The organism is Collinsella sp. AF31-11, from assembly GCF_003475605.1.
GTDB lineage: Bacteria > Actinomycetota > Coriobacteriia > Coriobacteriales > Coriobacteriaceae > Collinsella.
Window position 1 is genome coordinate 311 of the sequence record NZ_QRQS01000006.1, and the last position, 57,671, is coordinate 57,981.

Below are 57,671 nucleotides of genomic sequence, written 5' to 3' on the forward strand. Positions count from 1 at the left end.
TGGGAGGCCAGGGCGCCGCTGACCGGTGGACGGCACCGAGCCGTCTGATGACTTGAAGAAGGGGGAGGTCTCGCGGCCTCCCCCTTTTTTGCGTTTTATAGAGAGCTGTAATACAAGAACTCGCCTTCTTTTAGCTTGTCTTACTGTTTGGCTGTATTTTGAGTCCTTCTTTTGTATTTGCGCGATAATAACTCCCATTGGCGTTAGGGAGGACTTGATGTTTACCGTTTTTGTCTTGGGCAATATTGCTTCGGGTAAGTCGACTGCCTGCCGCTATCTCGAATCTCATGGCGCCATGCTTATCGATCTGGACGAGCTTGCCAAATCGCTGTATGTGCCAGGCTCCGATATCGTCAATGCCCTCGCGGAAGAATTTGGCTGGGATATTTTGGACGAGGAGGGCGGCGTTCGCCGTAACATCCTCGCTTCTCGAGCTTTTGTTTCTCCTGATGCGGTCGCGAGGCTCAATAGCATTGTGCACCCCGTTCTCATTGAACAGCTTTCGCTTAGGATTCTCGATCCGGTTTGTTGTACGGTTTCGTCTCCCCGTTATCCCTTTGCGGTAGTCGAGGTTTCTGCTCCGACTGGTTTTGAGGATGCATTTGGCTTGGCTGATGAAATTCTGGTCATCAGCGCTCCTTTGTCAGTTCGCCGCGAGCGTGCTATACAACGTGGCATGGAGCCATCTGATTTCGATGCCCGTTCTGCTTGCCAGCCCGATGAGTCTGCGCTGTGCAATCTTGCTACAACGGTTATTGATAATGCGGCAGGCGATAACTCGCTCTTTGAACAACTGGATGCATGGCTTGCGCGCCATGGGTTCGTGGATGTTGTGGATAAGGAGGAGGCCGATGCCTAAGACACGTTTCCTTACTTGGTATCGCCTTATACCGCTGGCTGCCGTTTTTGTCTTTGGCCTTATCTCATTCGTTTACTCGTATGCTCCTGCTGCTTTCTTTAAACCGCTGTATCCGATTGACTACGAGGCGTATGTAAAGCAATCCAGCATTTCGCATAATTTGGATCCGTATTTGGTGTGCGCTGTCATTAAGTCTGAATCGAATTGGGATCCCGAGGCCGAGTCGAATCAAGGTGCTCAGGGATTGATGCAGCTGATGCCCGAGACTGCTCAGGATATGATCGCCAAGGGCCTTGTCGACGGTGGCGAGTATTCGGCCGACAACCTTAACGATCCGGCTACAAATATCGAGTTTGGCTGTGCGTATCTTTCGTATCTTCTAGCGTATTTTAACGGGTCGACCGACAGTGCCATTGCCGCCTATAACGCTGGCATGGGCAATGTCGACGGATGGGCGCAGCAAAGTACGTCGCTTCATAATGCAATCACCTTTCCCGAGACGCAGGCGTATCTGATTCGTGTCAATAATGCCTGGGTTCGCTATAAGACCCTCTATCCCGATCGGTTCGTATAGGACTAAGCCTACCGCCTGCGTATACTGCAGATATATGAGTTAGGAGTATCCATGGCGGAATTTGAAGTAGAACGCGTTGGTGGTGAACTTAAGCGCTTTGGCGTTGAAGGCTCTGACGTGCCGTTTAAGGTCGTGTCTCCCTATGACCCTGCAGGCTCTCAGCCTAAAGCCATTGAGTCGCTTGTGCAGGGTGTGAGGGACGGAGACCGCTATCAGGTTTTGCTGGGCGTGACTGGTTCGGGCAAGACCTTCACGATGGCAAAGACTATTGAGGCCCTGGGAAAGCCGACGCTGGTCATGGCTCCGAATAAAACGCTCGCCGCTCAGCTTGCGAGCGAGCTCAAAGAGTTCTTTCCCAACAACGCTGTGGTCTACTTCGTCTCGTACTATGACTACTATCAGCCCGAGGCGTATGTGCCGCAAAGCGATACATATATCGAGAAAGACTCCTCGATTAACGAAGAGGTCGAGATGCTGCGACATCAGGCGACCGCATCGCTGCTCTCTCGACGAGATGTGATCGTCGTCGCATCGGTCTCGTGTATCTATGGCATTGGCTCTCCTGAGGACTATGCGGGCCTAGCCCCGAACGTCGACAAGAAGGTGCCGCTCGAGCGCGATGACTTTATCCATGCACTTATCGACATTCAATATGATCGCAATGACTATGACCTGGCGCGCGGCACGTTCCGCGTGCGCGGCGATGTTGTCGACGTGTATCCGCCTTATGCCGAGCATCCGTTGCGGTTTGAGTTCTTTGGTGACGAGGTCGAACTGATTGCCGAGATCGATGAGGTCACCGGCGAAATGCTGCGTGAGTACGAAGCAATTCCTGTGTGGCCGGCCTCGCACTATGTGACCGAGAAGCCGAAGGTTAAGGCGGCTCTGAAATCGATCAGCGAAGAGTGCGAGAAGCGCGTGGCGGAGCTCAAGGCGACCGACAAGTTGCTCGAGGCGCAGCGTCTGCAGCAGCGCACCGATTATGATCTTGAGATGCTCGAGACGATGGGCTTTTGCAACGGCATCGAGAACTACTCACGTCATCTGGACGGTCGCAAGCCGGGTGAGCCGCCGTTTACCCTGATCGATTACTTTCCTAAGGACATGCTCTGCATCATCGATGAGAGCCATGTGACGGTGCCGCAGATTCGCGGCATGCACGAAGGTGACCGCTCGCGTAAGGTGACGCTGGTGGAGCATGGTTTTCGCCTGCCCTCGGCGCTCGATAACCGCCCGCTTCGTTTCGATGAGTTTGAGGCAAGGATCCCCCAGTTTATCTATGTTTCGGCCACGCCGGGTGACTATGAGCTGCGAGTGAGCCAAAATGACGTTGAGCAGATCATTCGTCCGACCGGTCTGCTCGACCCCAAGATCGATGTGCGTCCGGTTCGTGGGCAGATTGACGATCTTGAGGACGAGATTCGCGAGCGCGTTGCCCGCAAGGAGCGTGTGCTGGTGACCACGTTGACCAAGCGCATGGCCGAGGACCTGACCGACCACCTGCTTGATGCGGGCATTAAGGTCAATTACATGCACTCCGATACGGCGACGATGGACCGTGTCGAGATCCTGCGAACGCTGCGCGAGGGAAAGATTGATGTTCTCGTTGGCATCAACCTGCTCCGCGAGGGTCTAGACCTTCCCGAGGTCTCGCTGGTGGCAATTCTCGACGCTGACAAGGAAGGCTTCTTGCGCAACCGCCGTTCGTTGATTCAGACGATTGGCCGCGCGGCCCGTAACGCCGACGGCGAGGTCATCATGTATGCCGACGTTGTGACCGATTCGATGAAAGAAGCCATCGAGGAGACGCAGCGCCGTCGCGAGATTCAGATGGCATATAACGAAGAGCATGGCATTGTGCCCAAGACGGTCCGCAAGGCCATTAACGACATTTCGAGCTTTATTGCCGAGGCCGAAAAGACTGTGGGTTCCAAGGGACGCTCGAGAGGCGATTCACTGAGTCACGGTGCGTTCTATACACCCGACGAAAACGGCGAGGGCGCCGCGCCGAAGACGTCGGCACCCGAGCAGACGCTTGCCGAGCAGCTGGAAGGGCTACCGCACGACGAGCTCGTGCGGATCGTCGAGACCATGGAGGAAGACATGCGTAACGCCTCCGCCGCCATGGACTTTGAGGAGGCGGCGCGTCTGCGTGATGCCGTCGTTCAGATTCGGGCGATGCTCGAGGGTGCGTCTGAGGACGAGACGATCGAGCGCTTACGTTCGCAGGCCCGCAAGGGTTCCACGTTCGCATCGGGCAGAAAACGCCAGGGTGCACGGTTTAAGAAATAGCGAACAGGCCCCGAGTTCCCTGTGGAGCTCGGGGCCTGTATCCTTTGCGCGCTGGAATTCGTGCGCTAGAGGTCTGCGATCAGGGCTTCGGCACAACGGATGCCGTCGGTGGCCGCGCTCATGATGCCGCCGGCATATCCAGCTCCCTCACCACAAGGGTAGAGGCCCGGGGTCGACACGGCATGGCACGCTCGGTCTCGGGTGACAGTGATCGGTGAGCTCGAACGAGTCTCCACACCGGTAAGAACGGCATCGGGGCGGTCGTAGCCTCGTAGCTTTTTTCCGAGTAGGGGAAGTCCCAGGCGGAGCGACTCGACGATATGCTGCGGCAGGGCTTCGTCAATTGCCGTCCAGGTCACACCAAGTGGATAGGTTGGTTTTACCTTTCCGGGTGCCGTGCTGGCGCGTCCTGCGAGGAAATCTCCGACAAGCTGTGCCGGTGCGTTCCAGTTGGAACCGCCCAGGCGATAGGCAGCCGCCTCGCAGGCACGCTGGAGCTCGATGCCGGCGAGCGGGTCATCGTTGGGAAGGTCCTCAGGCGTGACGTTAACGAGCAGAGCGGCATTTGCGTTGCGTCCGTCGCGGGCATTGAGACTGGCCCCGTTGACGCACAGATGGCACGGTTCTGAAGAGGCGGCAACAACCTGTCCGCCGGGGCACATGCAAAACGAGAACACGCTACGGCCGTTGGGAAGATGGGCAACAAGTTTGTAAGGGGCCGCCCCGAGCGCTGGATGTCCCGCCGAGGCTCCATATTGGGCTCGGTCGATGTCGCGCTGCGGATGCTCGATGCGAACGCCCATGGCAAAGGTCTTTTGTGCGAGGGCCACGTTGTGGTCCTTAAGGAGCTCAAAAATATCGCGAGCAGAATGCCCACAGGCGAGGATGAGGTGCTTTGTCTCGATTGGCTCGCAAGCGGCGTCTTGGGACGATTGGACATCAATACCGGTGATGGCGCCAGACGCGTCGATGCGAATGTCGACGAGCCTCGTTCGATAACGGACGACACCTCCGAGCTGCTCGATGCGCAGGGATATAGCGGTGACAACCTTGGGAAGGATGTCGGAGCCAATGTGCGGCTTGGCATCCCACAGAATATCGCGGGGTGCACCTGCCTCGACGAAGGTTTCGAGGATAAGGCGATGGGCGGGATTTTTGGTTCCCGTATTGAGCTTACCGTCCGAGAAGGTTCCCGCGCCGCCCAGGCCAAACTGGATATTGCTCTCGGGGTCGAGGATGCGCTCCTTTAGAAAGAGATCGATCGCCTGCGAGCGGCGAAATGCCGGGTCGCCGCGCTCGATGAGCAAGGGCTTAAGACCTGCTTCGGCGAGCGTAAGCGCAGCGAAAAGGCCGGCACATCCGGCGCCGACAACGACGGGGCGCTCTTTGGGTGCGCCGGAAACGGGGGAGGGGAATGAAGGCCCATCGTCTTCTATCGCGCGTACGCGCGAGCGGTCACGCTCGGCAACGTTGCCGACCGCTTCTCGCTCGAGGTGGGGACTAGTCAGCTCAACACGAAAGCTCAGGATAAAATGGACGTCTCGTTTTTTGCGAGCGTCGATTGACTTGCGGTGGAGCTCGATGGACTTGATCTCGGAGTCCTTGCAACGTAGGACGCGCTTGGCGACTCGCTTGCCAACAATGAGGCAGGCATTTTCATCGCCGGCTTCATCGAGCGACGCGTTGACTTGGGTGATTTCGATCATCGAGGTCTCCTTGGAGGCAAGAAAGAGGCCGTCCGGTATCCCAGACGGCCCGAATGCGTTTTTGATTATAGACTGCGCGGCTACAGGCTGCTTGCAGCGCGAATGCCCGAGAGCCAGGCCCACGCAAGGTTAAAGCCTCCACAATCGGCGTCGATGTCGAGCGCTTCGCCGCAGACGTAAAGCGGGGCGTCGACAACGCTGCGCGCGCGTAGACTGGGTGTTGAGATGCTCTCGACAGATACGCCACCACGCGTGACCTGCGCAGAGCGCTCCTCGGCTGTTCCCTCGACGAGCAACTTAAAGTGCTTGAGGATCGAGACCAGGTGGATGACATCATTGGAGCTTGGATGGCACTGCTCGAACGCTGTGCAGACGACGCGGGAGAGTTGCGGGGCGAGCATGCCGTCGAGCCAACGGGGATTGCGGGGCGAAAAGCTATCGAGCAGCTCAACGCGCCGGTTGAGCGTATCGAGCAATTCGTCTTTGGAGAGGTCGGGGAAAACGTCGAGCAGGATCGTATCGCCGCGCTGGATACGACGGGAGAGGTTGAAGACAGCGACGCCCGAGATGCCGAAGGTTCGAAACAGCACTTCACCGTCTTCGTGCCAGAGCTCACTATGGTTACGGGCGAGCGTCAAGCGGGCGCGGACGCGCAGGCCATCCAACGTCTTGAGTGCCGCCCGATCGCCAACGACCGTTGCCGAAACGGGGCAGAGGATGGGGCGCAGCGAAGTGAGGGGGAGGCGAAACGTATCGGCGATACCGGTGGGGCTGCCGCCCGTGGCGATAATTACGGCATGTGCCTGCAGGGTCTCGTTCTTGCGAGGGACATCGGCGAGCGCTTTCCGAAGCGAGCGGAGCTCCGATTTTCGGTCGTCGTGCCTTTTTGCCTTGAGCGCCCGCGCTGGACGGTCTATTTGGAGTACCCAGCCTTCGGAAGCTTCGTGCGCCGAGGCAACGTTGGCTCCGCAGATTAAGGTGATACCTAGGCGGTCGCAAACGTTGAGAAGCGCGTCGCGCACCGATTCGGCGCGAAGGGAGCGCGGGTACAGTCGGCCTTCCTCGGAGGTTGTCATGATGCCCAGCGAGGAGAAGAAACCCATAAGCTCTTGTTCGGGCTGGGGGCCCATGACGGATTCAACGAATGCGGGGTGGTTATACCGCTGAGGATCAATCGATTCGTTGGAGAGGTTGCAGCGGCCGTTACCGGTCGCAAGGAGCTTAAGGCCGCAGGCGACATCGCGCTCAACGATGCAGACGCTTTTGCCAGCGCGTGCAGCCGTAATGGCAGCGGCGAGGCCTGAAGCCCCGCCGCCGATTACCAGGACGTCATAGAAGGCGCTCGCGTTCACTTAGGCCTCGTCGGTCTCGTGCGGGGTAATGGCCTCGACGGCAGAGACTGCCTTGGGCAACATGCCATCGGGCAGCGCGGTCTCGACCTCGCCCTTATCGCAGGCCTCGGCGAGTGCCGGATTAATGGGAAGCTGGCCCAAGATGTCGAGTTTATAGCGATCTGCGACCTCGGGGAGCTTGCTCTTGCCAAAGACCTCAATCTTCTTGCCGCAGTCGGGGCACTCAATATAGCTCATGTTCTCGACAATGCCCAGAATGGGGACGTTCATCTTCTCGGCCATGTTGACCGCTTTGGCGACGATCATCGAGACCAGATCCTGCGGGCTCGTGACGATGACGATGCCGTCGACGGGCAGCGACTGGAAGACGGTGAGCGCGACGTCGCCTGTTCCCGGAGGCATGTCGACCAGCAGGTAGTCGATGGGGCCCCACGAGGTCTCGCTCCAGAACTGCCTAATGGCGCCTGCGATGACCGGACCGCGCCAAAGGACGGGGTCGGTCTCGTTTTGGAGCAGCAGGTTGGAGCTCATGACCTTGACGCCGTGCTCGGAGATTTCGGGCAGCATAAGGTTGCCAAGGGCATGGACGTGGCGTCCGCTCATACCGAACATCTTGGGGATGGAGGGACCGGTAATGTCGGCATCGAGAACGCCGACCTTGTGACCGTGGCGGGCGAGCTCGGTGGCGATGGCACCGGTGACAAACGACTTGCCGACACCGCCCTTGCCGGAAAGCACGGCGATGACGCGCTTGACCTCGGACAGCGTGTTCTCCTCAAATTGCGACGGCGACGTTTGTCCGCCGGCGGCCTGTGCGTGTTCGCAACCCATGTATGACTCCTTTGTATATGTTGGGGACGGGGCCCCGCGATGTGACACGAGCGTCATTGTACCCTCGTTTGCGAGCGGGAGTCATTTGTGATGCGCGGCGGGCGATCGATGGCATTCGAAAGCATGGGTCGGGTATGCGACGTGCGCGTGTCAGATAAAGCAAAAGGTCTGAGAATCTTGTATTACGAACATCTGTGCGCGTTGAGTGCGCTAAACTCATCGACGGTGTGATTTGAAGTTATAGGAGGCAAGGAGCTTCCATGTCTGATTCCTCTATCGTTATTCGCGGTGCGCGTGAGCACAACTTGCGCGATATCGATGTATCCATTCCGCGCGACCAGCTCGTGGTCATTACCGGCCTTTCCGGCTCGGGCAAGAGCTCGCTGGCGTTTGACACAATCTATGCCGAGGGCCAGCGCCGTTATGTTGAGAGCCTATCGAGCTATGCTCGCCAGTTCTTGGGCCAGATGGACAAACCCGACTTGGATTCAATCGACGGCCTTTCGCCGGCGGTGTCGATCGACCAAAAGACGACGTCTAAAAACCCTCGCTCGACGGTTGGCACCGTAACCGAGATTTACGACTATCTGCGCCTGCTGTTCGCCCGTGTGGGCACCCCTCACTGTCCCGAATGCGGCCGCGTCATTGAGCGCCAGACGACCGACCAGGTTGCCGACAAGGTCTTGGCCGCGGGGGAGGGTCGCCGCGCGTTTGTGCTGGCACCGGTGGTGCGCGGGCGAAAAGGCGAGTACACTAAACTGTTTGAGGACCTTCGCGCCGAGGGCTTTAGCCGCGTGCGTGTCGACGGTGAAGTGCGCTCGCTCGACGATCCGATCGATCTGGACAAGAAGTTTAAGCACGATATCGAGGTCGTGGTCGACCGTATCGTGATTCGCGAGAACTCTCTGGGCCGTATCGCCGAGTCTGTTGAGCAGGCGACCGCGCTGGCTCACGGCAATGTAAACGTGTACATGCTGCCCGATCGTGATGCTCCCGAGGGGACCGAGGGCGAGCTGCTGGAGTATTCGTTGGCCTTGGCGTGCCCGGAGCATGGACACTCCATTGACGATCTTCAGCCGCGTGATTTTTCGTTCAACGCGCCCTATGGCGCGTGCCCCGAGTGCGATGGCCTGGGCTTTAAGAAGACGGTCGATGCCGAAGCGCTAATCGAAGACCCCTCGAAGTCGATCGCCGACGGGGTCTTTGGCAGCCTGTTTGGCAACTCTAACTACTATCCGCAGATTTTCGCTGCGGTCTGCAAACACTTTAAGGTGAGCGTCGGTACGCCGTGGGAGGATCTGCCTCCGCGGGTGCGTCGCGCGTTTTTAGACGGCATGGGCGACCAGAAGATTTCGGTCGACTATCAAAAGCTCGATGGGCGTCGCAGCCAGTGGGACACCAAGTTCTCGGGCGTGCGCAATATCCTGTACGAGCGCTATAACGAGACGACGAATGAGAACACCAGGGCGCGCTTGGAGAAGTACATTCGCGAGGAGCCGTGCTCGAGTTGCCATGGTGCTCGTCTGCGCCCCGAGATGCTCGCCGTTACCGTAGGCGGTAAGTCCATTTACGAGGTCTGCTGCCTGTCGTGCCGCGAGTCGCTCGAGTTTTTTGAGGGCCTGGAGCTTACCGAGCGCCAACAATTTATCGGCGGGCGCATTGTTAAGGAAATCCTGGAGCGCCTGCGCTTTCTGGTCGATGTCGGACTCGACTATCTGACCCTCGACCGTGCCTCGGCGACGCTTTCCGGAGGCGAGGCCCAGCGCATTCGCCTGGCAACGCAGATCGGCGCCGGTCTCATGGGTGTCCTGTACATTTTGGACGAGCCATCGATCGGCCTTCATCAGCGCGATAACGAGCGCCTGATCAAGACACTTGAGCGCCTGCGCGATATCGGCAACACCGTCATCGTCGTCGAGCATGATGAGGATACGATTCGTGCTGCCGACTATGTGATCGACATGGGCCCCGGCGCGGGCGTGAACGGCGGACACGTGGTCGCCGCGGGAACGCCTGCCGATATCATGGCGTGCCCCGATTCGATGACGGGTGCCTACCTGACTGGCAAGCGAATGATTCGGGTTCCCGACAAGCGCCGCAAGCCCGGTCGCGGCTGCCTTAAGATCACGGGCGCCCGTGCCAACAACCTCAAAAACGTTACCGCCAAGATTGAGTTCGGTACGCTAACGGTCGTTACCGGCGTGTCGGGATCGGGCAAGAGCTCCCTGGTTACCGACACCATCGCGCCTGCCCTTGCGAATGCCATTCATCGCTCGACGCGTCCCGTGGGCCCGTACAAAAAGCTCGAGGGTATCGAGTGCATCGATAAGGTGATCGACATTGACCAGTCGCCGATCGGCCGCACACCGCGTTCCAATCCCGCTACGTACATTGGCCTGTGGGATGATCTGCGCGCGCTGTTTGCGAGCACACCGGAGTCGAAGGCGCGCGGCTACTCGCCCGGACGTTTCTCCTTTAACGTGAGCGGCGGCCGCTGCGAAGCATGCAAGGGCGACGGACAAATCAAGATCGAGATGCACTTCCTTCCCGATATCTATGTCCCCTGCGAGGTCTGCGGCGGCAAGCGCTATAATCGCGAGACGCTTGAGGTTACCTACCGTGGTAAGACCATCTCTGACGTGCTCGACATGAGCGTCACCGAGGCGCTGGCTTTCTTTGGCAATATTCCTCAGATTAAGCGTAAGCTCCAGACTCTGTATGATGTGGGCTTGGGTTATGTGAGCTTGGGCCAGCCGGCAACGACGCTTTCGGGTGGCGAGGCACAGCGCGTAAAGCTCGCCAAGGAACTCCACCGCCGTCAGACGGGTAAGACGTTCTACATTCTGGATGAGCCGACGACCGGTCTCCATTTTGAGGATGTCCGCCAGCTGCTCGACGTGCTGCAGCGCCTGGTCGATGCGGGCAACACGGTTCTGGTGATCGAGCACAATCTCGATGTCATCAAGGTTGCCGACCGTCTGATCGATATGGGCCCCGAGGGCGGCAATGGCGGCGGAACTGTCGTGGTCTCGGGTACGCCAGAGCAGGTCGCGGCATGTTCACAGAGTTACACGGGCAAGTTCTTGGCCCCGCTGCTCGAGCGCGACCGCGAGCGTCAAGCACAACTCGACGCCCAGTAAAGAGACGCCGTCATGCGAGAAGCGCCACCGATTCCTTTCGATTCGGTGGCGCTTCTGTGTGTCGAGATGACGTATGCGGCTACATTGGACATATACTTAGGCGTTACGTTCGAATGCGAGGGAAGGGACATGCCATGGCAAAGGCTGCAAAGACGCCGAAAACCAATGCGATGCGCGAGCTGGAAAACGCCGGCATCTCCTATATTCTCCATACGTATGAAGACGATGGCGATGAGTCGGCGGGTTTAGGCGTTGCAATTTCGGAACAACTTGGCGAGGAGCCTGGCCAGGGTTTTAAGACCTTGGTTTGCGTGGCGCCGTCCAATGAACACGTTGTGTGCTGTATTCCCGTTGCCGACGAGCTTGACCTAAAGGCCGCCGCGCGCGCCGCTGGCGAAAAGTCGCTGACCATGGTGCATGTTAAGGACTTGCTTGCCGCGACGGGGTATGTCCGGGGCGGCTGCAGTCCAGTCGGCATGAAAAAACGCTTTCGGACGCTGATCGATGAGACATGCGTCCTTTGGGATACCATTTTTATCTCAGGCGGTAAGCGTGGCTATCAGCTTGAGCTTGCCCCCGACGACTTAGTTGCATTTTGCGGGGCGACGGTTGCCCCGATCACGAGAGAGGACTGAACGATGCCGCAGGAAGAATCGAAGCGCGGGGCTCACTTTGCAAAGCGTTCGGCTTCTCAGACGCCCGCGCCTGAGGCTTCTTCGTCGCAAGATGACACTGACGACATGGGCTCGTCGGACTACTCCACGGTTGGTCGTTCCGCCGGGCTTATGACCATCCTGACCATCGTGTCTCGCGTCACCGGTTTTATCCGCACGTGGGCAATGGCGGCCGCTATCGGCATGTCGCTACTCTCGTCCTCCTATCAGGTCGCCAACAACCTGCCCAATATGCTCTACGAACTCGTGATGGGCGGCATGCTCGTGACGGCTTTTTTGCCCGTGTACATGGGCGTGAGGCGTGAGCAGGGTCGCGAGGCCTCGAACGAGTACGTGGGCAACCTGCTTGGCATTCTGCTTTTGGTGCTGGGTGGCATTTCGTTGCTGGGGACTGTGTTCGCCCCGGGCTTTATCTGGACGCAATCGTTCCTTTCGGGTGACGGCGGCAGCATGGATACCGCTGCGTTCATGTTCCGTTTCTTTGCCATCCAGATTCTGTTTTATGGTTTGGGCTCGGTGTTCTCGGGCGTTCTCAACGCACACCGCGACTACTTCTGGTCGACGTTTGCCCCGGTCCTCAACAATGTGATCGTCATTGCGAGCTTTATGGGTTTTGCGCCCGTGTCCGCACAGTTTGGCGAACGTGCCGGCATCATCTTGATTGCGGCCGGTACGACTCTCGGTGTCTTTGTTCAGATGGCATGTCAGATCCCCGCGCTTGGTAAGCACGGCGTGCATCCCCATATCCATATCGACTTTAAGGACCCCGCACTGCGCCAGACGATTGCGCTCGGTATCCCGACGCTGCTCGCCACGGTGTGCATGTTTGTCTCGACTTCTATCACCAACGCTGCCGCGCTGGTGGTCCAGCCCGAGACTGGTCCTTCCGTCATCGCCTATGCGCGTCTGTGGTACACGCTGCCCTACGCGCTGATTGCCGCTTCGCTTTCGACGGCGCTCTATACCGAGCTTTCTCACGACGCACAGGAGAAGGATTACGACAGCGTTCGCACGGGCATTTCGCGTGGCGTCGCCCAGATGCTGTTCTTCCTGATTCCGTTCACGCTGTACCTGATTGTCTTCGCGCGTCCGCTCAACATGATTTACTGTGCCGGCAAGTTTGATGAGTCCGGCGTGGCGCTGGTGTCCGAGTTCCTTGTCTACCTGGCGTTCTCGCTGCCGCTCTACGGCGTGGTCGTATTGATGCAGAAGAGCTTCTCTGCCTTGCTCGACATGAAGCCCTATAGCCGCTATTGCCTGTATTCCGCCATCGGCCAGGCCGGCTCGGTTCTGCTGTTTGGCGTTGTGCTGGGCTTCGGTATGCCGGCAATCGCGCTTTCGTATGTCGTTGACTACGTGATCTTGGTCGGTTGTTCGCTGTGGTGGCTGCGTCGTCGTCTGCGTGGCCTTCAGGTCAAATCTATCCTGCATGGCGGTTTCTTTGGCCTTTTGCTCGGTGGCCTGGGTGCTGCCGCAGGCGCCGGCGTCATGTGGGCGCTTGAGCACTTTGTCGGGGCACTTGGCGGCTCGATTCTGATTACTCTTGGCTACGTTTGCGTTGCGGGTGTCGTCTCGCTTGCTGTTACCTTTGGCCTTGCCGTCGTTCTTAAGATGCCCGAGGTCTCGGCGCTGCTTCGTCGCAAGTAGGTGCGCGTGGCCGGTCACGACAACATTCCAACGCTTGCCGAGCAGGTTTCGCGCGTTCCCACGCAGCCCGGCTGCTACCTTTGGAAAGACGCCAAGGGCGATGTCATCTACGTGGGCAAGGCGAAAAACCTACGCGCCCGCATGCGTCAATACGTGACACTGCAGGATGAGCGTCAAAAGATCCCGCTGATGATGCAGCTGGTGGCGAGCTTTGACTATATCGTGGTGGAGACCGAGCATGAGGCGTTGGTGCTCGAGCGCAATTTGATTGGTCAGTACCATCCGTACTTTAACGTCGACCTCAAGGACGACAAGAGCTACCCCTTTATCGCCATTACAAAGGGCGACCTGTATCCCGCTATCAAATACACGCGTGAGCGTCATAAGCCGGGAACGCGCTATTTTGGACCCTATACCGATAGCCGTGCGGCACGTGAGACGATAGATACGCTGCGCAAGGTTATTCCCATTTGCTCCGCATCCTGTGCGGAGTGGCGTCGTTGCCGCCGTATCGTCGAGTCCCACAAGGGCGAGGAAGACATCGTCAATATGATTTGCGCGCAAAACGGGCGCCCCTGCTTTGACTACCATGTCGGGCGCGGACCGGGTGCGTGTGTCGGTGCGATTTCCCCGGCAGACTATGCCAAGAACGTCAAGCGTGTCGAGCGCTTTTTGTCGGGCCATCGCAAGGATGTCGTCGATGAGCTGACCTCCGAGATGACGGATGCCGCCGAGGCGCTCGACTTTGAGCGCGCGGCACGCGTCAAACGTCGTTTGGAGGTCATCAGGGGTCTGGACGATCGTCAGCAAGTCGTTTTTCCCTCCAGTGTCGATATCGATGTCATCGGTTTCTATCGCGAAGAGACCATCTCCGCCGCTTGCGTCTTCGTCGTTCGCGAGGGCCGAACAGTTCGCACCTGCGAGTTCATTCTCGACAAGGGTCTTGATGTTGACGAGGAAGAGCTCCAGTCGGGCTTTCTTAAACGCTATTACGATGAGACGGCTGATATTCCAGCTGAGGTCAACCTCTCCGTCGAGCTTGAGGATGCGGAGGCGCTGGGGGAGTGGCTTGCAGGCAAGCGCGAGCGTTCCTGCCATCTCCATAGGCCGCAGCGTGGCGAAAAGCACCGTTTGCTCGCTATGGCATCCAAAAATGCGCGCCATGCCCTCATGCGCTACATGATGCGAACGGGGTACGCTGACGACCGCACCAATCAAGCGCTCCTGGAGCTCGAAAGCGCGCTGGCGCTGCCGGCGCCGCCGATGCGCATCGAGTGCTTCGATATCTCGACGCTGCACGGAACCTTTACCGTCGCCTCGATGGTAGTGTTTACCAACGGGCGCGCTGACAAGAGCCAGTACCGTCGTTTTAAAATTCAGGCCGAATTGGACGAGGCAAACGACTTCGTGTCGATGTCCGAGGTTTTGGGACGACGCTACGCTCCCGAGCGCATGGCCGATGAGCGCTTTGGCTCGCGGCCCGATCTGCTTGTTGTCGACGGCGGCAAACCGCAATTGACGGCTGCGATCAAACAACTTGAGGCCCTGGGGCTCGATATACCAGTTTGCGGCTTGGCAAAGGCCGATGAGGAGGTTTTCGTGCCTTGGGACGAGACGCCCGTCGTGCTGCCGACCGGGTCTGCTTCGCTCTATCTAATCAAACAGGTTCGCGATGAATCGCACCGTTTTGCAATTACATTCCATCGCGAGCTGCGCGATAAGGCCATGACGGTTTCGATACTCGATGACGTTCCAGGGGTGGGACCCACCAGAAAACGTGCCATTATGCGTCATTTTGGCTCGATGAAGCGTTTGCGCGTGGCGAGCGAGCAAGAGATCGCGGAAGTTCGAGGCATTCCTGCCGATGTCGCCAAAGCGGTTCACGAGACGCTCGTTGCGTGGGATGCCGAGCGTTCCGGGGCGGCGGCAAAGCAATCCGAAAACTAAACACGAGCCTAAACAGCTGATATACATGATTGCGCGATTTTCAACCATTTATTTCGCCATGATTGCCTGCTGGTTTCGGGTTTAATTAACGCTAAAACGTTTGACTAACCCAAGTGAAAACCCTGCTATCCTGCGGGTTGACGAAGACTGATATCTCACCTCGTCGATACATACTGTCTGGCGAATCATTTGTCAATGAATTCGGTGAACGGTAGTAAATACCGTTCAAGCGGATGTATGTATCGGTCGCCGAGCGCGGCACCTCAGTTGGGTTCGTCGGTAGGTAAGGTATATATCGTCCGCAAGTTGCGCGGGGGCAAGTCTAGGTGCTCCCGAGTAAGATTCTCTACTGATAGGAGAAGACATGGCCATCATCAACAAGGGTATGTCCAGGCGTTCGTTCCTCGGCCTCACCGGCAGCGTCGCTGCTGTCGCCGGCCTTGGTCTCACTGGCTGCGGTGGCAGCTCTAGCGACGAGGGTTCCGCTTCCGGCTCCACCGATTCCGCCAACCGTGGCGGCGGCGTGATCACCGCTGGTTCCGCTTACGCTCCGTCCAGCTTCGATCCCGCCACCACCGGTTCCGCTGTTGGCCTGGGTGCCAACTGGCATGTCATCGAGGGCCTCTACGGCATCGATTACCACGACTACAGCACTTTCAACGAGCTCGCTACTGACGATCCCAAGTCTGTGGATGACACCACCTTCGAGGTCACCATCCGTAAGGGCGCCAAGTTCTCCGATGGCACTGAGGTCACCGCTGACGACGTTGTGGCTTCCTACAACGCTTGCGCCGCTTCCGCTACCTATGCTCCGTTCTTCCAGCCTTTCGAGTCCATCGAGGCCAAGGACGCCAGTACCGTGACGGTCAAGACCAAGGTCCCCAACTTCTCCCTGCTCAAGGATCGTCTGGCCATCATCCGCGTTACCCCGGCCACCCAGGCCGAGGAGGATCGCGCCAAGCAGCCGATCGGCTCCGGCCCCTGGATGTACGATGCCATCTCCGACACCGAGATCACCCTGGTTCCCAACCCCGAGTACAACGGTGAGTATGCTGCCGAGGACGAGAAGATCCAGTACAGCATCCTGACCGACCCCACCGCTCGCGTCACTGCTCAGCAGGAAGGCTCCACGCTCGTCATGGAGCTCGTTACCGCTGACGCCGTCGATCAGCTCGAGAGCGCTGGCTGCAAGATTGACAACGTTCAGGGCTTCGGCACTCGCTTCATCATGTTCAACGTCGCCAAGGCGCCTTGGAACGACGTCAAGGTCCGTCAGGCCGTTATGTATGCGCTCGACACCGAGAAGATGATCAGCAACACCTTCGCCGGCCTTGCTACCGCCGCCAGCTGCTACCTGCCCAAGAGCTTTACCAACTATCATGAGGCCTCCACGGTGTACAAGACCGACGCCAAGAAGGCCAAGAAGCTCATCGAGGAGTCCGGCATCACCCCGGGCGCCATCACCCTGCGCACCACCGATAACGAGCAGATCAAGGGCATGGCTGCCCAGGTCAAGAACGACCTTGACGCTCTCGGCTTCGATGTGACCATCCAGACCGATACTTCGCCGGCCACCTACGCTGCCATCGACGGCGGCGAGGCTTACGATATCCTCCTTGCCCCTGGCGATCCTTCCTGCTTCGGCGCTGACCCCGACCTGCTGCTCAACTGGTGGTTTGGCGACAACGTCTGGATGCAGACCCGTTGCCCGTGGAAGGAGTCCGCTGAGTGGGAGAAGCTCCACGGACTCATGGACGAGGCTCTTGCCGCCGAGGGCGACGAGCAGCAGAAGAAGTGGAACGAGTGCTTCGACATCATCGCCGACAACGCCGTTCTGTACCCCGTTGTCCACGTCAAGACCGTCTCCGCTTCTTGGGACGATCCGTCCACCGCGCCCAACGGCGAGGCCCTCGATGGTTTCAAGGGCATCGGCACGACGAGCATGTCCTTTAAGGGCGTCGCGACCGTCAAGGCGTAAGACTCGCTTGAGTCTATATGCAGGATACCGGTCGTTGAGACCGTATCCTCATAGTTGAAACAAAGACCCGGGCGGCAACGATGTCGCTCGGGTCTTGTAATGAGTATCCGTACTCATATACCAGTTGGTCCTACCGACAAAAGAAAGGGGAGAGAACGTGAACAACTTTCTACGTTTGATTGGAAGGCGTCTTGTCGCGCTGCCGATCATGGCATTGGGCGTCACCGTCCTGGTGTTCTTCCTTATGTCGTTCTCCAAGACCGACCCCGCCTACACGGCGTTGGGTGACGGTGCCTCGCCCGAGGCGGTTGCCGAGTACCATGAGAAGTATGGTCTGGACGACCCCTGGCCCGTGCGTTATGTGCGCTATATGGGCGACTTGATCCACGGCGACATGGGCACCTACGGCGCTGCTCGCAACTCTGTTGCCAAGCGCATCTCCACGGCCCTGCCCGTCACGATGCAGCTGACCTTTATCGGTCTTGCCATCGGCGCGGTCGTTTCGTTTTTGCTCGGCGTCATCGCGGCACTGTATCGCGATAAATGGCCGGACCAAGTGATCCGTGTCTTTTCCATTGCCGGCTTGGCAACCCCGTCGTTCTGGCTTGCCGTTCTGTTGATTTTGCTGTTCTCTTCCTACCTTAAGGTGCTCCCGGCATCGGGCGCCCTGCCTCACTTCACCACGAATCCGGCTGGTTATCTGGGACGCATGATCATGCCCGCCATCGCCTTGGCATTTCCGCTGACGGGCCAGATGACTCGTATCGTGCGTACCGCCATGGTCGAGGAGCTCGATAAGGACTATGTCCGTATGGCTCGCGGTGCCGGCGTTCCCGAAAAGGTCGTCGTCGGTATCAACGTTCTTCGCAATGCGCTGATTACCCCGGTCACCACCCTCGGCCTTAAGATCGGCTACCTCATGGGCGGTGCCGTCGTCATTGAGGTTATCTTCAACCTCCCGGGCATGGGTACCGCGATTCTGCAGGGCGTTCAGGGCAACGAGGCGAACTTGGTTCAGGGCGTCGTCATCGTCGTCGCTCTTGCCTTCATCATCATCAACATCGTGGTTGACATGCTCTACCTGCTCATCAACCCGCGCATCAGGACGGTGTAGATTATGGTAAAGATTCGAGAGAAGCAAACCGAGCAGCTCGAGAAGGCTGCTTCCAAGGGGCTCAAGCTCGGTGGCTGGAAGAAGATGGCGCTATCTTCTAAGATTGCCGCCGTCGTGCTGGTGCTGGTCGCCCTGACTGCGATCCTGGCACCCCTGCTTGCCCCCTATAGCCCGGTCGATATTTTCACCGCGCGCCAGGCGCCTGGTGGCGGCTTTATCTTCGGTACCGACGACAAGGGCCGCGACATCCTTTCGCGTATGCTCTACGGCGGCCGTTACTCGCTGATCATCGGCTTTGGTGCTACCGCCATGGCTTTGGTCTGCGGCTCTGTTGTCGGCGCTCTTGCGGCGGTTTCGCGCAAGTCTGTCTCTGAGGCGATCATGCGTATCCTGGACATCATCATGTCCATCCCGGGTATCGCCCTCGCAGCCGTCTTCGTTTCCATCCTGGGCAATTCCGTGCCGTCGATCATCTTTGCGATTGGCTTTATGTACACCCCGCAGATCGCCCGTATCGTGCGCGCCAACATCGTGTCCGAGTACGGCGAGGACTATGTCCGCGCGGTCATCGTGTCCGGCGCCAAGGCTCCGTGGATTCTGATCAAGCATGTTCTGCGCAACTGCATCGCCCCGATCATGGTCTTTACCGTCACCCTGGTCGCAGACGCCATCATCTTCGAGGCTTCGCTGACCTTCATCGGCGCTGGCATCCAGGAGCCCACCGCTACGTGGGGCAACATTCTTGCCGACGCCCGCGGTGGCGTGCTCGCCGGCCGTTGGTGGCAGGCGCTGTTCCCGGGCCTGGCCATTATGATCACCTGCCTGGCACTCAACATCCTGTCCGAGGGCATTACCGACGCTATGGCCGCCGCTCCCTCCGCTGCCCTGGATCCGACCGATTCTTCCAAGCGCCGCGAGGCCGACCTGCTGGTCTCCGACCCCGTTCGTGCCTACAAGGAGCAGGCTCAGTCCCTCTCCGCTCGCCTTGGCGCCCTGCGCGATGTCGAGCTCAAGCGTAACGACCGCCACGTGCCCGATGAGTCTGTCGAGCCGATCCTTTCGGTCCGCGATTTCTGCATCCAGTTTGAGCACCACGGTGATATCAACGTCGTCGACCATGTCAACTTTGATGTTCGCCCCGGTCAGACCATGGGTCTGGTGGGCGAGTCCGGTTGCGGTAAGTCCATCACCACGCTGGCCATCATGGGCCTGACCGATGAGGACGAGCATCTTTCCGGCGAGGTCCTCTGGGAAGGCCGTGACCTGCTCAAGATGAGCAAGAAGGAGTGGTTCGGCCTGCGCGGTACCGATATCGCCATGGTTTATCAGGACGCTCTGTCCTCGCTCAACCCCTCGATGCTCATCTCCGCTCAGATGAAGCAGCTCACCAAGCGCGGCGGCACCCGCAGCGCCGAGGAGCTCCTGGAGCTCGTTGGACTCGATCCCAAGCGTACGCTCGAGAGCTATCCGCACGAGCTTTCCGGCGGCCAGCGTCAGCGCGTCCTGATCGCTATGGCTCTTACCCGCGACCCCAAGCTGGTTATCTGCGACGAGCCCACGACCGCTCTGGACGTTACCGTCCAGAAGCAGGTCATCAAGCTGCTCAACGATCTTCAGGCCAAGCTCGGCTTTGCCATGATCTTCGTCTCGCATGACTTGGCTCTGGTCGCCGAGGTTGCCCATAACATCACGGTTATGTACGCCGGTCAGGTTATCGAGCAGGCGCCCACCAAGGAGCTGCTCACCAACCCGATTCACGAGTACACCCGCGGTCTTCTGGGCTCCGTTCTGTCCATCGAGAGCGGTTCGGGCCGCCTGCACCAGGTGCCCGGCGCCGTTCCGAGCCCGCGCGATTTCCCCAAGGGCGATCGCTTCGCGCCCCGCTCGAGCCATCCGCGCATTGGCCTGGACACCCGTCCGGTCTTCAAGCGCGTGCCTGGCACCGAGCACTTCTATTCCGAGCTCCCCGACGAGGTGCTCAAGGCAAATGGTTTGACCCCTCACGCGGAGGTGATGTAGATGAGCGAGACCGCAGTCAACGGCGTCGAGCCGATCATCTTCCTTGATGATGTTCACGTCACCTTTAGGACCCGTACCGGCTCGATTCTGCACCCCAACCTGGTTCACGCCGTCCAGGGTGTAACGATTAAGCTCATGCCCGGACAGACCATCGGCATCGTCGGCGAGTCCGGTTGCGGCAAGTCCACCACCGCCAACGTCATGTGCGGCCTGCAGGCCCCCACGAGCGGCAAGGTCTACTTTAAGGGCAAGGACGTTACCAAGCGTACCGCCGAGGACCGTCGCCACATGGGTCGCGTCATCTCGGTCGTGTTCCAAAACCCGGCAACGGCGCTCAACCCCCGCATGGTCGTTCGCGAGCAGTTGCTCGACCCCATGCGCGTCCACAACCTGGGCACCGAGGCAGAGCAGGAGAAGCGCGTCAAGGAGCTCCTGGAGCTTACCGGTCTGCCCAGCTCTGCCGCCGAGGTTCTTCCCGGCCAGCTTTCGGGTGGTCAGCGCCAGCGCGTGGCAATTGCCCGTGCCCTGTCGCTGAACCCCGACGCTATCATCGCCGATGAGCCCACCTCGGCTCTGGACGTTTCGGTCCGCGCGCAGATTCTCAACCTGCTGACCGACCTTAAGAAGGAGCTCGGCCTGGCCATGGTGTTCATTAGCCATGACATCCAGACGGTCCGCTATATATCCGACGACATCATCGTCATGAATGGTGGCAAGATCGTCGAGCAGGGCGAGGCCAAGCAGGTCTTCCAGCACCCCCAGGACCCCTACACCAAGATGCTGCTCGGCGCTGCGCCGTCGCTGCTGCACCCCAAGCTCGGCGAGTAAGTTCGCTTTCCCTCCCGTGCGCCCGGTTCCCTTGCCGGGCGCACCTCCGTTGCGATTTCGAAAGGTTGGGTTCACGAGCCATGCCAAGTGCTCAGGAGCTACAGCAGCAATTTGGTGAATATCGAGGCGCCATGCCCCGTCCATCAGATTTCGATTTCTTTTGGAAAGATCGCATGGCCGAGGCCGACGCCGTTGGGCTTGACTATGCGATTGAGGCGGCATCGGTCGCCGATGCTGTGACTTGCCAGCTTTTCGACCTCTGGTTTACCGGTATGTGCGGCGCCCGCCTGCATGCCAAGTACCTTAAGCCCGTCTCGGACGAGCCCGTGCCATTGGTGCTTCAGTTCCATGGGTATCCGGGTGCAAGCCGCAGCTGGTTTGAGCAGGCGTCGTTTGCTGGTATGGGCATGGCGCTGATCGCTCTCGATTGTCCTGGCCAAGGAGGTCCCTCCGAGGACATTGGTGGATTTGAGGGCACAACGGTCGCGGGCCATATCGTCGCCGGTATCGACGGCGACCCGGCCAACCTCTACTATGTCCGCTTGCATCAGGACATCCGCATCCTATGCCGTATCGTTCGCGAGCTCGAGGGCATCGATTTTGCCCGCGTATTTGTGAATGGCGCATCGCAGGGCGGCGGCTTGGGTATTGCGACCTGCGCGCTTAACAGCGAGCTTATCAATCGCGCCGCCATCCTCTATCCCTTCCTGTCGGATTTCCGCCTGGTCTGGGATTTGGATGCCGATGATATTGCCTACGAGGGCCTTCGCTATTGGTCGCGCTGGTTTGATGAGGACTCGACTCGTATTGATGAAGCCTATGCAAAGCTTGCGTACTTCGACTCCAAGAACTTCGCCCCCATGGTCAAATGCCCCGTGCTGTTTGGCACGGGAACTGCCGATATCGTTTGCCCGCCGGCAACGCAGTTTGCGGTCTACAACAACCTGACCTGCGAGAAGCGCCATGAGTTCTTTGAGGGCTTTGGCCACGAGGAGACTCAGGACTTTGACGATCTGATCATTCCGTTTTTCTGCAAGGGAGGGGAGGCTCATGTCTAAGTGCGAAAGCAATGTCGATGAGCTGATTGTCCCCGAGCTTACGGGGATTCCCGGGACGGTTTCGTCAAAGCTCTCCGATTTCCGGGATTGGCGCGGCGATACTTCGGTGGATATTTCCGATTTGTGTACAGCCGTATCGAATCCTGAGGTTTGCGGGTTGACCGTTACGGCGATTGATTTCGCCAATCCGTGCGCGTGCTACTCCGAGGTCTCCTTTGAGGTCGGCGGGGATGTCGTACACGGCCGCTTGATTGAGCCCGCTGGTCGTGCCCGAGTATCTGAGCGTGTGCCGTTGTGCCTGATGTTCCACGACATCGATCGGCCTGTGCGCGGCTGGCATCACATGACGAGATTTGCCGCCATGGGGTATGCCGTCCTCGCGCTGGATGACGATGTTGCTGGTGCGGACGACCTGCAGCGGGGGATTTCTTCGCCCGCTTTTGTCGAGCGCGTCCGTTGGGGTTGCGCGCTGGCGAAGGTGGCGCGCAATCTTGATGGCATGGACCCCGACCGCATCTTTGCATGGGGCGAGGGTCTTGGCGGCGGAGTCGCGCTGGCGGTTTCTGCTCTGGACGAGCGGGGCCTCGCCTGCACGGCGGTTGCCAATCCGCTTCCTGGCGGTCTCGAGGCGCTGTCGTCTCGGGTGCGCGGATCGGTGCTCATGGGCACGTCGCTTATGGATACCGTGAGCGATCCCAAGGATCAGTTTGCCGTATTCAACGGTCTTGAGTGTGACCGGAGGCATATCATCTATGCAAAATACGCTCACGAGCGCATCAATGCGTTCGAAAACGAAGTCGTCGACTTTTTTAACCAAACGTTCTACTCGTGTTCTTTGGCCTAGACGGCCTGGACACTGCCAACAAGAGTGGGTGGCATAGGGCCGCCCGCCAGACAACTAAGGAGATTCTTGTGGCAACTCAGAAATTCACCGGCGTTATCCCTCCCGTCGTTGTTCCCGATACCGAAGATCACCAGCTTGACGTTGCCTCCTTTGAGCGCAGCATCAACCGCATGATCGATGCTGGCGTCGATGGCCTGTTCTTCTTGGGATCCTCGGGCGAGGTCGTCTTCTCCACCGACGAGCGCCGTCGCCAGATTATCGCCGAGGCCGTCCGTATCGTCGACCATCGCGTTCCCGTTCTGGTCGGCATCATCGATACCGAGACCGAGCGCATGATCGAGCACGGCAAGGTCGCCCAGGAGCTGGGCGCCGATGCCCTCGTCGCCACCTGCCCGTTCTATGCCCTGCAGGGCATGACCGAGGTCGAGGAGCACTTCCGCATCCTGCACGAGGAACTCGACCTGCCCATCTTTGCCTATGACATTCCCGTCTGCGTTCACACCAAGCTCCCCTGGAAGCTCCTTGCCAAGCTCGGCGCCGAGGGCGTTCTGGCCGGCGTCAAGGATTCCTCGGGTGATGACATCTCGTTCCGCTACCTCGTTCAGGAGAACGAGAAGAACGGCCATCCGATGAGCATTCTCACCGGCCACGAGGTTGTTGTCGACGGCGCCTACCTCGGTGGCGCCGACGGTTCCGTCCCGGGTCTCGCCAACGTTGAGCCCGAGGGCTACGTGCGTCAGTGGAAGGCCGCTCAGGCTGGTAACTGGGCTACCGTCAAGGCCGAGCAGGATCGCCTCAATGAGATTTCGCACATCTGGGATGTCACCTCGGGCGTCCAGGGCTATGCCGGTGGCGTCGGCGCCTTCAAGACCGCTATGAACCTCATGGGTATCTTCGACAGCCCGACCATGCCGCGCCCGGTGAAGGCCATGACCGGCGAGAACGTCGAGGCGATTAAGAAGGTCCTCCAGGACAACGGTCTCCTGTAAAGCTTTCCCAGGCACCCGATCTTGGGGCTCAAGTGGTCGGGCGTGACCCATTAGGTCAACGCCCGACCACTTTCACCCCAACCTCGGGCACCTGGGAAACCTTTACTAAGTTGCGGCGATAACACCGCCTTCATTTCCTGTAGTTGTTTTTTATCTCCTAAGGAGAGCGACATGGAGAACAAGTACGTCTGCTCTGTCGATATCGGCGGAACTAAGATCGCGACTGCCATCATGGAGTACCCGGCTGACGGTAGTGTGCCCCATCCCGTTTTTGAGGCCGAGGTTCCTACCGAGGCCCAGGAGGGCGGCGAGGCCGTCTTCCAGCGTATCGAGGCGTCCATTAAGGCTGCTCTCGAGGCGAATCCCGATGTCGAGGTCCTTGGCGTCGGTATCGGTGCCGCCGGCGTCGTCGATCCCAAGACGGGCGCCATCGCGTATGCCAATGAGATCATGCCCGGCTGGTCCGGCGTTCAGTTGGGGCCGCGTCTGCGCGAGGACCTCGGTCTTCCCGTTGCCGTCGTAGGCGACGTGCAGGCTCATGCTCTGGGCGAGGCCCACTGGGGCGTCGGCAAGGGCAAGTTCTCCGTCTTGTGTCTTGGCATCGGTACGGGCATCGGCGGCGCATATGTCGAGAACGGCCGCGTGATGCAGGGCTTCCATGGTGCTGCCGGCCATATGGGCCACATCGAGTGCTCGGCTGCCGCCGGCATTCCCTGCGCCTGCGGGCGTTCCGGCCATCTGGAGTCGGTTGCTTCGGGCACTTCCATTGGTCGAATGTACGATGAGCGTTTTGGCCGCGTCGACCCCAGCCGTCCTTCGGTCGGTCGCGATGTGAACGACCTGTGCCGTGCGGGCGACGCAAAGGCGACCGAGGTCATCCATGACGCCGGCTTTGCGCTGGGTGCCAGTTTGGGCTCGCTCGCTAACATCCTGGACCCTGAGGTCATCGTCCTTTCGGGCGGCGTGATCCACCAAGGTCCCGATTGGCGTTCGCAGACGTGGAAGGATTCGGTGCACGAGGGCTATGCCAGCCAGGCGCTCGATCCGCTTCAGGACACGCCGATCCTCATCGGTTCGCTGGAGGGCGACGCGCCGCTCATCGGTGCCGCCGAGCATCTTCTTGCTACGTTATAGTTTGAAATCTACTTAGTGAGCCTTCTGAGGTGCCGCAGATTGACGTGAAAGAGGAGCGAAGCGTACTTTGGTACGCGAGCGACGGTTTGAACGTCAAGGTGCGGTGCCTCAGGAGGCCGTTTTGAGAAAGGTTGAGATGGAAATGGCTGTTGATCCTTTGATTCAATCCCTGAAGGGTAAACTCGTCGTGAGCGTTCAGGCGTATATGGGCGAGCCGCTTCGTACGCCCGAGACCATGGCTCAAATGTCTCGCGCTTGCGAGCTCGGCGGCGCCGCCGCCATTCGCTGCCAGGGCCTTGCCGACATTGCCGCCATTAAGGGTCGCTGTGAGGTTCCCGTCATCGGCCTGTGGAAGGATGGGCACGAGGGCGTTTACATCACGCCGACGCTGCGTCACGCTCGCGCCTGCGTTGCTGCCGGTGCCGATATCGTGGCGATCGACGCCACCGATCGTCCGCGCCCCGATGGCAAGACGGTCGAGGATACCTTCCGCCCGCTGCACGAGGAGGGTGTGCTCCTGATGGCGGATTGTGCCACCATCGAGGATATTCGCCGTGCTGTTGATATGGGCTTTGACCTGGTATCCACCACGCTTTCTCACGGCGTCGCCGCCATCGACTGCACCATGGCCGATGGCCCCGACCTGCCGCTCCTGCGTCAGGCGACCGAGGAATTCCCCGGCCTTCCCATCATTTGCGAGGGCCGCGTGCATACGCCCGAGGAGGCTCGCGCCGCGATCGATGCTGGCGCCTGGGCCGTTGTCGTCGGCACCGCCATCACGCACCCCACGAGTATTACGAGTTGGTTCAAGGCTGCGCTTGAGGCGTAAGACAGGCCTCGTATCCGCTCGGGGCGGTATACTCAATATAGGCAATTGACCGCGCGGGATCCGGGTTGCTGGGTCCCGCGCTTGTTTTCGGGAGGCAGCACATGCAAAAGGGAGATGCCATGGATGCGGCGGAGCGCTCGGAGCGCATCCCCGATATCGTCATCATCACCGGAATGTCCGGATCGGGCCGAACGCAGGCCATGCATGTGTTCGAGGACATGGGTTACTTTTGCATCGACAACTTGCCTCCGCGTCTGATCGCCCAGCTTGCCGAACTCGTCGGCATCAATACGGGCGTGGGCAGGCATCTTGCCGTCACCTGCGATTTGCGTAGCCAGGGACTGTTTGACGAGTTACTCGATGCGGTCGCTGCGCTCGAAGAGCGCGAGATGAGCTGCGACATCGTGTTCCTGGAGGCTTCTGACGAGGTGCTGATCCGTCGTTATAGCGAAAACCGCCGCCGCCATCCCATTGCCAAGCCGGGGGAGACTACGGCCGACGCGATTCAGCGCGAGCGCCTGCAGCTGCAGGGTGTGCGCGATCGAGCCGATATGATCATCGACACGAGCCGCCTGCGCACCTCTGCCCTGCGCAACAAATTGCGCATGGCGTTCTCCGAGTTGTCCGACCAGCAGCTCATGGACGTTCACGTGTTCTCGTTTGGCTTTAAGCACGGTATGCCCGTCGAGGCGGACATCATGATCGACGTTCGCTTCCTGCCCAATCCGTTCTACGATCCCGAGATGCGCACCATGACCGGTCTCGATAAGAAAGTCTCCGACTTTGTTCTGGACCATCCTAAGACCCAGGAGTTCTGGAAGGCCTGGACGCAGCTGCTCGATACGGTCATGCCCGGCTATATCGCGGAGGGCAAGCCGCAACTTTCTATTGCCATCGGTTGCACGGGCGGCCAACACCGCAGCGTTGCCATCGCCGAGGCCACGGCACGTTATTTGGAAGGCGCCCAGTATCACGTGAGCATTTCCCATCGCGACCTGTCGCGCGCGAACACGAAAGCATAGGCCTGCATGTCGTTTACCGCGGAGGTGCGTGACGAGCTCGCGCGCTGCGAACCCGAATGTGAATACTGTGATTTGTCGACGCTTGCCGCCCTGACGCGTGTGAGCGGTACACTTTCGCTGGCCGGCTCCGGGCGGTATCGTTTGACGGTCGCGACCGAGACGGGCGCCGTCGCGCGCACGATGATCACACTGACGCATCGCATCCTTAAGCTCAAAACGGAATTCACCGTTCGTAAATCGGTCTTGCATAAGGTCCGTAACTATCTCATTACCCTGCCCGATCAACCCGACCTGGACAAGGCTCTGGTGCTGCTGGGCATTCTCGACCGCAGGGGAGGGCTCGTCGCCGGTGTTCCCCGGCACATCGTTGCCCGTCCCTGCTGCAGGCTTGCCTACATCCGCGGCACGCTCATCGCTGGCGGTTTCGTGGCCGATCCCCGTGGCGACTTTCATTTGGAGATCGCGGTGCAGGGCGAGCAGTATGCCCGGGGACTCTGCGATCTATTGGAGCAGATCGGGGTCCATGCGCGCGTTAACGCGCGGCGTGGATCCTTTGCTGTCTACATTAAGAGCGCCGAGGAGATCGAGCGTCTTTTAAAGCTGATTGGTGCCAAGCGCAGCGTTGCCGAGATTGAGGAAGCGCGCGCGGTCAAGTTGGTTAAGAACGATGTGAACCGTCGCGTGAATGCCGAGCTCGCCAACCAGACCAGAAGCGCCGGTGCTGCCCAACATCAGCTTGCGTTGATCGATGAGCTCGAGCAGCGTGGCCTTCGCGATGAGCTTCCGGATGCATTGGCGGTCTTTTGCGACCTGCGCGAGCGCTACCCCGATCTGTCGCTGCGTGATTTGGGGGAGATGGCTGACCCTCCCTTGTCGAAGTCGGCCCTCTACCATCGAGTTTTGAGGCTTGAAAAGCTCATTGAAGCAAACAGGTAGTTTAAAGTATAGACTTATATACGGATTTAGCTGCTATTTTATTCTTTAAAACGTTTTAACGTAAATTTGATTTTCAATTTCGACCATTCTCGTGAAATTCAAGTCCAAAAAAAGGTATATTAGGCGAGTGGTTAGTTTGTGGGCCTCAACGGCAGGCGCTGTAGCTTGCGGGGGCCTTACGAAAGGAGACACAATGGCAGTAAAGGTTGCTATTAACGGCTTCGGTCGCATCGGTCGTCTGGCCTTCCGTCAGATGTTCGGTCATGAGGGCTCCGAGATCGTCGCTATCAACGACCTCACCTCTCCCGACATGCTCGCTTACCTGCTGAAGTACGACTCCACGCAGGGCAACTACGCTCGCGATCACGAGGTCGTTGCTGGCGAGGATTCCATCACCGTTGACGGCAAGGAGATCAAGATCTACAAGGAGGCCGACGCCAACAACCTGCCTTGGGGCGACCTCGACGTCGACGTCGTTCTCGAGTGCACCGGCTTCTACACCAGCAAGGCTAAGGCTCAGGCCCACATCAACGCTGGCGCCAAGAAGGTCGTCATCTCCGCTCCGGCTGGCAGCGATCTGCCCACCATCGTGTACAACGTCAACCACGAGACGCTGACCGCTGAGGACAACATCATCTCTGCTGCTTCCTGCACCACCAACTGCCTCGCCCCGATGGCCAAGGGTCTGAACGACTTCGCTCCCATCGTGTCCGGCATCATGACCACCATTCACGCCTGGACTGGCGACCAGATGCCGCTCGACGGCCCGCAGCGCAAGGGCAACAAGCGTCGTAGCCGCGCCTGCGCCGTCAACATCGTCCCCAACTCCACCGGTGCTGCCAAGGCTATCGGCCTGGTTCTCCCCGAGCTCAACGGTAAGCTCATCGGTGCCGCTCAGCGCGTTCCGACGCCGACCGGCTCCATCACCAACCTCTACGCTGTCGTTGACAAGAAGGTCACTGTCGACGAGGTCAACGCTGCTATGAAGGCCTACGCTGCCACCATCTCTGAGACCTTCGGTTACAACGAGGACGACATCGTCTCCACCGACATCATCGGCGAGACCCACGGCTCCATCTTCGACGCCACTCAGACCATGTGCTCTGACCTCGGCAACGGCCAGACCCTCGTTCAGGTCACCTCTTGGTACGACAACGAGAACTCTTACACCTCTCAGATGGTCCGCACCATCAAGTACTTCGAGAAGTTCGTTGCTTAATTTAGCTTTTAGCGAATAGCTCGTTGAGCGTCTAAAGAAGGGCGCGGCCTTATAGGGCTTACACCCTAAGGTCGCGCCCTTTTTATAGGAAATCGTCTGCCGTAATGGAAGGCAGACACGTACGAAAGGTAGAAGCAAACATGGCCTTTACCAAGAAGACCGTCCGCGACATCGATGTCGACGGCAAGCGCGTTCTCGTCCGCGTTGACTTCAACGTGCCTATCAAGGATGGCGTCGTTGGCGACACCACCCGCATCAAGGCTGCCCTGCCCACCATCAACTATCTCGTTGAGCACAATGCTCGCGTCATCCTCATGAGCCACCTCGGCCGTCCCGAGGGCACCGGCTTCCAGCCCGAGCTGTCCCTCGAGCCCGTCGCCAAGAAGCTTGCTGAGCTCTCTGGTCTCGACGTTGCCTTTGTCGCCGACACCTACGGCGAGAAGGCTGCTGAGGCTGTCGCCGCCGTCGAGCCGGGCAAGGTCCTCGTTCTCGAGAACGTCCGTTTTGATAAGCGTGAGAAGAAGAACGATCCCGAGATCGCCAAGATCCTCGCTTCCTATGGCGACGTCTTCGTCCTCGATGCCTTCGGTACCGCTCACCGCGCCCAGGGTTCCGTTGTGGGCCCCGCCGCTTACCTGCCCGCAGTCGCTGGCTTCCTGCTCGAGAAGGAGGTCGACACGCTGACCGGCATCTTCGCCGAGCCCGAGCGCCCCTTCGTCGCTATCGTCGGCGGTTCCAAGGTTTCCTCCAAGATTGGCGTTCTCGATCACCTCATCGACTCCGCTGATACCCTGATCATCGGTGGCGGCATGGCATACACCTTCTTCCTGGCTCAGGGCCTGACCGTCGGTCAGTCCCTCAAGGAAGAGGACTGGGTCGAGCGCGCTGGCGAGATGCTCAAGAAGGCCGAGGAGAAGGGCGTCAAGATCCTGCTCCCCATCGACAACCGCGTTGCCGATCACTTTGGCGAGGACGCTGTCCCCGAGGTTGTCGCTTCCGACGCTATCCCCGATGACCGCGAGGGCATGGACATCGGTCCCAAGACCGAGGAGCTCTACGCCGAGGCCGTCAAGGGCGCCAAGACTGTGTTCTGGAATGGCCCCATGGGCGTCTTCGAGTTCGACAACTTCGCTCACGGCACTCAGGCTATCGCCGAAGCTGTCGCCGAGGCCGACTGCACCTCGATCATCGGCGGCGGCGACTCTGTCGCAGCTGTCAACAAGTTCAACCTGGCCGACAAGATGAGCTGGATCTCCACCGGTGGTGGCGCTTCCATGGAGCTCGTCGAGGGTAAGGCCCTGCCCGGAGTGGAGGCGCTTCTCGATGCCTAATCGCACCCTTCTTATCGCTGGTAACTGGAAGATGAACAACGACGTCGCCGAGGCCGCCAAGCTCGCCGACGAGCTGGCTCAGGCTCTGCCCGAGGTTCCGGCTGGCGTCGAGGTGCTCGTGTGCCCTCCGACCATCGACATCACCACGGTTCATGACCGCATTCAGGCTGCCCCCATTGCCCTCGGTGCACAGAACGTGTACTGGGAGGCCAAGGGTGCCTTCACCGGTGAGTCCTCTTGCGACATGCTCAAGTCCGCTGGCTGCACCTACTGCATCATCGGTCACTCCGAGCGTCGCGACTACTTCCACGAGACCGATGAGGACCAGAACAAGAAGGCCAAGGCTCTCGTTGCCGCTGGTCTTGTTCCCGTCTTCTGCTGCGGCGAGTCCCTCGAGGTCCGCGAGGCTGGCACCTATGTCGAGCACGTCGTGAACCAGGTCAAGGCTGGCCTTGCTGGTCTTGAGATCACCTGCCCCAAGCAGGTCGTCGTCGCTTACGAGCCCATCTGGGCCATCGGCACCGGCAAGACCGCTACCGCTGAGGACGCTCAGGAGGTCTGCGGCGCTATCCGTGAGACCCTCAAGGAGATGTTCGGCGAGGAGCTCGCTAACGGCATCCGCGTTCTCTATGGTGGCTCTGCCAAGCCCGGCAACATCGCCGAGCTCGTCGCCAAGCCCGACGTTGACGGCGCCCTCGTGGGCGGCGCTTCGCTCAAGGCTGCCGACTTCGCCTCTATGGTCGTCAAGGCAGGCGAGTAGGACATATGGCACAGCGTCACCTTCCTGCACTCCTGATCATCATGGATGGCTGCGGCCTGGCTCCGGCCGATGGCGAGAACGCCGTCGCCGCTGCCAAGACGCCCTTCCTTGATAGCCTGTACGAGAAGTATCCTCACACCACGCTCGGCGCTTCGGGCGAGGACGTGGGCCTTCCCGACGGCCAGATGGGCAACTCCGAGGTGGGCCACCTCAACATCGGTGCCGGCCGCATCGTCTTCCAGGAACTTTCGCGCATCAACAACGCCATCAAGGATGGCTCCATCGCCAAGAACGAGGTTTTCGTCAAGGCTATGGACGATGTCAAGGCCGAGGGTAAGACCCTTCACCTTATGGGCCTTATGAGCCCTGGCGGCGTTCACTCCCACATGAACCACGTCGAGGCTCTGGTCAAGATGGCTGCCCAGCATGGGATCAAGACCGTTCGCGTTCACGCCTTTATGGATGGCCGCGACGTCGATCCGCAGTCCGGTGCCGGCTACATGAGCGAGTTCTGCGCCTTCCTGGCTAAGATCTCCGAGGAGACCGGTTGCGACGCTCGTGTTGCCACCGTCTCGGGCCGTTATTGGGCCATGGACCGCGATAATCGTTGGGAGCGCATCCAGCGCGCCTACGACGTCATGGTCAACGCGTCCGATGCCGATACCGACCCCGTTGCCGGTATCAAGGCCTACTACGAGAAGGACCCGCGCGGCGACGAGTTCGTCGAGCCCTTCGCTGCCCACAACGAGGGCATCCACGAGGGCGACGCGGCCATCTTCTTCAACTTCCGTCCCGACCGCGCCCGTCAGATGACCCGCGTTTTCACGGACAAGGAGTTCGACGGCTTTGAGCGTGAGCAGATCAAGCTTTCGCACTTTGTGACGATGACCGAGTACGATCCGACGTTTGACGTTGATGTCGCCTTCCCCAAGACGTTCCCCGAGAACGTCCTGGCCGACGTCATCGCAGCCAATGGCTTGAAGCAGCTGCACACCGCCGAGACCGAGAAGTACGCCCACGTGACGTTCTTCCTCAACGGTGGCATCGAGGAGCCCAAGGAGGGCGAGGAGCGCGTGCTCGTCGCTTCCCCCAAGGTTGCTACCTACGATCTGCAGCCCGAGATGAGCGCTCCCGAGGTTACCGAGAAGCTCGTCTCCGCTATTAACGAGGATCGCGCTGACTTCTACATCGTGAACTTCGCGAACTGCGACATGGTTGGTCACACCGGCGTGTTCGATGCTGCCGTCAAGGCTGTCGAGGCCGTTGACGAGGCTCTCTCCAAGGTTGTCCCGGCGATTCTCGCCAAGGGCGGCTTTGCGCTGATCACCGCCGACCATGGCAACGCCGACCACATGTTTGACGTCGCTACCGACGGTTCCAAGCATCCGTTTACGGCTCACACCACCAACCGTGTGCCGTTCATCATCGTTGATGAGAAGGCCAAGCTTACCGGTATCGAGGACGGTCGTCTCTCCGATATCGCTCCGACCATGCTCACCATGGCTGGTCTTGAGCCTTCCGCCGAGATGACGGGTCGCGTGCTCGCCACCGAGGCCTAAAGAAAACAACTAACGTTTTCTTGTAAGGGGGTTGTCCACGTCCGGGCAACCCCCTTTTGCGCTATTTCTACCCCGTCCCCAAATGGCAGATGGGGGAGTGCTCGAGGTTGTGGTACAGTACTGGAGTTTGAATTGTTCTATTAAGGAGCTTATCTATGGGTCCGTTCCAGATTCTTCTGTTTGTCGTTTGGGCTGTGTCTGCCGTGGCGCTGACGATTCTCGTTCTGATGCACTCCGGTAAGGGCACTGGTGTTTCGGATATGATCGCCAGCTCTCTGTATAATTCCACCTCTGCCACGGGCGTTATGGAGCAGAACCTGGACCGCCTGACCGTTATCATGGCTGTCGTGTTTGCCGTGTGCGTCGTGCTGTGCATGTTCTTCTTCCCCCAGGGCATCGTGGGCTACTAAGCTCGAGTTGCGTATACGCTTGAAAAGGGTTCCGCAAGTGCGGGACCCTTTTTGTTTACATGTTTGTAACAGGGTCAAAATATCCCCACATACTTCGCCTAACTAAAGAAATTCTCGACCGTTAACCGGAATCAGCGCCAAATTGTGCATAAAATGCGCTACTGTATTGAAAACGTTGGCCCGCATTGCATAACCAGCCATAACGGCGGACCGCGTTTGAATGGTTCGATCGGGTTGTCTCGACGTTGCCCAATCGAATTCACTTTGTCCTATCTCATAAGGAGGATGGCATGGCTGATTCTATGTTCCACCAGCCCGTTATGGGTCGTCGCGCCTTTGTTGGCGGCACCCTCGCTGCGAGCTCTATGGCTTTTCTTGCCGCATGCGGCAAGAAGGGCGGCGACGCTTCCGGTTCTGAGTCCGGTTCGACGCTGAACTTCTACATTAACAACCCGGTTTGCATCGACCCCTACAACGTCCAGGAGGATCAGGGCACTCAGGTCAACTACCAGCTGTTCGACGCTCTGACCACCTACGACAACGAGAAGGGCGAGATTGTCCCGCTGGCTTGCGAGTCCTTCGAGGCCAACGATGACGCCACCGAGTTCACCTTCAAGATCAAGAAGGCCAAGTTCCACAACGGTGACGACGTTACCTCCAAGTCCTTCAAGCTCGGTTGGGAGCGTCTGGTCAACACCAAGTCGGCCATCGCTACCGAGTATGGTCCTTCCGAGGTCTCCTATCACCTTTCCATGGTCGAGGGCTATGACGATCTGCTTGCCGGTAACGCTACTGAGCTCAGCGGTGTTACTTGCCCCGACGATGAGACCCTCGTCGTCAAGCTGTCTTCCGCTTACGCCGACTTCCCCTTCGTCGCATCTCACCCGGCTCTGGCCCCGGTTCCCGAGTGCGCCGAGTCCGATGTCAAGAGCTTCTACCTTGCCCCGATCGGTAACGGCCCGTTCATGATGGACGGCAAGTGGGAGGATGGTCAGGAGATCAACCTCAAGAAGTTCGACGATTACTATGGCGACAAGGCCAAGATCGATGGCATCCACTTCCAGGTCATCAAGGACATGGAGACCGCTTACAAGGAGTTCCAGGCCGGTAACCTCGATGTCTGCGACGTTCCCGTTGCTCAGATCGACGCCGCCAAGAAGGATCGCGGCGTGTCCAAGGACGGCTACACCATGGGTGACGGCGAGCGCATGCTGCTCGGCGCCGAGCCTTCCACGTACTACCTGACCTGCAACAACACGGCCGAGCCGTTCAACAACGCTGACCTGCGTAGGGGCATCTCCCTGGCCATCAACCGTGAGGCCATCTGCAAGACCATCTTCAAGGGCACCCGTACCCCCGCTGACGGCATCGTTCCTCCGGGAATCGCCGGCTACAAGGAGGGCGCATGGGAGTTCTGCGAGTACAACGTTGATAAGGCCAACGAGTACCTCGACAAGGTTGCTCCTGCCGGCGCCAACGGCGACCGCGGCATCAACGTGACCCTGTCCTACAACCAGGACGGTGGACACAAGGAGATCATGGAGTCCATCATCGGTGACCTCGCCAAGGTGGGCGTTACCGCTACTTCCGATACCCCTGAGTGGTCTGCCCTGCTCGAGCAGTATCAGAACTTCAACTATCAGTTTGGTCGTCTGGGCTGGATCGCCGACTACCCGATTATGGACAACTTCCTGTACCCGTTGTTCCACTCCGACTCCCTCGGCGGCGACAACCGTTCCGGTTACAGCAATCCCGAGTTCGACGCTAAGGTTGACGAGGCTCGTACCACGGTTGACGACGATGAGCGTATCGCCAAGATGCAGGAGGCCGACGCTATGGTCGCTGCCGACTGCCCGGTCATCCCGGTGATGTTCTACACGCACACCATCGCCGGCTCCGATCGCATCAAGCACCTCTATGTTGATCCGCAGAAGCACGCCGATCTGGGTACCGCTGAGCTCGCCTAAGAGTTGCAGCTTCCGTGAGGGTCAAGTATTTACGTAGACCTCATGGGAAACATACAGTTCCCCCTAACCTGGGGTAAACTGGCTGATGGTAATTTTGGGATGCCGGTCTGGCGATCGGCATCCCATTTAGGTTAATCCCTAGATAGGGGAGTGGTATGGGTAAGTACATCGTTAAACGTGTGCTTCAGTTCATCCCGGTGTTTTTGGGCGTCACGCTGATTCTGTTCGCCCTCCAGAATATCGTGCCGGGAGATCCGATCAAGCTGATCGGTGGAGACAAGGCTCTGTCCCCCGAGGTGGAGCTTCAGCTTCGCGTTCGCTATCACCTGGTCCAGTCGGACGAGGATGGCAACGCGATTCTTGACGAGAACGGCGACCCCGTTCAAACGTCGCTCGTGGACCGTTACTTGTATTACATGAACGGCCTGCTTCATGGCGATCTGGGCAATTCGTATCAGCGCAAGCTGCCGGTTACGGAAATCTTTGCCCAGAAGTATCCGTATACGGTCAAACTTGCCGCGTGCGCCATCGTGCTCGAGGCAATCATGGGTATCGGTGCGGGTATCATTTCGGCAGTAAAGCGTTACTCCTTCTGGGATATTTTGGTAACGCTGACCACGTCGATCCTCGTTGCCGTTCCTGCCTTCTGGCTCGGCATGTTGTTGCAGCTGTTCTTTGGTGTCATCCTCAAGGATGCCACCGGCGGCGCGTTCTCCATGCCGATCTCGGGTGCTGGTGGTTCCAGCTCTCAGTATCAGGATTGGATGCACTATGTGCTTCCGACCATTACGCTGGCTTCGGTTTCGACCGCCTATGCTGCCCGCATCATGCGCTCGCAGCTGCTCGACGTCATGAACCAGGATTACATTCGCACAGCAAAGGCCAAGGGTCTCTCCAATCGTGCGATCATCATCAAGCATGCGCTTAAGAATGCACTCATCCCCGTCGTTACCTATATTGGTGTCGACTTCGGCGCCATGCTTTCGGGCGCCATCCTGACCGAGACGGTCTTTAACTGGCCCGGTATTGGCTATGAGGTCTACCGCGCCATCAGCATGCGCGACTGGCCCATCGTTATGGGCGGCGTTACGCTCATCGTTGTCGTCGTTATGGTGATCAACCTGCTCGTCGACATTAGCTATGCATTCCTCGACCCGCGCATCCGCCTTGGCGGTCCGTCGGATAAGGCTTAAGAGAGGTACGTCTCATGCAGGAAACTGATTCTCAGTCTCAGGGGCAGGCTACCGCCACCAAGGCCGCATCTGCTCCCGCCAAGTCCCGCACGCTGTGGGGCGACGCTTTCAAGCGTCTTCGTAAGAACAAGCTCGCCGTTATCGGTGTCTGCTGGATCATCATCGTTGTTGTGGTTGCCCTGACCGCCGATTTGTGGGCTAAGCCCTGGCTCGGTTCGCCGACGGCCTCCGACTCGACTACCATGGCCGAGACTTCGCTGTTGGCTCCGTGTGCCGAGCACCCGTTTGGCACCGACTCCCTTGGTCGTGACATTCTCGTCCGTGTTATCTACGGTGCACGCGTTTCGCTTTCCGTCGGTATTATGGCCACCGCCATCTCCACGGTGATCGGTCTGGTCATGGGCGCCCTCGCCGGTTTCTATGGTGGCATCTGGGATACGATCATCATGCGCTGCGCGGACATTTTCCTGGCGTTCCCGTACGTCCTATTCGTTGTCGCCATGATCGCCGTTATCGGCCGTGGTCTTCAGAACGTCTTTATCGCCATCGGTATTCTCGGCTGGCCTTCGATTGCGCGCGTCTTCCGATCCGCGATCCTGACGGTCAAAGAGAACGACTATGTTGACGCCGCTCGCGCTATGGGTGCATCCGATGCCCGTATCGTTATGCGCCATATCTTCCCGAACTCCGTTGCTTCTATCGTGGTCTATGCGACCATGAACATTGGTGGCGCTATTCTGACCGAGTCCGCTCTGTCCTTCCTTGGCATGGGCGTTATCCCGCCTACGCCTTCGTGGGGCTCCATGATTCAGGACGGTCAGCAGTATCTTCTGACTGCTCCCTGGATGATGATCATGCCCGGTCTGGCAATTCTCTCGACGGTGCTCGCCTTCACTCTGCTTGGTGACGGTCTGCGCGACGCCCTCGACGTCAAGATGAAGGACGCATAAGGATGAAGAAGAACAAGAACTATGTGGACCTGAAGGACCAGCCGGTTCCCGAGGGCCAGCATCTGCTCGAGGTCGATGACCTTAAGATGTATTTCCACACCGAGGATGGCGTCGTTCGCGCCGTCGATGGTGTGTCCTACACGCTCGATCGCGGTGAGACCCTGGGTGTCGTCGGTGAGTCCGGCTCTGGTAAGTCCGTGACCGCCATGACCATCATGGGCCTTATCTCGATGCCTCCGGGAAAGATTGAGGGCGGTGACGTTCGCTATCGCGGTCGTTCCATCCTCGAGATGACCGAGGAAGAGATGCAACACATTCGCGGTAACGATATCGCGATGATCTTCCAGGATCCTATGACCTCCCTTAACCCGGTCTATAAGATCGGTAAGCAGGTGGGCGAGGGCCTTCGTCTGCACCGTGGCTACTCCAAGCAGGAGGCGCTCAAGCGCGCCACCGAGCTTTTGGACCTCGTTGGTATCCCCGAGCCCGAGAAGCGCGTCAACGAGTATCCGCACCAGTTCTCCGGCGGCATGCGTCAGCGTGTCATGATCGCTATGGCTCTTGCCTGCGATCCCGATATTCTGATTGCCGACGAGCCCACGACTGCTCTGGACGTTACCATTCAGGCTCAGATTATCGAGCTCATGCAGGAGATGCAGGAGAAGAACGGCAACGCCATTATCATGATTACCCATGACCTGGGTGTTGTCGCCGATATGGCCGATAAGATCATGGTTATGTACGCCGGTCGTCCCGTCGAGTTCGGTACTGCTGAGGAAATCTTCTACGAGAGCCGCCATCCCTACACCTGGGGTCTTATCCGCTCCATCCCGGAGCAGGCTATCGATGAGAAGAAGCCGCTTACGCCGATTCACGGCAACCCGCCCTCGCTCATGAACCTGCCCGAGGGTTGCGTGTTCTCGCCTCGTTGCCCCTATGCGACGGACAAGTGCCGCAAGCAGCGCCCCGAGCGCGTTGTTACCGAGTCTGGTCATTACTCTGCGTGCCACTACTCCGGTGACCCCGAGTTCCTCAAGAACGCTCCTGAGACGTCCCGTACCCGCAAGGATTCCAAGAAGGGAGGCGAGGCGTAATGGCAGATACCAACGAGCGTACTCCGCTGCTTAAGGTCGAGCACCTCTCTAAGGAGTTCCCCGCTGAGTCCGGCATGTTCGCCAAGCGCTTCTCCAAGCGTGTCGTCTCTGCTGTGAATGACATTTCGTTCGAGATTTATCCGGGCGAGACCTTTGGCCTGGTCGGCGAGTCTGGCTGCGGTAAGTCCACCACGGGCCGCACCATCATGCGCCTGACCAAGCCGACGGCAGGCAAAGTGTTCTTCCAGGGCAAAGACGTTGCCGAGATGAGCAAGCACGAGATCAAGGATATGCGTCGCGAGATGCAGTTCATCTTCCAGGACCCCTATGCTTCGCTCAACCCTCGCATGACCATCGGCGAGATTGTTTCTGAGCCCATGACCATTCATGGCGTGGGTACCAAGGAAGAGCGTATCGAGCGCGTCCGCGAGCTGCTGGACGTCGTCGGTCTGAACCCCGAGCACATCAACCGCTATCCGCACGAGTTCTCGGGCGGCCAGCGCCAGCGTGTCGGCATCGCCCGCGCGTTCGCTCTGAAGCCCAAGCTGATCATCTGCGACGAGCCCGTCTCTGCACTTGACGTATCCATTCAGGCCCAGGTTCTGAACCTTCTTAAGGAGCTCCAGGACAAGTTCGGTACGGCTTATCTCTTCATTGCTCACGACCTTTCTGTCGTGCAGCACATTTCTGATCGCGTTGCCGTTATGTATCTGGGCAAGATGGTCGAGGTTTCGGACTGGAAGACGCTCTACAGTGAGCCGCACCACCCGTACACGCAGTCGCTGCTGTCTGCTGTGCCGGTGCCCGATCCGGATATCCAGAAGACCCGCAAGCGCATCATTCTCGCTGGCGATCCGCCGTCGCCGCTGGATCCGCCGACCGGATGCCGTTTCCACACGCGCTGCCCGATCGCGCAGGGCATCTGCTCCGAGAAGCTTCCTGAGTTTAAGGAAGTTGCCCCGGGTCACTGCTGCGCGTGCCACTTCGCCGAGCCGTTCCCGATCAAGGAATCGCACATCGACCTGTAGTCGGTAAACGGCCGGGTCCTTGCTGGGGTTACTTTTCAGAACGTCCTCGGACATGCAAGAAGCTCTCGCTGCGCACTTCGTGCGGCGAGGGCTTCTTGCGTCCTGCGGAGTGTTCTGAAAAGTAACCCCAGCAAGGACCCTGCGTTAACTCGGCTGAGGGGAGGGCGATTCCTTGATCGCTCACTTAATCTAATGGGAAATTGAGTGAGGCCGGAGCTTTGGCTCCGGCCTCTTTTTATAAGGGCTCGGCTTTGCCGAGCCACTATCTTTTTATCAGCCTCAGAACATGTTTGGGAATTGTGCTTGGAGAATGTGGCTGTAGGTCCCGAATCGGTGTTGCCTCCCGGCGCATTCCGCAGGGGGAGCGATATTTTGCAGCACGAAGTGCAAAGCAAAATATCGCTCATGCCCGAGGACGCGCCGGGAGGCAACACCGATTCGGGACCGGACATACGAATCTACCTGTGCAATTACAAATTCGTAAACTTTTTTGAAAAAAGTGCTTGCGCAGCTCTCGAAACATAGGTTATTATCTTTCTCGTTGAACGCGCGGGTCTAACAAAACGAACCGCGAATCAACAACATAGCATGTCGGAGTGGCGGAATTGGCAGACGCGCTAGCTTGAGGTGCTAGTGACCGCTTTTTGGTCATGCGGGTTCAAGTCCCGCCTCCGACACCATCGCATTTAGGAGCCTCTTCGGAGGCTTTTTTGTTACCGATAGACGGTGAGGTTCACGATGGAAACGCTTGAGCGCAACGAGTGGGCAGACGTTGCCCAGTTGGTCGAGATCACGAGCGATGCGGTCATCATCTGCGAGCTCGACGGAACCATTTTGCATGTGAATAATCGATTGCTCGACCTGATGTGTGAAGAGCGTCCCGATGTGATCAATGGCGACGTTAAGGATCTCTTGTACTCTTCGGCATTTGAGCGCGCGACAGAGCACCGTCTTCCGTTTGAGATCAATGGAACCGAGAGCGAGTTGATGCTCAAGCTAAGCGACGGTTCCTTTATTCCCGTCCTCGTTCGTGCCGGCTCGGTTACACCGCCTCGCATCTTTGGCCGCCGCGCGCCGCGCGTCCTGGTGGCGCTCCATAGCATCGAAGAACAGTATTCGCACGATCGTCAGCTCAAGCGTGCGCTATCGGAGCTCAGGGTGGCGAATAAGCGCCTCTCGGGCACGTTGTCGGTCATTATGAGCACGGTGGGCTCCGATGAACTACCTAGTTTGCTGGATACCGTTTTGAATCAGCTCGTGGGGACGCTCGATGCATCGGGTGCTGCTATTTATTTTTCTGAGAGCGGCGGGTTTAAGCTTCGCGGCGTTTCTAAGGAGCTGCATGACAGCTACCTGCCCGAGTTTATGCCGTATGGCGCAGGCATCCCGACGTATGTGCTTCGCGAGTCGCGTGCGTGCCGCTTGTCGATTCAACAGGACCTGGAGGGCGATCGAGTCGCCTCGGGTATGTTCATGGACTTGGACAATCGTTCTAAGCACCTGCTACGCGTGCAAGATATGCCCCCATATCGTAGCGAGATCTGCCTTCCCGTGTTTTACGGCACTCAGGTTCTTGGCGTATTGGAGGTCGGTTGGAAACGTCCGCAGGCGCCGCTTGCCTATGACGTCAACGTGCTCGAAGTCATTTGCGATTACCTGTCCATTCAGCTGGTCGGCATGGCATCGAGCCTGCGTTCGCGTCGTACGGCAGAGCTCGGCCGCTCGCTCAATGTGCTGCGTGATGAGTTGTTTGCCTATCTTGATGATCCTGTTGCCGCCTCGCGTGCCGTGTCGTCGGAAATCTGCGCCGTGCTCAATTGTCATTTCTGCCCCGTGGAGTATGATGCGGGCCTCGAATCCTATGTCATCGATTTTGAGGGCGGCAGTCGTGTGGCGTTGCCGGGCGATCCGGAGTCGCTCTTCTTTTCTGTCACGACGCCAGCGGCGCGCCTGGGGGCAACTTCTGATGGGTTCGAGACATCGGTGCTGGGCGGGACGAGCGCTGACGACCTCAAGCACGTGCGTCTAACGCGTGTGGACGAATCCACGCCTATGGGTACATGGCTGAGGGCTCACGGCCTGCCGTGCCAGGGACTATATGTCGACTCTGGTATCGAGGCGGGGCGCTATCGCTCGGAGGCGGATGGCAAGCGAAGCAGCGATGCGATTGTTCCTGCTGATGTCGCCAAGGGGCCGACGACGCGCGCCTTGCTGCTCCGCGATGGTAGCCAGGAGCCAATCGACGATCTTGAATACGACTACATGGTGCATTTGGCGCACGACTTTGAGTTGATCTATGAGGGCGAGTCTCAAAAGCGCGAAGAGCGCCATATCGCTCAGACGCTTCAGATTGGCATGAGAAATTCGCTTAGTGACGTTCCGGGTATCGCAACCGATTCGGTATACCTATCGGCAACGAATTCGGCGTTGGTCGGCGGCGACTTCTATACGCTTGTTCGTCTTCCCGACGATTGCGCCGTTATGATTTTGGGTGATGTGTCCGGCAAGGGAATCGAGGCGGCGTCGATGTCGGCGCTCGTTAAGACAGCGTTGACGGCTTATGCCTGGGAGGGCGCGGGGCCTGCACGCATGGCCCGCTCGCTCAATAGTATGCTCATGGGCTTTTCGAGGGTCGAGACGTTTGTGACGGCGTTTATCGCCAAGATCGATCTTAAAGCGGGCCGAGCTACCTATTGCTCGGCGGGACATCCTCCCACCATGGTCATCAGACCGTCGTCGACGCCGCTTGGCGGCACGGAAGCCCGAGGGGGAGAGGTGGAGCTCCTTGGGTGTCAATCGGGCGTAATCGGTGCCTTTGAAAGCATGGTGTACGAGACGGGCGCCTTTACGTTCGCTCCTGGTGACATGCTCTTTATGTATACCGACGGAACGATTGAAGCACGCGATCGCTCGGGTGCTTTCTTTGGCGAGCAGCGCCTTCGCGACCTTCTGCTCTCTGTCTCGGGTGAGGGCGTATCGGGAATCTGCGGTAAGGTCTTGGGCGAGCTTGACCGCTTTACCGAGTCGGCGCTGGACGATGATATCGCGCTGGTTTCCCTTGAATTTTTACGAGGTCGATCGTAGACCGCGACGCTTGACGGGCAAAATCTTCGCAGTTACAGATACGTATGCATCGAGCGAACTCTTTTGGGGAACCATGGTCGTATGAATGAGTGGAATGACATAGCGGTTTTGACGCCACCGGGCGATATCGACATCGCCTCGGTGACCGCGTTGCGCCGACGGTTGGATAATTTGATCGGCCGGGGCGTGCGTCGTGTTGTCATCAATTGCCAGACTGTGAGCTTCATCGATTCGACGGGCTTGGCGTTTTTGCTCACGCGTGCCAGGGAGCTCATGAGGCGCGAGGGCTTGCTTTCGCTTGTTAATGCGTCCGATGAGGTCGTTCGCTTTTTGGAGATTGCCCGACTTGTCGACATCCTCCATGTTGCAGGGCCGCCGCGCGAGTCAATTCCTGCCATTCCGGTGGGGGAGTTGCCGCGCTGGAGCAAGAGCGTCGAGGTGCGCCAGGGCATCGAGAATCTTCCGTACTACCGACACCGTATTGCCGAGCTGCTTGAATCGCTTCCGCTGCGTCGTGACGAGCGCTATGACGTCGCATTGGCATCGGGCGAGGCGCTGGGCAACGCGTATGACCATGCGGACGGTATCGGATGCATCCTGACGGTTCAGGCCTATGGTGATCGCGTCGTGATTGAGGTCGTCGACCGTGGGGCGGGCTATTCGATCGACGGGTCGAGTGAGCCGGTTACGACTGAGGAACGCGGGCGTGGAATCAAGCTCATGCGCATGTTGGTCGACAACGTGGAGGTTGCCCGTCGTACGGATGGTGCCGGTACGCGCGTTCGGATGGTCAAGCTGTTTAGCGGAACGTTGGAATCGTGCGCCTAGTAAATCGTTTTGACATGTTTATCTGCCAAGAGCATGTGGCGGACAACTTTTTTGAAAAAAGTACTTGCGTCTTTTGGGCAACTCGCGTAAATTAATAACCCGCAAGCGGACATGGCTCAGTTGGTAGAGCACAACCTTGCCAAGGTTGGGGTCGCGGGTTCGAGCCCCGTTGTCCGCTCCATTGCATTTCCGGACCGTCTCAAGCGGTCCTTTTTCGGCGAAGTGGCCAAGTGGTAAGGCAGAGGCCTGCAAAGCCTTTACCCCCGGTTCGAATCCGGGCTTCGCCTCCAGGCAACATCCGGGCGCTCCGGCGCCCGTTTTGTTTTACATATGCGGACATGGCTCAGTTGGTAGAGCACAACCTTGCCAAGGTTGGGGTCGCGGGTTCGAGCCCCGTTGTCCGCTCCAAGCGCAACAGCCCGACTACCACGGTAGCCGGGTTTTTTCGTACCCGTTGTTTCGTACCCGTTGCTTGGCCTCGAACTTTTTTCAAATTATTCGAAAATAGTTCTTGCATTTGGGTGGATCATCCCGTATATTAAATCCTTGCAGGCGGACATGGCTCAGTTGGTAGAGCACAACCTTGCCAAGGTTGGGGTCGCGGGTTCGAACCCCGTTGTCCGCTCCATTTGGGCGTTTAGCTCAGGGGGAGATCGCTTCCCTGACACGGAAGAGGTCAGAAGTTCAAATCTTCTAACGCCCACCAAATGTTCGCAGCTCAGAGGCTATGTCCTCTGGGCTGTTTTGTTTTGGTCGCCAAATCGCCGGCAAAAGGTACCTCGATTCATGAAAGAGCGGTTCTGAGCGTCTGTTTAGCCTTGTCATCTCAATCGAGTGGGGGTTGACCATTTTGAATATAACCGTACATCTCGTTGATGTTTCTGCGATCGATCTCGGCGAGACCGTTGATATGGCATTAATCGCGGGACGCTATGCCTTACGTGCTTCCAACGGTGATCTCCCAATTGCGTCTCGGAGGGAAGCTGCAGGCGTGGGTCTGCTGCTTCGCGACGCCCTGGGTGTCTTCGACGACGCCCAGCTTGCGCGTTCTGCTTTCGGCAAGATCGAGCTTGCGGATGGGGAGGCACCCTCTATTTCCATTTCACATGGCGGAAGCGTGGCCGTCCTCGCTGTTTCCGATGTTGCTCGGTCGGTTGGAGGACCTATTGGCGTGGATATCGAGGCGATCGATGAGATTGCTCCCGTTGCGGTTGGGCGTATGGTGAACGATGACGAGCGCGCGTGGATTAACGCTGCTCCCAATTTGCAAGAACGCAATCTTCGCATGAGTCAGACGTGGACGCGCATCGAGGCCATCCTCAAGGCTGAAGGCGTCGGGTTTTCGATTGACCCTCGCAAAGATGGCATGCCCGGCGGATGGAATACTTCGTCGGTGACATACGGTCGCTGCGTCATCTCTTGTGCGGCACGCTCTAAGCCTCGTATCGTCGTCAAGGAGCATGCCTTTCGGGTAGCATAGGAGCCAATCGCCAATAGGGAAGGCCGCCATGTCACTGAACGCTCAAAACGATATTGCTTCACGGATCGAGGATGCCGTCTTTGAACTTATGGCGACAACTCCGGTGCAGTCGATTAAGGTGGCCGAGGTACTTCGCCTTGCCCATACATCCAAATCGACGTTCTATCGCTGTTATCGCTCTGTCGATGATGTGGTTAAACGTTTTGAAGATGAGCTGCTCCAGAATATGCAGGACATCAATGATGTTGCGCTGGAGGCTCGCTTTGGCGATGCGCAGCTGGACCCTACGCCCACGATGATCAAGCGCATGGAGATCCTCAAGGCTAATCGCTCGAAAGTTTTGGCGCTTAACAGCGATAACGGCGACCCCGTGTTTGCTCACAAGGCAACGATCTTTATGCATGACTATTTTCGCAATCGGCTTCGCTCGACATTTTCCGATGAAACGGACCTCGACCTGTATCTAGCATTTGCGCTTGCGGGCCACCATAACCTCATTCAGTATTGGCTCGAGGCCCGGCCCGACCTTGAGGCGCGCACCGTTGCCGCCGCCCTCAATCGCATGTTCTACGCACCGCTCTTTGTCGACGATGCATCGCGTCATCAACACCCACGTATTCCCGATTTTGAAAGGCCAGTCGCGTGAGCGGTCGATATTTGGGGATAAACGGTTGTATTCAGGGCGAGTTTTAGATATCTCTGATCATTAGCTCAAATAATACGAGTCCGTTTATCTGCTATTTGGAACGCTTAGCCCCGATGCGTCCCATATGATGGGACACATCGGGGCTTTTTGTCTCACGTGTCCCGTTTAACCCCTCATAAACTAAAGCTACGTTCAAAAGAACCACTGCAGTAGTTCAACGTGTGACGGCACAGAAAAGCCGCGAGCGCTCTCTCACCTTCGCTCGCGGCCGGACTGCGCCATCACTCCGTACACCTTCACATGATTAGGATGTGATATTCAGTGGTTACGCTCGGAAAGAACATGCGCAGCGTCTCGATTGTAGGCGTGGGCTGCACCCCGTTCAAGGATTTTGAGGAGCATCCCGAGACCCAGGGTATTGGAGAGGGCGAGGCGTTTGGCTATGCGGCCCTCGAGGCAATTGCCGATGCCGGTCTTGAGCCCCGCGATATCGACTTTTTCTATCACGGCAGCGCCAATCCGTATCTCGTTGGCGATTGCATTACCCCCAACATGCAGGTTGCCGATTGGTTTGGCGTTCGTGCCAAGGGCTCCGTCCATCATTCCGAGGCTTGCTGCACGGGTTACGTCGCCCTTGAGCAGGCCGTGATGGCGGTTGCTTCCGGTGCTTACGACGTTGTCCTTACGGGTGCCTGCGATTTGGCTTCGACTCTTCCCGTCGAGCATATGCCCTCCCATATTCGTCAGGACTTTACGCTCGACGTCATGATTCCCTCGCTCGATAAGATCTATGACCGCGCGTATGGTCGCCCGCTCGACGGCGCCTTTGGCGTGTCGTTCGACAACTGGATCAACGAGTATTCGATGCAGTACGACCTTACCGCCGATCAGATTGATGACGCCCTGAACGGCCTTACCAAGAGCCTTCGCCGCGGTGCCGTCCTGAATCCCCTTGCCTGGTACGAGACTACGGTCGAGGAGGACGCGAAGGCAGCCGGGTTCGATACCGCCGACGAGTATCTCAAGAGCATGTATAACCCGCGCGTTACGCAGTACCTGCGTGTTACCGGCTTTGAGAAGAAATGCGACGGTGCCGCAGCTGTTGTCGTGATGCCCACGGAGAAGGCCAAGGCCATGGGCGTGCCGTATGCGCCTATTGAGGTTTTGGGTACGGGCGCTTCTGCGGTCGAGGCCGGCCTGCTTCACAACGAGCACTGGGCTACCGAGCTTGCCGCCAAGCAGGTCTACGACCTTACCGGCGTGAGCCCCGACGAGATCGACCTGTTTATGTGCAATGACTTCTTCCTTGCTTCCGAGATCGTCTCGGCTGAGGAGTGCGGCTATATTCCGCGCGGCGAGGCTTGGAAGTACGCGATCGATGGTCGCACCGCTTTTGACGGCGATAAGCCCATCAACCCGCACGGTGGTCGTTGCAACTTCGGTCACGCCCATGGTGCATCCGGCATCGCCGATATCGTTGAGGCCGTCAAGCAGATGCGTGGCGTCGCCGGTGCTACCCAGATGAAGAAGGTTCCCGAGACGGCGTTCCTGCGCGGTTTTGGCGGTTCTCAGAACGTGCGCTGCCAGATTCTTCGTACCGTCGCCTAAGCGACCGCGGTTTTCGATTTCCCATAAGGAGTATTCTCATGCAACTCAAAGATATGGAGCCCGTGGTCAAGAAGTTCTACACGGGTCTTGAAGAGGGCATCTATTGGGCGCGCCAATGCCCCGAGTGCGGAGCCGTCGAGTTTCCGCCCCACCTTGCCTGCAATGCCTGCGGCTATCACAAGACCGATTGGGTCCAGGTTTCCGGTCACGGCCATCTGATCGATTTTACCTTGCCTGGTCCGCAGAACGACAAGCCCTACCTTAAGGAGTATGGCAAGTACGCCTACGGCGCCGTTGATATCGACGAGGGTTCTCAGTACACCTACGTCATCTACGGCATTACCAAGAAGAAGGCCCCCGAGATTCGCGCCAAACTCATGGCGGGCGAGACCGTTGGCGTCCATGCCAAGGTCATCGACCGTCCGGGCTACAAGGAGCTTACGTTCGAGCTTGACGACTAAGTTTTCACCCTTGTAACAATTCGATTCCTCTCTTAGGCCACGGCGGGACCCATGTCTCCAGCCCGCCGTGGTCGCCCCTCTTTTTTATCTTAGAAAGGCTTTGCCATGAACGAAGAACTCACTCAGCAGATCTGCGATTTTGCCAAGTCCGCCTACAACTATGACGGCGATGTGACCCCCGAGACGACGTTCGAGACCCTGGGCAAGGGCTCGATGAAGATGATCGCCCTGACGTCCATGATCGAGAACGAGCTCGATGCCGAGGTTCCCGTTCGCGAGGTCATGGTCATGAAGACCATCGGCGAGCTTATCGAGCGCACTGCCGAAGAGATGGAGTAACTGCCATGGACCTGATGCAGACCCTGCGCGAGCAGGCTGCCGCCAAGCCTATGCGCGTTGCTTTTCCCGAGGGCGAAAACGAGACCATGATGCAGGCGGTCGCAAAGATCGCCGCCGAGCATCTTGCCGAATGCGTGCTGGTTGGCGACGGCGGTAAGCTCAAGGAGCTTGCCGACGAGCGTGGTATCTCCCTTGACGGCATCGAGATTGTCGATGTGACCGACGAGGAGGCGAACGCCGCTTGTTGCGAGCGCTACCTTTCTCATCCGGATTGCAAGTTTAAGCCCAAGGGCGCTGCGCGCCGTATGACGCGTCCGCTTGAACGCGCCCTGATTTTGCAGGTGCTCGGCGATGCCGACGTTATGTTCGCCGGTATCGATAACGCTACGGGCGATATCATCCTGGCGGGTCAGGCCATCGTCGGTCTTGCTGACGGGGTGGACACTGTGAGCTCGTGCGGTATCGCCGACATTCCCAACTGGAACGGCGGCGAAGGTGGCCTTTTGGCTTTTGGCGATTCTGCCGTTTGCGTTGACCCCACGAGCGAGGAGCTTGCCTCGATCGCGATTTCGTCGAGCGAGACGGTGCGCTCTCTGACCGGATGGGATATCCGTTGCGCGTTGCTTTCGCATTCGACTGACGGTTCGATGGACAATGAACTTGTCGACAAAGTGCGCCGTGCTCGCGAGATTGCCAACGATCGCCGTCCCGATCTTGCCATCGACGGCGAGTTCCAGTTTGATTCGGCAATTAACCCCAAGGTTGCGGCCAAGAAGGTGCATCGTGAGTCCGCTGTTGCGGGCCAAGCCAACGTGGTCATCTGGCCCGATATCAACGTGGGCAATATCGGCGTCAAGATCATCCAGAATCTGACCGGCGCCAATGCTTACGGTCCCATGCTTCAGGGCTTCAAGAAGATCGTGTGCGATTGCTCGCGCTCTGCGCCCGTCGATGAGATCGTCGGCAACGTGGTGATGAGCTGCGTGCGCGCTCAGGCGCTTAAGGAGGCTTAAGGTATGTCCGATAAAAAGACTCCCTGGCGCATCCTGGTAATCAACCCGGGTTCCACTTCCACGAAGGTGGGCGTTTTTGAGGGCGATGAGTGCAAGCTCAGTAAGAACGTTGCGCACGATGCGAAGGACCTTGCCCAATTCGACGGGGTTTCGGCTCAGATGCCGTATCGCTGCGATCTGATTCTCGGGGCACTGGAGGAGGCGGGCCTAAAGCTCGAGGTCTTTGATGCTTTTGTCGGTCGCGGCGGTGGCTTGCTTTCGCTGCCCGGTGGTACGTATGCCATCAATGAGGTCATGCTCGAGCATGCTCGCGTTGGCGCAAATGGCATTCAACACCCGGCGCAGCTGGGACCCCAGATTGCCTACGAATTTGCCGTGAAATGTGGCAAGCCCGCCTTTGTGGTGAATCCTCCCGATACTGACGAGCTGTGCGACCTCGCACGTATGACGGGCATTAAGGGCGTGTATCGAAACGTGCATCTGCACGCCCTTAATCTCAAAGAGACCGCCATCCGCCATGCGGCAAAGCTCGGTTGCCCCTATGATGAGTGCAACTTCATCGTTTGCCATATCGGCGGCGGCATCTCTATCTCGGCTCATCTTAAGGGCAAGATGGTGGACGGCAACGACATCGTCGGCGGCGAGGGCCCCATGGCACCGACGCGCTGCGGATCGGTTCCCGCGATCGAGGTCGCAAAGTACACCGCGGAACACGGCCTTGATGTCGCCCGTGCCCATTGCATGAAGACCGGCGGTTTTGTCGATCTTTTGGGTACCTCCGATGCCATCGAGGTGTGCGAGCGTGCCGCTGCGGGCGATAAGGCTGCAGCTCGCGCCTGGGATGCAATGGTTTACCAAATCTGCAAGTGGATTGGCGAGATGGCCTGTGTGCTGAAGGGCGACGTCGACGGCATCTTGCTCGGAGGTGGCATGGTCCACAGCAAGGAGCTCGTTGCCTCGATTGAGGAATGCTGCTCTTGGATCGCCCCCGTGTCGGCTTATCCCGGCGAGTTTGAGCTCGAGGCGATGGCGTCTGGCGCTTGCCGCGTGCTCGATGGTGTCGAGGAAGCGCTCGTGTACAGCGGAGAACCCGTGTTCGCCGGATTCAACGACTAATAGTGCTGTGTTTGGGGCGGCCGCTGGTGATGCCTGGCCGCTCCGACCCTTTTCTTTAAGTGTAAGGATGGATCATGGATAAAAGCAAGATCAAGTACCTGGTGGGCATTTATGCTGCCGCCATGTGCATTATGGGCATGTTGGTGCCCGTCCCCATCGTGGCCTCTGTCGCGGCGGCGTTTCCCAACGAGAACATCGCTGCCGTTCAGATGATTATCGGCATCATCCCGTTGATGATGGCGCTGTCCGCCATGCTCGTGTCTTCCCAGCTCGCTTCGCGCGTGTCCAAGAAGAAGACGACGCTCGTCGGTCACGTTATCGTGATGCTGGCAGGCGTCTCGGTGCTGGTGTTCCACGACTCGCTCGGCCAAGTCTTAGCGGCTTCTGCTGTCATGGGCCTTGGTCTCGGTGCCGTGCAGAATTCAACGGACGCTCTTATCGCGGATTACTTTGGCGGAAAGCAGCGTTCGTTTGTCATGGGCATCTACTCCACCTTTGTTGCTCTTGGCGGCATTATCTGGACCATGGTGTCCGGTATTTTGGGTTCCGCCGAATGGTTTCATAGCTATGCGGCGTACTTCATCATGATCATTTTCATCGTGATTGAGGCTGTTTGTCTTCCCGAGGGTCATCTTGAGCCCAAGCGCAAGGTCAATGTGTTTGCCAATATGCCTAAAGAGGTCGCGATTATCACGCTCATGAGCTTTGTGTTCGTACTCACGTTCCAGCTCTTCAGCTCCAACGTTTCGCTGCTTGTTGTGGGTCGCGGCTTTGGCGGTACCGTGGAGGCCGGTCTTGCCTCTACCGTTATGACCGTTGCCGGTATTGCGGCTGGTCTTTTGGTCGGTCCGCTGTTTGCCAAGTTTAAGAACCTGGCTATGCCGATTGCGTGGGGCGTGACGCTCGTTGGCCTGGGCCTGACGCTGGTTGCGCCCGCCTTTATGGTGCTGTGCGTTGCGGGCTTTGTCGTTGCGCTAGGCAAGGAGACCTACGTGCCGCTGGAGGGCAATTTTGCCGCCGGCAACTCTGCCCCCGAGGGACGTGCGTTTAACCTTGCCATTGGCATGGCCGGCATCAACTTTGGCATGGCACTGTCTCCCATTGTGTTTGAGGCCGTGACGTCGCCGTTTGGTGCGACGATTGACCAGAAGTTCATCGCCGGCATGATCGTCTGTGCGGCTTGTGTCGTCTTTGGCGCCATCAAGTATCGCAAACTCACCCCGGCCCAGCTTGCCGAGGCCGAGAAGATGGCGGCCGGCGGCGAGGCGGAGTAGCCGTTCGAGTAGTTGCTTTGCCGCACATCATGTTTTATCGGGGCCGCCGACATATGCCGGCGGCCTTCTTTCTATCAATGACTTTGAAAGGCTTACGGCTATGAAGTTACCTGTCAACCGCGTTACCGGTATTCTCAACGGCTTCTTTAACCCGCTATTGCTCTGCGCGTTTCTCCCCATCATTGAAGGGGCGCCCGGCTTGGATCTGACGAGCCCCACGGGCTTTTGGGGACAACTCATCGTGGCCACGGTGATCGCCGAGGTTCTGAGCGCACTCCCGCTGTTTGGCAAAACGGTTGGTATGTGCCTGGACTTTTTTGGTTTTGAGCGGGGGAGTGCGTCACACAAGATCGCCGGTACGGTCATCGGTGCCACGCTCCTTTTTATGGTAATCGGTTTTGGCGAGATTGCCTTCCGGGGAGGATTCGGAACGATTGAAGGCCGTACGTTCTTCGCGCGTTGGGCAGGTCTTGTCACAAAGGGGTGGGCTTTTGTGGTTATCGCCGGCGTGCTGCTCGATCCCTTTACAGCGGCTCTCGGCCGCATGGCAGCTCGCGAAGAGAAGAAATAGTTCCTCGTCTATCGAATGCCGGCGGACGGGGTGCCGGGGCTGCAGTCTTCCGAGCGTTTGCAGTCCTGTCACTCCGTCCGCCGGCATTCGACCGCAACATGTTGGTCAAGCATAATCTTTTGGATTCTTTTGGCGTGAGCGGCTTGGTTTTGGTAGGATTTGTCGGCGGCTTGACTAAGGGGGTTTTATAACTGCCATGCAGGTAGCCGTGTTGGTAACGTTTTACCGACTTGCCAAGAGCCCCTCATAATTTATGTGTCTGCAAAATGACCAATTGCTTTGACCTGCTAAAACACTATATGTTGTGTTTGATCTAAAAAAAGAATACAGGATATAGATGCGTCTTTGTCGTATGATAGATGGCGGACAGAGAACGAAGACCTTAACTGCCTCTTTTGAACGTGTCCCTGAGCCGCTTGATCGGCTCCTGGGCATGTCCGCATGGAGGCATATGGTTTATCGAGAACACAGATTGCGCGACGGCGCCGCAAGACAGGGGCACGCCCTGCCGGGCATCGTTTGGCTCTGAAGCGCAATGAGACTACGACGCGAAAGAGGCAAGAGGATGAAGATCATCAAGCGCAGCGGCACCGAGGTCGTCTTTGACATCGAAAAGATCGTCAATGCCATCCGCGCCGCAAACTTGGAGGTCGAGGAGAGCTCTCGTCTTACCGACCGCCAGGTGGTTTATGCGGCACAAAACGTCGCCGAGGCATGCGAGAACGCGGGCCACACCGTGTCGGTCGAGGAGATCCAGGATTTGGTCGAGGACGAGATCATGCGTCTCGACTGCTACGAGGTTGCCCGCCACTACATCATCTATCGCTATGTTCAGAGCCTGAAGCGCCAGAAGAACACGACCGATGACAAGATCCTGTCGCTGATCGAGTGCAACAACGAAGAGGTCAAGCAGGAGAACTCCAACAAGAACCCGACCGTCAATTCCGTTCAGCGTGACTACATGGCCGGCGAGATCTCCAAGGACCTGACTCAGCGTGTGCTGCTGCCCCAGGAGATCGTGGATGCTCATAATGAGGGCCTGATCCATTTCCACGATTCGGATTATTTTGCCCAGCACATGCACAACTGCGATCTGGTGAACCTGGAGGACATGCTCCAGAACGGCACTGTTATCTCGGGCACGCTGATCGAGAAGCCGCACAGCTTCTCGACCGCCTGCAACATCGCGACGCAGATCATCGCCCAGGTTGCTTCCTCCCAGTACGGCGGCCAGTCTATTTCGCTGACCCATCTCGCCCCGTTCGTCGAGGTGAGCCGTCAAAAGATTCGCGGCGAGGTCGCCCGCGAGCTCGAGGAGCTCGGCGTTTCCGCATCTCCCGAAAAGGTCCGCGAGGTCGTTGAGGACCGCCTGCGTGACGAGATCCGTCGCGGCGTCCAGACGATTCAGTATCAGGTCGTGACCCTTATGACCACGAATGGCCAGGCGCCGTTCGTGACGGTCTTCATGTATCTCAACGAGGCTCGCTCGGCGCAGGAGAAGCACGACCTTGCCATGATCGTGGAGGAGACGCTCCGTCAGCGCTATGAGGGCGTTAAGAACGAGGCCGGCGTGTGGATCACTCCGGCGTTCCCCAAGCTTATCTACGTGCTCGAGGACGATAACATTCGCGAGGATTCGCCGTACTTCTATCTGACCAAGCTCGCCGCCAAGTGCACCGCCAAGCGCATGGTGCCCGACTACATCTCCGAGAAGAAGATGCGCGAGCTCAAGCTGTCTAAGGGCGAGACTGCCGGCAACGGCGATTGCTACACCTGCATGGGTTGCCGCAGTTTCCTGACGCCCGACCGTTCGGGCAACGGCTTTAACAATGTCGCCAACGCGCTGAACTATGACCCGACCAAGCCTAAGTACTACGGTCGCTTTAACCAGGGTGTTGTGACCATCAACCTGCCCGATGTCGCGCTGAGCTCGCATCAGGACATGGATAAGTTCTGGAAGATCTTCGACGAGCGCCTTGAGCTGTGCCATCGTGCCCTGCTGTGCCGTCATGAGCGCCTGATGGGCACGCTTTCGGATGCCGCGCCGATTCTTTGGCAGTACGGCGCCCTGGCGCGTCTGAAGAAGGGCGAGACGATCGACAAGCTGCTCGTGGGCGGCTATTCCACCATCAGCCTGGGCTATGCCGGCCTGTATGAGTGCGTCAAGTACATGACGGGTCACAGCCACACCGAGAAGGAGGGCACGCCGTTCGCCATGGCCGTCATGCAGCGCATGAACGACAAGTGCGCGGAGTGGAAGGCCGAAAGTGATATCGATTTCTCGCTGTACGGTACGCCGTTGGAGTCGACGACCTACAAGTTCGCCAAGTGCCTGCAGCGTCGTTTTGGCATTATCCCGGGCGTGACGGACAAGGGCTACATTACTAACAGCTATCACGTCCATGTGTCCGAGGAGATCGATGCCTTCGACAAACTTAAGTTTGAAGGCATGTTCCAGCAGCTTTCGCCGGGCGGTGCTATCTCCTACGTTGAGGTTCCCAACATGCAGGACAACCTCAAGGCTGTCATTCGCGTGATGCAGTACATCTACGACAACATCATGTACGCCGAGCTCAACACTAAGAGCGATTACTGCCAGGTGTGCGGCTACGATGGCGAGATCAAGATTGTCGAGGATGACGGCAAGCTGGTGTGGGAGTGCCCCAGCTGCGGCAACCGCGACCAGGAGAAGATGAACGTCGCTCGTCGTACGTGCGGCTACATCGGTACCCAGTTCTGGAACCAGGGTCGAACCGAGGAGATCCGCGACCGCGTGCTGCATCTCTAATAACCATCCCAGGCCGCCCCGTAGCGAGGCCCCGGACCTTTGCTCGCTATTTCGGACAGTCCTGGCTCACGACGGAGGCGCCACTGGCGCCTCCTGTTCGTGCGGAACTCATATCGAGCAAAGGTCCGGGGCCTCGCTACGGGGCGGCCAAGTTGATGTAGCTGAGATGCAGCACGCAGCCTGCTCGCTCCTCGAAGTTCTTAGCGGAAATGAGTTGACTTGCAACAACGCTTTGCTTGCGATGGCGGTTGAGCCGCAACCCAGTTTTTATTAGACCTCGAACCCTATACTCGATGTTCGCTTCGTTCATTGAGTTACCCTTTGCATGAGGCCGGGACATATCGTCCCGCCCGCAGTTTCGCAGGCCGAAGGCCGAGAATGTTTGAGGACGGGATGATATGTCCCGGCCTCCCGGGAGAGTTACCTATGAACTACGCGAACATTAAGTATTTCGACATTGCTGATGGAGAAGGCGTCCGCACTTCTCTGTTTGTGAGCGGGTGCCGTCGTGGCTGCAAGAATTGCTTTAACTCCGTCGCGTGGGACTTTGCCGCGGGCGAGCCGTTTGATCGTGCCGTCGAGGACAAGATTATCGAGAGCCTCGATCATCCCTTTATTGACGGCCTGACGATTCTGGGCGGCGAGCCTATGGAGCCCGAGAATCAGGCGGGACTCGTTGATTTTGTCGAGCGTGTTCGCGCGGCCTATCCAGCGGGGTCGGGGAAGACTATTTGGTGCTTCACCGGCGATGTGCTCGAGGAGCTTATGCCGGGAGGCCGCCACCATACCGAGGTCACGGACCGTATCCTTGCCTGCCTCGATATGTTGGTGGATGGCCCGTTTGTTCAGGATCTGTATGATATCTCATTGCGCTTTAGGGGCTCGAGCAACCAGCGCGTGATCGATATGAACGCTACGCGCGCCCGTGCTGAGCGCGAGGGCGTTGCGCTTTGTGATGCGGTTGAACTTTGGCGTGATGATCCGGTCTATTCGACCCATACTATGTAGCTTGTGGTCGATGCCGGAGGGCGTGGTACCATAGCGCGAACGTGAAATCGGAAAAGTGAGGCCCAGATGGTCGATCAGGAAAAAGTCGAGGCCGCCATTAAGCTGTTGCTTGAGGGCATAGGCGAGGACCCAACTCGTGAGGGCCTGTTGGAGACCCCGGCGCGCGTTGCCCGTATGTATGGTGAGATCGCCGGCGGCATGGGCCAGAGTGCCGAGGAGCACCTGTCCAAAACCTTTGCCGTCGCTTCGAACGATTTGGTTATCGAGCGCGACATCACGTTCTATTCGCTGTGTGAACATCATCTGCTACCGTTTTATGGCAAGGCCGCCATTGGTTATATCCCTAACGGTCGGGTGGCTGGGCTTTCCAAGCTCGCCCGCACGGTTGAGGTTTATGCCCGCCGTCTGCAGCTGCAGGAGCAACTGTGTGCACAGGTTGCCGATGCCCTCATGGACTATCTCGCTCCCCAGGGAGCGATTGTGTTGATGGAGGCCGAGCATATGTGCATGACGATGCGTGGCGTGCAAAAGCCCGGCACCAAGACCGTGACGCTCGCTCGCCGCGGCGTCTTTGAGACCGATCCCGCGCTCGAGGAGCGTTTCTTTAGGATGTTGGGCCGCTAACCATGAGAGTCGTCAACGACTTTACATCGAAGACCGATGAGGGGACGTCGCGTCGCGGCTTTATGGCTTCGGGCCTGACCCCCTTTGGTGCCATGCCTCGCATTGATTACATTTGTGCCAACGGGCTGTTCCGGCGGCACCTGGGCAACATTGCACAGTTGGAATCGGGGCGCATCTTCTGCCGCCACGGTATTGACCATCTGCTCGATGTCGCTCGCATTATGTGGATCAAGAATCTCGAGGAACAGCTCGAATTTGACCGCGAGGTCATCTACGCCACGGCACTTCTTCACGATATCGGCAAAGATGAACAGTATGAATCGGGTATATCCCATGATGTTGCAAGCGAACGCGTCGCTGATGCGATTCTCGGCGGCATGCCCGATGACGTGGCGTTTGAGCCGGCCGATGCCGCAGCCATTAAGACGGCCATTCTGGGCCATCGAAAGCTGCGCGTGAACAGCCAACCGCTTGAGCGTCTGCTCTATGCAGCCGACAAAGCGTCGCGCGCCTGCTTTGCATGCCCCGCGCGCAATGCTTGCAACTGGAGCGATGATAAAAAGAACCTGTCGATTCGCGTGTAGTTAGTTTGCGCGGTCGGGGTTCTAAACGAAGGAGACGATCGCGTTGAGTAACAAGAAACTGCCCGAGAATGCAACCAAGACCGAAGGCGCCGAGCTCGCCCGCCGTGGAAGGGGCGAAATATCCACCGCAACGGCGGTGCCTCACGTGAGCTATGACGATCTGCGCCATGCCGATCGCATTGTCATTGACGGCCTTGAGGTTTTTGCCAACCATGGCGTGTATCCCGAGGAGAACGCGCTGGGTCAGAAGTTCATCGTTTCTCTGGTGCTCTATGCCGACCTGCGCGCGGCGGGGGAGCACGATAACCTGGACGCTTCGATTGACTACGGCTCGGTGTGCCACGATGTCGATGGCTATCTGCGCGAGCATACGTTTAAGCTCATCGAGGCGGCAGCCGAGGGGACAGCCCAGATGCTGCTGCGCCGTTATCCCTCGCTGCTTGGTGTGCGCATAAAGCTCGATAAGCCGTGGGCTCCTGTTGGCCTGCCCCTGGCAAGCTGCGGCGTCGAGATCGAGCGCGTGCGCTAGTCGACGCTAGAGCTTGTTGAGGGGTGGCTGCTTGAGCCGCTGAGACAGGGCTCTATTGTTGGGACAGTACGTGTCGAGCAGGGCGTGAAAGCGCTGATTGTGGCTCGGCTCGAGCAGATGGACGAGCTCGTGGGCGACAACCATGTCGAGGCATTCGACAGGGTAGGCGGCGAGCTCGCGCGCGATGCGAATGGCGCCGGTTTTGGGTGTGCAGGAGCCCCAACGCGTTTTCATGCTGCGCACGGAGACGCGGGCCACGGTGACGCCCATTGCGATTTCGTACGCGTGCACGATGTCGCGTAGCGCTGCGGTGACCTCGGACGCGTAGAGCTGGTCGATGTGGGCTTGGAGCTCATCGGACGTTAGGCCGTCGAGGATTGCGTGCCGCTTGGCCTGTGGGCCTTCGTCCGATTCATCGGTACCCATAAAACTTG

Annotated in this window: 49 protein-coding genes and 6 tRNA genes (1 of these 55 cut by a window edge); 50 read left to right on the top strand and 5 right to left on the bottom strand. The window is 58.4% G+C overall.

Annotated elements, in window-relative coordinates; genetic code table 11:
* Positions 1 to 217: 217 nt before the first annotated feature.
* The 3 genes from coaE to uvrB are packed head-to-tail and all read left to right on the top strand — an operon-like array spanning position 218 to position 3,725.
* The gene (gene coaE, locus DWZ22_RS04775; protein WP_118405579.1) at positions 218 to 859 is read left to right on the top strand and encodes a dephospho-CoA kinase; all 642 of its coding nucleotides are present in this window, start codon (positions 218 to 220) and stop codon (positions 857 to 859) included.
* Positions 852 to 1,433 (top strand): lytic transglycosylase domain-containing protein, encoded by a 582-nt coding sequence (locus DWZ22_RS04780; RefSeq protein WP_117799003.1) that lies wholly within the window; start codon positions 852 to 854, stop codon positions 1,431 to 1,433. The genes coaE and DWZ22_RS04780 overlap by 8 nt, the downstream gene beginning before the upstream one ends.
* A 51-nt stretch (positions 1,434 to 1,484) precedes the next feature.
* The gene (gene uvrB / locus DWZ22_RS04785; protein ID WP_118405580.1) at positions 1,485 to 3,725 is read left to right on the top strand and encodes an excinuclease ABC subunit UvrB; all 2,241 of its coding nucleotides are present in this window, start codon (positions 1,485 to 1,487) and stop codon (positions 3,723 to 3,725) included.
* Between the two features lie 65 nt (positions 3,726 to 3,790).
* Here uvrB and DWZ22_RS04790 read toward each other — a convergent pair whose 3' ends face one another.
* The 3 genes from DWZ22_RS04790 to DWZ22_RS04800 form a co-directional block, all read right to left on the bottom strand.
* Positions 3,791 to 5,431 (bottom strand): NAD(P)/FAD-dependent oxidoreductase, encoded by a 1,641-nt coding sequence (locus DWZ22_RS04790; protein ID WP_118405581.1) that lies wholly within the window; start codon positions 5,429 to 5,431, stop codon positions 3,791 to 3,793.
* A gap of 80 nt (positions 5,432 to 5,511) precedes the next feature.
* Positions 5,512 to 6,783 carry an NAD(P)/FAD-dependent oxidoreductase gene (locus DWZ22_RS04795; RefSeq protein WP_118405582.1) on the bottom strand — a complete coding sequence of 424 codons (1,272 nt, stop codon included), beginning with the start codon at positions 6,781 to 6,783 and terminating at the stop codon, positions 5,512 to 5,514.
* Entirely contained in the window at positions 6,784 to 7,614 is an 831-nt protein-coding gene (locus DWZ22_RS04800; RefSeq protein ID WP_117763873.1) for an Mrp/NBP35 family ATP-binding protein, read from the bottom strand.
* Between the two features lie 260 nt (positions 7,615 to 7,874).
* Here DWZ22_RS04800 and uvrA point away from each other — a divergent pair, with 260 nt between their 5' ends.
* The 43 genes from uvrA (at position 7,875) to nrdD (ending at position 54,492) form a co-directional block, all read left to right on the top strand.
* Positions 7,875 to 10,754 (top strand): excinuclease ABC subunit UvrA, encoded by a 2,880-nt coding sequence (uvrA, locus tag DWZ22_RS04805; RefSeq protein ID WP_118405583.1) that lies wholly within the window; start codon positions 7,875 to 7,877, stop codon positions 10,752 to 10,754.
* A 134-nt stretch (positions 10,755 to 10,888) separates the two neighbouring features.
* Positions 10,889 to 11,389: a Cys-tRNA(Pro) deacylase gene (gene ybaK / locus DWZ22_RS04810; protein WP_118405584.1), complete on the top strand. Its 501-nt coding sequence runs from the start codon at positions 10,889 to 10,891 to the stop codon at positions 11,387 to 11,389.
* Between the two features lie 3 nt (positions 11,390 to 11,392).
* Positions 11,393 to 13,075: a murein biosynthesis integral membrane protein MurJ gene (gene murJ / locus DWZ22_RS04815; protein ID WP_233546453.1), complete on the top strand. Its 1,683-nt coding sequence runs from the start codon at positions 11,393 to 11,395 to the stop codon at positions 13,073 to 13,075.
* Between the two features lie 6 nt (positions 13,076 to 13,081).
* Positions 13,082 to 15,022 (top strand): excinuclease ABC subunit UvrC, encoded by a 1,941-nt coding sequence (gene uvrC, locus DWZ22_RS04820; RefSeq protein ID WP_369833851.1) that lies wholly within the window; start codon positions 13,082 to 13,084, stop codon positions 15,020 to 15,022.
* Between the two features lie 364 nt (positions 15,023 to 15,386).
* A complete protein-coding gene (locus tag DWZ22_RS04825) occupies positions 15,387 to 17,000 on the top strand; it encodes an ABC transporter substrate-binding protein (RefSeq protein ID WP_117735352.1) in 1,614 nt (537 codons plus the stop codon).
* A 157-nt stretch (positions 17,001 to 17,157) separates the two neighbouring features.
* Entirely contained in the window at positions 17,158 to 18,114 is a 957-nt protein-coding gene (locus DWZ22_RS04830; RefSeq protein ID WP_022094871.1) for an ABC transporter permease, read from the top strand.
* Between the two features lie 3 nt (positions 18,115 to 18,117).
* A complete protein-coding gene (locus tag DWZ22_RS04835) occupies positions 18,118 to 20,133 on the top strand; it encodes a dipeptide/oligopeptide/nickel ABC transporter permease/ATP-binding protein (protein ID WP_117735351.1) in 2,016 nt (671 codons plus the stop codon).
* A complete protein-coding gene (locus tag DWZ22_RS04840) occupies positions 20,134 to 20,961 on the top strand; it encodes an ABC transporter ATP-binding protein (RefSeq protein WP_006236159.1) in 828 nt (275 codons plus the stop codon).
* A gap of 80 nt (positions 20,962 to 21,041) precedes the next feature.
* A complete protein-coding gene (locus tag DWZ22_RS04845) occupies positions 21,042 to 22,019 on the top strand; it encodes an acetylxylan esterase (protein ID WP_118405586.1) in 978 nt (325 codons plus the stop codon).
* A complete protein-coding gene (locus DWZ22_RS04850; RefSeq protein WP_117794686.1) occupies positions 22,012 to 22,863 on the top strand; it encodes an acetylxylan esterase in 852 nt (283 codons plus the stop codon). The genes DWZ22_RS04845 and DWZ22_RS04850 overlap by 8 nt, the downstream gene beginning before the upstream one ends.
* A gap of 68 nt (positions 22,864 to 22,931) precedes the next feature.
* Entirely contained in the window at positions 22,932 to 23,852 is a 921-nt protein-coding gene (locus tag DWZ22_RS04855) for a dihydrodipicolinate synthase family protein (RefSeq protein WP_118405587.1), read from the top strand.
* Positions 23,853 to 24,023: 171 nt separating this feature from the next.
* On the top strand, positions 24,024 to 24,986 hold the full coding sequence (locus DWZ22_RS04860; protein ID WP_118405588.1) for an ROK family protein: 963 nt from the start codon (positions 24,024 to 24,026) through the stop codon (positions 24,984 to 24,986).
* A 142-nt stretch (positions 24,987 to 25,128) separates the two neighbouring features.
* On the top strand, positions 25,129 to 25,815 hold the full coding sequence (locus DWZ22_RS04865) for an N-acetylmannosamine-6-phosphate 2-epimerase (protein WP_118405589.1): 687 nt from the start codon (positions 25,129 to 25,131) through the stop codon (positions 25,813 to 25,815).
* A 101-nt stretch (positions 25,816 to 25,916) separates the two neighbouring features.
* Entirely contained in the window at positions 25,917 to 26,837 is a 921-nt protein-coding gene (gene rapZ / locus DWZ22_RS04870; protein ID WP_022094878.1) for an RNase adapter RapZ, read from the top strand.
* A 6-nt stretch (positions 26,838 to 26,843) separates the two neighbouring features.
* Positions 26,844 to 27,773, top strand: a complete 930-nt coding sequence (whiA, locus tag DWZ22_RS04875; RefSeq protein WP_118405590.1) for a DNA-binding protein WhiA — start codon at positions 26,844 to 26,846, stop codon at positions 27,771 to 27,773.
* A 193-nt stretch (positions 27,774 to 27,966) separates the two neighbouring features.
* Positions 27,967 to 28,992, top strand: coding sequence for a type I glyceraldehyde-3-phosphate dehydrogenase (gene gap / locus DWZ22_RS04880; protein WP_117735344.1), 1,026 nt, complete (start codon positions 27,967 to 27,969; stop codon positions 28,990 to 28,992).
* Between the two features lie 140 nt (positions 28,993 to 29,132).
* The gene (pgk, locus tag DWZ22_RS04885) at positions 29,133 to 30,323 is read left to right on the top strand and encodes a phosphoglycerate kinase (protein ID WP_117735343.1); all 1,191 of its coding nucleotides are present in this window, start codon (positions 29,133 to 29,135) and stop codon (positions 30,321 to 30,323) included.
* Complete coding sequence (tpiA, locus tag DWZ22_RS04890; RefSeq protein ID WP_022094882.1) at positions 30,316 to 31,083, top strand: triose-phosphate isomerase; 768 nt, start codon at positions 30,316 to 30,318, stop codon at positions 31,081 to 31,083. The genes pgk and tpiA overlap by 8 nt, the downstream gene beginning before the upstream one ends.
* Positions 31,084 to 31,088: 5 nt before the next feature.
* On the top strand, positions 31,089 to 32,642 hold the full coding sequence (gene gpmI, locus DWZ22_RS04895) for a 2,3-bisphosphoglycerate-independent phosphoglycerate mutase (protein ID WP_117735341.1): 1,554 nt from the start codon (positions 31,089 to 31,091) through the stop codon (positions 32,640 to 32,642).
* Positions 32,643 to 32,797: 155 nt separating this feature from the next.
* The gene (gene secG / locus DWZ22_RS04900; RefSeq protein WP_117735340.1) at positions 32,798 to 33,052 is read left to right on the top strand and encodes a preprotein translocase subunit SecG; all 255 of its coding nucleotides are present in this window, start codon (positions 32,798 to 32,800) and stop codon (positions 33,050 to 33,052) included.
* Positions 33,053 to 33,342: 290 nt separating this feature from the next.
* Positions 33,343 to 35,019, top strand: a complete 1,677-nt coding sequence (locus DWZ22_RS04905; RefSeq protein WP_117735339.1) for an ABC transporter substrate-binding protein — start codon at positions 33,343 to 33,345, stop codon at positions 35,017 to 35,019.
* A 155-nt stretch (positions 35,020 to 35,174) separates the two neighbouring features.
* Entirely contained in the window at positions 35,175 to 36,212 is a 1,038-nt protein-coding gene (locus DWZ22_RS04910; RefSeq protein WP_117735338.1) for an ABC transporter permease, read from the top strand.
* Positions 36,213 to 36,226: 14 nt separating this feature from the next.
* Positions 36,227 to 37,162 (top strand): ABC transporter permease, encoded by a 936-nt coding sequence (locus DWZ22_RS04915; RefSeq protein ID WP_117735337.1) that lies wholly within the window; start codon positions 36,227 to 36,229, stop codon positions 37,160 to 37,162.
* A gap of 2 nt (positions 37,163 to 37,164) precedes the next feature.
* Positions 37,165 to 38,256, top strand: coding sequence for an ABC transporter ATP-binding protein (locus DWZ22_RS04920; protein WP_117564867.1), 1,092 nt, complete (start codon positions 37,165 to 37,167; stop codon positions 38,254 to 38,256).
* A complete protein-coding gene (locus DWZ22_RS04925) occupies positions 38,256 to 39,284 on the top strand; it encodes an ABC transporter ATP-binding protein (protein ID WP_022094888.1) in 1,029 nt (342 codons plus the stop codon). Before DWZ22_RS04920 ends, DWZ22_RS04925 begins: the two co-directional genes overlap by 1 nt.
* 590 nt (positions 39,285 to 39,874) lie before the next feature.
* Positions 39,875 to 39,964 (top strand) — tRNA-Leu (locus DWZ22_RS04930).
* A gap of 58 nt (positions 39,965 to 40,022) precedes the next feature.
* Entirely contained in the window at positions 40,023 to 42,368 is a 2,346-nt protein-coding gene (locus tag DWZ22_RS04935) for a GAF domain-containing SpoIIE family protein phosphatase (protein WP_118405591.1), read from the top strand.
* 81 nt (positions 42,369 to 42,449) lie between these two features.
* Positions 42,450 to 43,196 (top strand): anti-sigma factor antagonist, encoded by a 747-nt coding sequence (locus DWZ22_RS04940; RefSeq protein WP_117735335.1) that lies wholly within the window; start codon positions 42,450 to 42,452, stop codon positions 43,194 to 43,196.
* A 105-nt stretch (positions 43,197 to 43,301) separates the two neighbouring features.
* Positions 43,302 to 43,377, top strand: a tRNA-Gly gene (locus tag DWZ22_RS04945).
* A 35-nt stretch (positions 43,378 to 43,412) separates the two neighbouring features.
* Positions 43,413 to 43,486: transfer RNA gene (locus tag DWZ22_RS04950), tRNA-Cys, on the top strand.
* Between the two features lie 42 nt (positions 43,487 to 43,528).
* A tRNA-Gly gene (locus DWZ22_RS04955) sits at positions 43,529 to 43,604 on the top strand.
* A gap of 144 nt (positions 43,605 to 43,748) precedes the next feature.
* Positions 43,749 to 43,824 (top strand) — tRNA-Gly (locus DWZ22_RS04960).
* 3 nt (positions 43,825 to 43,827) lie between these two features.
* A tRNA-Val gene (locus DWZ22_RS04965) sits at positions 43,828 to 43,902 on the top strand.
* 285 nt (positions 43,903 to 44,187) lie between these two features.
* Positions 44,188 to 44,676, top strand: a complete 489-nt coding sequence (locus tag DWZ22_RS04970) for a 4'-phosphopantetheinyl transferase superfamily protein (protein WP_158573296.1) — start codon at positions 44,188 to 44,190, stop codon at positions 44,674 to 44,676.
* Positions 44,677 to 44,704: 28 nt separating this feature from the next.
* Complete coding sequence (locus DWZ22_RS04975; protein ID WP_118405593.1) at positions 44,705 to 45,322, top strand: TetR/AcrR family transcriptional regulator C-terminal domain-containing protein; 618 nt, start codon at positions 44,705 to 44,707, stop codon at positions 45,320 to 45,322.
* A 321-nt stretch (positions 45,323 to 45,643) separates the two neighbouring features.
* Positions 45,644 to 46,930 (top strand): thiolase family protein, encoded by a 1,287-nt coding sequence (locus DWZ22_RS04980; RefSeq protein ID WP_233502238.1) that lies wholly within the window; start codon positions 45,644 to 45,646, stop codon positions 46,928 to 46,930.
* Positions 46,931 to 46,968: 38 nt separating this feature from the next.
* Positions 46,969 to 47,391, top strand: a complete 423-nt coding sequence (locus DWZ22_RS04985; protein ID WP_117583871.1) for a Zn-ribbon domain-containing OB-fold protein — start codon at positions 46,969 to 46,971, stop codon at positions 47,389 to 47,391.
* A 105-nt stretch (positions 47,392 to 47,496) separates the two neighbouring features.
* Positions 47,497 to 47,730 carry an acyl carrier protein gene (locus DWZ22_RS04990; RefSeq protein WP_055251381.1) on the top strand — a complete coding sequence of 78 codons (234 nt, stop codon included), beginning with the start codon at positions 47,497 to 47,499 and terminating at the stop codon, positions 47,728 to 47,730.
* Positions 47,731 to 47,735: 5 nt separating this feature from the next.
* Positions 47,736 to 48,743 (top strand): phosphate acyltransferase, encoded by a 1,008-nt coding sequence (locus tag DWZ22_RS04995; RefSeq protein WP_118405594.1) that lies wholly within the window; start codon positions 47,736 to 47,738, stop codon positions 48,741 to 48,743.
* Positions 48,744 to 48,746: 3 nt separating this feature from the next.
* Positions 48,747 to 49,859, top strand: a complete 1,113-nt coding sequence (gene buk, locus DWZ22_RS05000) for a butyrate kinase (protein WP_118405595.1) — start codon at positions 48,747 to 48,749, stop codon at positions 49,857 to 49,859.
* 74 nt (positions 49,860 to 49,933) lie between these two features.
* A complete protein-coding gene (locus tag DWZ22_RS05005; RefSeq protein ID WP_117743879.1) occupies positions 49,934 to 51,133 on the top strand; it encodes an MFS transporter in 1,200 nt (399 codons plus the stop codon).
* 100 nt (positions 51,134 to 51,233) lie between these two features.
* Positions 51,234 to 51,704 carry a hypothetical protein gene (locus tag DWZ22_RS05010; RefSeq protein ID WP_117763796.1) on the top strand — a complete coding sequence of 157 codons (471 nt, stop codon included), beginning with the start codon at positions 51,234 to 51,236 and terminating at the stop codon, positions 51,702 to 51,704.
* A gap of 565 nt (positions 51,705 to 52,269) precedes the next feature.
* On the top strand, positions 52,270 to 54,492 hold the full coding sequence (gene nrdD, locus DWZ22_RS05015) for an anaerobic ribonucleoside-triphosphate reductase (RefSeq protein ID WP_118405596.1): 2,223 nt from the start codon (positions 52,270 to 52,272) through the stop codon (positions 54,490 to 54,492).
* Positions 54,493 to 54,628: 136 nt separating this feature from the next.
* Here the strand turns inward: nrdD and DWZ22_RS10220 are convergent, their stop codons facing one another.
* Positions 54,629 to 54,802, bottom strand: coding sequence for a hypothetical protein (locus tag DWZ22_RS10220; protein ID WP_158555244.1), 174 nt, complete (start codon positions 54,800 to 54,802; stop codon positions 54,629 to 54,631).
* A gap of 116 nt (positions 54,803 to 54,918) precedes the next feature.
* On the opposite strand from DWZ22_RS10220, the gene nrdG reads away from it, so the two are divergent.
* The 4 genes from nrdG (at position 54,919) to folB (ending at position 57,237) form a co-directional block, all read left to right on the top strand.
* Entirely contained in the window at positions 54,919 to 55,500 is a 582-nt protein-coding gene (gene nrdG / locus DWZ22_RS05020; protein WP_117735798.1) for an anaerobic ribonucleoside-triphosphate reductase activating protein, read from the top strand.
* 66 nt (positions 55,501 to 55,566) lie between these two features.
* Positions 55,567 to 56,124: a GTP cyclohydrolase I FolE gene (gene folE / locus DWZ22_RS05025; RefSeq protein WP_117735797.1), complete on the top strand. Its 558-nt coding sequence runs from the start codon at positions 55,567 to 55,569 to the stop codon at positions 56,122 to 56,124.
* 2 nt (positions 56,125 to 56,126) lie between these two features.
* On the top strand, positions 56,127 to 56,708 hold the full coding sequence (locus DWZ22_RS05030; RefSeq protein ID WP_199583454.1) for an HD domain-containing protein: 582 nt from the start codon (positions 56,127 to 56,129) through the stop codon (positions 56,706 to 56,708).
* Positions 56,709 to 56,751: 43 nt separating this feature from the next.
* The gene (gene folB / locus DWZ22_RS05035; RefSeq protein ID WP_055251396.1) at positions 56,752 to 57,237 is read left to right on the top strand and encodes a dihydroneopterin aldolase; all 486 of its coding nucleotides are present in this window, start codon (positions 56,752 to 56,754) and stop codon (positions 57,235 to 57,237) included.
* Between the two features lie 6 nt (positions 57,238 to 57,243).
* On the opposite strand, the gene DWZ22_RS05040 is transcribed toward folB, so the two are convergent.
* Positions 57,244 to 57,671, bottom strand: partial view of a M48 family metallopeptidase gene (locus DWZ22_RS05040; RefSeq protein ID WP_233502862.1) — the 3' portion only. 349 nt of this gene lie beyond the right edge of the window; 428 of the gene's 777 nt are visible here — the last part of the coding sequence; the start codon falls outside the window, past its right edge — the gene reads right to left on this strand; its stop codon occupies positions 57,244 to 57,246.

Bases quoted from the DNA above. Each gene is read 5' to 3' on its own strand.
- coaE (WP_118405579.1), top strand. From the start codon at position 218: ATGTTTACCGTTTTTGTCTTGGGCAATATTGCTTCGGGTAAGTCGACT.
- DWZ22_RS04780 (WP_117799003.1), top strand. From the start codon at position 852: ATGCCTAAGACACGTTTCCTTACTTGGTATCGCCTTATACCGCTGGCT.
- uvrB (WP_118405580.1), top strand. From the start codon at position 1,485: ATGGCGGAATTTGAAGTAGAACGCGTTGGTGGTGAACTTAAGCGCTTT.
- DWZ22_RS04790 (WP_118405581.1), bottom strand. From the start codon at position 5,431: ATGATCGAAATCACCCAAGTCAACGCGTCGCTCGATGAAGCCGGCGAT.
- DWZ22_RS04800 (WP_117763873.1), bottom strand. From the start codon at position 7,614: ATGGGTTGCGAACACGCACAGGCCGCCGGCGGACAAACGTCGCCGTCG.
- uvrA (WP_118405583.1), top strand. From the start codon at position 7,875: ATGTCTGATTCCTCTATCGTTATTCGCGGTGCGCGTGAGCACAACTTG.
- ybaK (WP_118405584.1), top strand. From the start codon at position 10,889: ATGGCAAAGGCTGCAAAGACGCCGAAAACCAATGCGATGCGCGAGCTG.
- murJ (WP_233546453.1), top strand. From the start codon at position 11,393: ATGCCGCAGGAAGAATCGAAGCGCGGGGCTCACTTTGCAAAGCGTTCG.
- DWZ22_RS04825 (WP_117735352.1), top strand. From the start codon at position 15,387: ATGGCCATCATCAACAAGGGTATGTCCAGGCGTTCGTTCCTCGGCCTC.
- DWZ22_RS04835 (WP_117735351.1), top strand. From the start codon at position 18,118: ATGGTAAAGATTCGAGAGAAGCAAACCGAGCAGCTCGAGAAGGCTGCT.
- DWZ22_RS04840 (WP_006236159.1), top strand. From the start codon at position 20,134: ATGAGCGAGACCGCAGTCAACGGCGTCGAGCCGATCATCTTCCTTGAT.
- DWZ22_RS04845 (WP_118405586.1), top strand. From the start codon at position 21,042: ATGCCAAGTGCTCAGGAGCTACAGCAGCAATTTGGTGAATATCGAGGC.
- DWZ22_RS04850 (WP_117794686.1), top strand. From the start codon at position 22,012: ATGTCTAAGTGCGAAAGCAATGTCGATGAGCTGATTGTCCCCGAGCTT.
- DWZ22_RS04860 (WP_118405588.1), top strand. From the start codon at position 24,024: ATGGAGAACAAGTACGTCTGCTCTGTCGATATCGGCGGAACTAAGATC.
- DWZ22_RS04865 (WP_118405589.1), top strand. From the start codon at position 25,129: ATGGCTGTTGATCCTTTGATTCAATCCCTGAAGGGTAAACTCGTCGTG.
- rapZ (WP_022094878.1), top strand. From the start codon at position 25,917: ATGCAAAAGGGAGATGCCATGGATGCGGCGGAGCGCTCGGAGCGCATC.
- whiA (WP_118405590.1), top strand. From the start codon at position 26,844: ATGTCGTTTACCGCGGAGGTGCGTGACGAGCTCGCGCGCTGCGAACCC.
- gap (WP_117735344.1), top strand. From the start codon at position 27,967: ATGGCAGTAAAGGTTGCTATTAACGGCTTCGGTCGCATCGGTCGTCTG.
- pgk (WP_117735343.1), top strand. From the start codon at position 29,133: ATGGCCTTTACCAAGAAGACCGTCCGCGACATCGATGTCGACGGCAAG.
- tpiA (WP_022094882.1), top strand. From the start codon at position 30,316: ATGCCTAATCGCACCCTTCTTATCGCTGGTAACTGGAAGATGAACAAC.
- gpmI (WP_117735341.1), top strand. From the start codon at position 31,089: ATGGCACAGCGTCACCTTCCTGCACTCCTGATCATCATGGATGGCTGC.
- secG (WP_117735340.1), top strand. From the start codon at position 32,798: ATGGGTCCGTTCCAGATTCTTCTGTTTGTCGTTTGGGCTGTGTCTGCC.
- DWZ22_RS04905 (WP_117735339.1), top strand. From the start codon at position 33,343: ATGGCTGATTCTATGTTCCACCAGCCCGTTATGGGTCGTCGCGCCTTT.
- DWZ22_RS04910 (WP_117735338.1), top strand. From the start codon at position 35,175: ATGGGTAAGTACATCGTTAAACGTGTGCTTCAGTTCATCCCGGTGTTT.
- DWZ22_RS04915 (WP_117735337.1), top strand. From the start codon at position 36,227: ATGCAGGAAACTGATTCTCAGTCTCAGGGGCAGGCTACCGCCACCAAG.
- DWZ22_RS04920 (WP_117564867.1), top strand. From the start codon at position 37,165: ATGAAGAAGAACAAGAACTATGTGGACCTGAAGGACCAGCCGGTTCCC.
- DWZ22_RS04925 (WP_022094888.1), top strand. From the start codon at position 38,256: ATGGCAGATACCAACGAGCGTACTCCGCTGCTTAAGGTCGAGCACCTC.
- DWZ22_RS04935 (WP_118405591.1), top strand. From the start codon at position 40,023: ATGGAAACGCTTGAGCGCAACGAGTGGGCAGACGTTGCCCAGTTGGTC.
- DWZ22_RS04940 (WP_117735335.1), top strand. From the start codon at position 42,450: ATGAATGAGTGGAATGACATAGCGGTTTTGACGCCACCGGGCGATATC.
- DWZ22_RS04975 (WP_118405593.1), top strand. From the start codon at position 44,705: ATGTCACTGAACGCTCAAAACGATATTGCTTCACGGATCGAGGATGCC.
- DWZ22_RS04985 (WP_117583871.1), top strand. From the start codon at position 46,969: ATGCAACTCAAAGATATGGAGCCCGTGGTCAAGAAGTTCTACACGGGT.
- DWZ22_RS04990 (WP_055251381.1), top strand. From the start codon at position 47,497: ATGAACGAAGAACTCACTCAGCAGATCTGCGATTTTGCCAAGTCCGCC.
- DWZ22_RS04995 (WP_118405594.1), top strand. From the start codon at position 47,736: ATGGACCTGATGCAGACCCTGCGCGAGCAGGCTGCCGCCAAGCCTATG.
- buk (WP_118405595.1), top strand. From the start codon at position 48,747: ATGTCCGATAAAAAGACTCCCTGGCGCATCCTGGTAATCAACCCGGGT.
- DWZ22_RS05005 (WP_117743879.1), top strand. From the start codon at position 49,934: ATGGATAAAAGCAAGATCAAGTACCTGGTGGGCATTTATGCTGCCGCC.
- DWZ22_RS05010 (WP_117763796.1), top strand. From the start codon at position 51,234: ATGAAGTTACCTGTCAACCGCGTTACCGGTATTCTCAACGGCTTCTTT.
- nrdD (WP_118405596.1), top strand. From the start codon at position 52,270: ATGAAGATCATCAAGCGCAGCGGCACCGAGGTCGTCTTTGACATCGAA.
- DWZ22_RS10220 (WP_158555244.1), bottom strand. From the start codon at position 54,802: ATGAACGAAGCGAACATCGAGTATAGGGTTCGAGGTCTAATAAAAACT.
- nrdG (WP_117735798.1), top strand. From the start codon at position 54,919: ATGAACTACGCGAACATTAAGTATTTCGACATTGCTGATGGAGAAGGC.
- folE (WP_117735797.1), top strand. From the start codon at position 55,567: ATGGTCGATCAGGAAAAAGTCGAGGCCGCCATTAAGCTGTTGCTTGAG.
- DWZ22_RS05030 (WP_199583454.1), top strand. From the start codon at position 56,127: ATGAGAGTCGTCAACGACTTTACATCGAAGACCGATGAGGGGACGTCG.